This is a genomic window from Micromonospora sp. DT47 (genome assembly GCF_049844475.1).
In the GTDB taxonomy this organism is placed as follows: domain Bacteria; phylum Actinomycetota; class Actinomycetes; order Mycobacteriales; family Micromonosporaceae; genus Micromonospora.
This window is the reverse complement of record NZ_JBNCLC010000003.1, coordinates 1-56623: the sequence shown is the minus strand read 5'-3', so window position 1 is coordinate 56623 and position 56623 is coordinate 1. Positions and strand designations below refer to the sequence as shown.

Genomic DNA, 56623 nt, shown 5'->3' with positions numbered 1-56623 from the left:
GGTGCCGGCGTGGGCGGTGACTCCGGCCTCGGCCCGCTGCGCGGTGGCCGGGTCCTTCCAGACGTGCACCCGATGGGCGGGGTGCTGGTCCAGGTTCGCCAGCCCGGCGGCGGCGCCGAGCGCCTCGGCGTACACCTGGTCGGCGTCGAGCCGGCGCAGCTCCTCGGCCAGTTCGTCGCCGAGCGGGCGGCGGACCAGCGGCAGGGCCCGGTCCTCCTGCCCGGTACGCCGGAACGTCGCCATGCTGTCCTCCCGGGTCAGCGTCAGCTCGTCGCCGTTGGCGCAGCGCAGCTGCACCTCGCGCATCCGGGGGAACTCGTCGGTCGGCTCCCACTGGGGCTCGATGCCGAGCCGGGCGGCGAGCCACCCGCGCATCAGCGCCGCGGTCGGATCGGTGCGCGGCGCCACCACGGTGGCCTCGGTGACCCGGGCCTCGGTGGTGTCGAACGCCCCGGCGACCAGGGAGCGCCACGGGGTGATCCGGGTCCACGCCAGGTCGGTGTCGCCCGGGGCGTAGTCCCGGGCCCGCTGCCGCAGCGCCTCGATCGGGTCGGTCGCCTGGGCGGCGTCGGTGATCCGGCGGTCGGCGACCACGCCGAGGAAGTCGGTCGCGATCTCCGCCGGCGGTTCGCCGTGCCACCAGGTGACCACCGGGACGTCCGGCACCAGCAGCGGCATCACCACGGACTCGGCGTGCAGGGCGAGCCGGCCGTACATCCGGGTCACCACCGCCTCGCACGGGCCCAGCCGGCCGCCGACCACGATCTCCGCGTCCAGCCGGTTGCGCTCCCGCTCCAGGTCGGCGCGGACGACGACCAGCAGCCGGCACGGGTGGGCGGCGGCGGCGATGGTCGCCGCCGCCTCCGCCTCGCGGACCCGCTTCTCGTCCACCACCACGATCAGCGTGAGCGCCATGCCGCTGGCCACCCCGCCCGCGCTGCGCCGCTCGGCGGCGAGTGCCTTGACCACCTCGTTACCGGTGGTGTCCCACAGCCCGATCAACGGAGCCTCCTGGTTCGCTCGCTGCGCTCTCTCACGCTCTCCGCCATGCCCGGCCCTCGCGGGCCAGCATCTCGTCGGCCGACCGCGGGCCCCACTCACCGGCCCGGTACGGCTCCGGCTTGGTGCCCTCCCAGGCGTGCTCGAGCGGGTCCACCGCCTGCCAGCTCTGCTCCACCTCGGCGGCGTCCGGGAAGAGCGTCCGGTCGCCGATCAGCACGTCCAGCACCAGGCGCTCGTACGCCTCGGGGCTGGACTCGGTGAACGCCTCGCCGTACTGGAAGTCCATCGCGATGTCGCGGACCTCCATCGCCGTGCCGGGCACCTTCGAGCCGAACTTCAGCACCACGCCCTCGTCCGGCTGGACCCGGATGACGAGCTGGTTGTTGCCGAGCATCTCCATGTCGGCGGGGTCGAACGGCAGGTGCGGCGCCTTCTTGAACATGATGGCGACCTCGGTCACCCGGCGGGGCAGCCGCTTGCCGGCGCGGATGTAGAACGGCACCCCCGCCCAGCGGCGGTTCTGGATGCCGAGCCGGACGGCGACGTAGGTCTCGGTGGTCGAGTCCTCCGGGACGCCCTCCTCCTCCAGGTAGCCGACCGCCCGCTCGCCGCCGACCCAGCCGGGGAGGTACTGCCCCCGGACGGTGTCCCGGTTGACGTCCTTCGGCAGGGTGATCGCCTTGAGCACCTTGAGCTTCTCGGTCCGGATCTCGTCGGCGTCGAAGCTGGTCGGCTCCTCCATCGCCACCAGGGCGAGCAGCTGGAGCAGGTGGTTCTGCAGCACGTCCCGGGCGGTGCCGACCGAGTCGTAGAAGGCGGCCCGGGTGCCGATGCCGCCGTCCTCGGCCATGGTGATCTGCACCGAGTCGACGTACTTGGAGTTCCAGAGCGGCTCGAACAGGTTGTTGGCGAACCGCAGGGCGAGGATGTTCTGGACCGTCTCCTTGCCCAGGTAGTGGTCGATCCGGAAGACGTCCTCACGGGTGAAGACGTCGTCGACCAGGTCGTTGAGCGCCTTGGCCGACGGCAGGTCGTTCCCGAACGGCTTCTCCACCACCACCCGGCGCCAGCCGCCGGACTTCGCGTTGTCGGCCATGCCGGTGCGGGCCAGCTGCTTGAGCACCACGGGGAACGCCGCCGGGGGGATGGAGAAGTAGAACGCGGCGTTGCCGTGGATGCCGTGGGTGTCGCGCAGCTCGTCGAGGACGACGGCGAGGTGGTCGAACGCGGCGTCGTCGTCGAACGAGCCGCCGACGAACTTGATGTTGCCGGCCAGCCGCGACCACACCTCCTCCCGCCAGGGGGTACGGGCGTGCTTCTTGGCCGCCTCGTGGGCCAGCGACTCGAAGTCGCCGTCGCCCCAGTCCCGCCGGGCGAAGCCCAGCACCATGAATCCGGGCGGCAGCAGCCCCCGGTTGGCCAGGTCGTAGACCGCCGGCATCAACTTCTTGCGCGCCAGGTCACCGGTCCCTCCGAAGATCACCAGAGCGCACGGCTCCGGGATCCGGGGCAGCCGCCGGTCCTGCACGTCGCGCAGCGGGTTCACGCCGCCTCCTCGCTCCGTCTGGTGCATGTCATCCATCGTCACGCCCGCCACCGTCCGATCGCATCCAGCAGCTGGGCCAGGCCGGTCGGCCTGTCGGTCAGGTGCAGCCGCAGCACCGGCCGGCCCCGGTCGACCAGCGCCTGCCGGTCACCGGCGGCCTGCGCCGCCTGCAGCTGCCCGAAGGAGTACGGGCGACCCGGCACCGAGAGATCAACCTCCACCGCACCGGTCAGCTGAAGATAACTGCCCACCGGGGGCCCGCCCTTGTGGTACTGCCCGGTGGAGTGCAGGAAACGCGGCCCCCAGCCGAAGGTCACCGGCCGTCCGGCCACCTCGGCGAGCAGTGGCCGCAGCCGCGCCGCGTCGGCGTCCGCGACCCGGTCCAGGTACGCCATGACGGCCAGGTAGCCCTCGCCGCCCACCCCGTCGACCAGCTGGCGCAGCGCGCCGGCCAGGTCGGTGGGGGCGCCGGGCAGGGCGTACACCTCGATCGCGCCGTCGGTGAACGACGGCGCCCGCGTCGGCGGGCCCTGCTCCAGGATCCGCCGGGTGTTCTCCTTGCTCTCGGCGACGTTCGGCTGGTCGAACGGGTCGACGCCGAGCACCGCCCCGGCCACCGCGGTGGCGTACTCCCAGGCCAGGAACTGCGCGCCGAGCGGGCCGTTCACCGCCAGGTCGGGGTCGACGCCGCCGCCGGGGACGTCCCCGGCGGTCAGCGCCCCGCCGTAGCTCACGGTCAGCACGTCCGGCCCGGTCGCGCCGGGGGCCCGGGGCGACTCGACGACCACCGGCAGGATGCCGCTGCCGGCCTTGCCGGTCGACTCGGCGAGCAGCTGCTCGACCCAGTCGCCCAGGCCGTCCAGGCCGGTGCCGTCGGGAACCAGGGCGACCGTGTCGCGCCCGGTGGTGGCCGCCGCGCCGAGGGCCGCGCCGAGCGCCAGGCCCGGATTGTCCCGGTCCCGGTCCAGCGAGGCCGCGAAGGACCCGGCGTCCTCGAGCAGCTCGACCACGCCGACCCCGGCCAGCGCCGCGGGGACCAGGCCGAACGCGGTCAGCGCCGCGTACCGCCCGCCCACCTCCGGGTCGGCCGGCAGCACCACCAGACCCATCTCGTTGGCGGTGGCCTCCAGCGGGGAGCCCGGGTCGGTCACCACCACGAAGTGCCGGGCGACCTCGGCCTCGGTCATCCCGGCGTCCAGGAACGCCTGCCAGTACGCCCGCCGGTGGCTGTCGGTCTCCACCGTCACGCCGGACTTGCTGGCCACCACCACCACGGTGCGTTCCAGCCGGTCGGCCAGGGTCGCTCGGACCCGGCCCGGGTCGGTGGTGTCGAGCACGGTCAGCGGCCGGCCCAGGGTCCGCGTGATGACCTCGGCGGCGAGCGACGAGCCGCCCATCCCGGCGAGCACCACGTGGTCCAGGTCGACCAGTTCCTCCGTCAGCTCGGCGAGCTGGGGAAGCAGCTCCAGGCTGCGGCGGTGGGTGTCCAGCCAGCCGAGGCGGATCCTCGCCTCCTCCTCGGCGTCCGGGCCCCAGAGCGTGGGGTCCCGCCGCGCCAGCCGGCCCGGGACGTCCCGGGCGACCAGCGCGTCCCGCACGGACGCGGGCGCGGACCGGTCGACCGCGCCCGCGCCGTACACGGCCAGCCCGGCGGCCCCCTCCGGGCTGGCCACCAGCTCGCTCACGTCGCCATCCCCGCCTGGTGGGCGACGGCGTGGAGCGCCACGGAGCGGAGCCCCGCGGCGCGTCCGACGCCCTTCGTCACGCGTTGCCCCCGGCCTGCGCGGCGGCCCGCGCGTTGCCCTTGGCGGCCTTGTTCGGGGCGCCGGCGCCCTTGGCCGCCTCGGCCAGCGACTTCTTCACCCCGTCGAGCAGCTCCAGCCAGCTGGCCGCGAACTTCTCCACGCCCTCCCGCTCCAGGACGGCGACCACGTCGGCCATGTCGACGCCGACCGCCTGCAGGTCGGCGAAGGCCTTCCGGGCCGCGTCGTACGACCCGGTGATGGTGTCGCCGCGGGTCTCGCCGTGGTCGGCGACCGCGTGGATCACCGACTCGGGCATGGTGTTGACCGTGCCCGGGGCGATCAGCTCCTCGACGTAGATCACGTCCCGGTAGTCCGGGTTCTTGGTCGAGGTGGACGCCCACAGCGGCCGCTGCGGGTGGGCGCCGGCGTCGGCCAGGGCCTGCCACCGGTCGGAGGAGAAGACCTCGCCGTAGCGCTCGTACGCCAGCTGGGCGTTGGCCACGGCGGCCTTGCCGCGCAGCGCCTTCGCCTCGTCGGAACCGATCTTCTCCAGCCGCTTGTCGACCTCGGTGTCGACCCGGGAGACGAAGAACGACGCGACCGACCCGATCTTGGAAAGGTCGTGCCCGTTCGCCTTCGCCTGCTCCAGGCCGGCCAGGAACGCCTCCATCACCTGCGAGTACCGGTCCAGTCCGAAGATCAGCGTCACGTTGACGCTGATCCCCTCGGCCAGGGTGGCGGTGATCGCCGGCAGGCCGGCCTCGGTGGCCGGGATCTTGATGAAGAGGTTGGGCCGGTCGATCAGCCACCACAGCGCCCCGGCCTCGGCGACGGTCTTCTGCGTCTCGTGGGCCAGCCGCGGGTCCACCTCGATGGAGACCCGGCCGTCCACCCCGGCGGTCGCGTCGTACGCCGGCCGCATCACGTCACAGGCCCACCGCACGTCGTACGTGGTGAGCATGCGGACGGCCTCCTCGACGTCCACCCCACGGGTGGCGAGGTCCTTCAGTTGCCAGTTGTACTCGTCCGCGTCGCTCAGCGCCTTCGCGAAGATGGTCGGGTTGGACGTCACCCCGACCAGGTGCTTCTCTCGGCGCAGCTGGTCCAGCCCGCCGGAGCTCAGTCGCGTCCGGGAAAGATCGTCGAGCCAGATCGCCACACCCGCGGCGCTGAGCTCACCCAGCCTGTCCGTCATGCCGTTCACGCTCCCCTCAGTTGCCGGTCGTGAAACCGGTGATGTCGCCCACCCGGGTCAGCGCCGCGTGCGCGGCGGCCACGATCCGGTCGGGGGTGAACCCGAGCTGCTCGAAGAGCACGGTGTGTGGGGCGCTGGCGCCGTAGTGCTCCAGGCTCACGCTCTCGCCGCACTCGCCGACGATCGCGTGCCACGACATGGCGATGCCCGCCTCCACGCTCACCCGTGCCTTTACCCCGCGCGGCAGGACCGACTCCCGGTACGCCTCGTCCTGCGCGTAGAACCATTCCTGGCAGGGCATCGAGACGACCCGGGTGGGGGTGCCGTCGGCCTCCAGCCGCTCCCGGGCGGTGAGGCAGAGCTGCACCTCGGAGCCGGTGCCGACGATGATCACCTGCGGCTTGCCGGTGGACGCCTCGGCCAGCACGTAGCCGCCCCTGACGACGCCCTCCGCGCCGGCCAGCTGCTTCCGGTCCAGGGTCGGCAGCGCCTGGCGGCTGAGCGCCAGCGCGGTCGGCCGGTCGGTGTGCTCCAGCGCCTGCCGCCAGACCCAGGCGGTCTCGTTGGCGTCGGCCGGGCGGACCACGTCCAGGCCGGGGATGGCGCGCAGCGCGGTCAGGTGCTCCACCGGCTGGTGGGTCGGGCCGTCCTCGCCGAGGCCGATCGAGTCGTGCGTCCAGACGTAGACCACCGGCAGCTTCATCAGCGCGGCGAGCCGCACCGAGGGGCGCATGTAGTCGCTGAACACCAGGAAGGTGCCGCCGTACGGGCGGGTGCCGCCGTGCAGGGCGATGCCGTTGAGGATGGCGCCCATGGCGTGCTCACGGATGCCGAAGTGCAGCGTGCGGCCGTACTCGTGGCCCGGGAAGTCCTTGGTGGCGTGGACGGCCGGGATGAACGACGGCTCGCCCTTCATGGTGGTGTTGTTGCTCTCCGCCAGGTCGGCCGAGCCGCCCCAGAGCTCGGGCAGCACCGGGGCGAGCGCCTCCAGCACCTTGCCGGAGGCGGCCCGGGTGGCCACGCCCTTGGCGTCGGCGGGGAAGGTCGGCAGCGCGTCGGTCCAGCCCTCCGGGAGCACCCGGCCGGCCATCCGGTCGTAGAGCGCCTTGCGCTCCGGGTTCGCCCCGGCCCAACCGTCGAACGCCTGCTGCCACTCCTGCTGGGCGGCCCCGCCGCGGTTGAGCACCTGGCGGGCGTGGCCGAGCACCTCCTCGTCGACCTCGAAGCTCTTGGCCGGGTCGAAGCCGAGAATCTGCTTGGTGGCGGCCACCTCGTCGCCGCCGAGCGCCGAGCCGTGGATCTTGCCGGTGTTCTGCTTGTTCGGCGCGGGCCAGCCGATGATGGTGCGCAGCGCGATGAAGGAGGGGCGGCCGGTCTCCGTCTTGGCGGCCAGCAGCGCCTGGTAGAGCGCCTCGGCATCCTCGTGGTAGTCGCCCTGGTCGGCGTCGCCGGTACGCCAGTCCACCGTCTGCACGTGCCAGCCGTACGCCTGGTAGCGGGCCGCGACGTCCTCGCTCTTGGCGATCCGGGTGTCGTCCTCGATCGAGATCTCGTTGTCGTCGTAGATCACCGTGAGGTTGCCCAGCTGCTGGTGCCCGGCGAGCGAGCTGACCTCGTGGGAGATGCCCTCCTCGATGTCGCCGTCCGAGACGATGCACCAGATGTCGTGGTCGAAGACCGACCCGCCCGGCTCGCTCTCCGGGTCGAAGAGGCCGCGCTCGCGGCGGGCTGCCATCGCCATGCCGACCGCGTTGCCCAGGCCTTGGCCGAGCGGGCCGGTGGTGGTCTCCACGCCCGGAGTGTGGCCGTGCTCGGGGTGGCCCGGGGTGAGGGAGCCCCACTGCCGCAGTGACTTCAGGTCCCCGAGGCTCAGCGGGTAGCCGGAGAGGAAGAGCTGGATGTAGAGGGTCAGGCTGGAATGCCCGGCGGAGAGCACGAACCGGTCCCGGCCGGGCCAGTTCGGGTCGGCCGGGTTGTGCCGCATGACCCGGTTGAAGAGCAGGTACGCCGCGGGCGCGAGGCTCATCGCGGTGCCCGGGTGACCGTTGCCGGATTTCTCCACGGCGTCCATGGCCAGCACGCGGACGGTGTCGACGGCCCGGCGGTCGAGGTCGGACCAGTTGAGTGCGGGGTGCTCGGGTGGGTTGGCAGCCACGATGGTTGTGCTCCTCGGCAGATGGGCGGAACCCTCACTGATGACCCTATCGAGCGGCCCTAAACGTCCGCCCGGGGATCTGTGCACGGTGTTACGTACGTGTCGGGCCGATCGACCGTTCAGCCGGGCAGCTCACCGGGCCGGGACGGGCGGGGTGTGACGGCCCGCACCGTTGTCGGGTCGGCCGGGCAGCCAAAACGACGACGCGTAGTCTGTGGGGCGGTATCTGGACCCTGCCCCGGGCCCGGCCGACCCGATCTCCCCTGCCGACGCCGGAAGGTGGCAATCCGTGAGCATGATCACCGAGCGCCCCGTCAGCGACCCTTCCGGGCAACCGCCGGTGCGCACGGTGGCCGAGGGGTCGGCGCGAGGCCGCCGGGACGCCCGCGCGGTGGTCGCGGCGTACGTCGCCCTGACCAAGCCGCGCATCGTCGAGCTGCTGCTGGTCACCACCGTGCCGGCGATGATGCTCGCCGACGGCGGCATGCCGTCGCTGTGGCTGGTGGCCGTGGTGCTGGTCGGCGGCTCGCTCGCCGCCGGCGCGGCGAGCGTCCTCAACTGCTACATCGACCGGGACATCGACCAGCTGATGCGGCGGACCAAGCGTCGCCCGCTGCCGGCGCACACCGTGTCGCCGCGCAGCGCGCTGGTCTTCGGGCTGGTCCTGGCGGTGGTCTCGATCGCCCTGATGGCGACGTTCACCAACCTGCTGGCCACCGGGCTGACCCTGGCGGCGATCGCCTACTACGACGTCGTCTACACGCTCTGGCTCAAGCGCACCACCACGGCGAACACCTTCTGGGGTGGAGCCTGCGGCGCGGCGCCGGTGCTGATCGGCTGGGCGGCGGTCACCGGCTCGCTGGCGCCGCAGGCCTGGGCGCTCTTCGCGGTGGTCTTCTTCTGGCAGATGCCGCACTTCTACCCGCTCGCCATGAAGTACAAGGACGACTACGCCCGGGCCGGCATCCCGATGCTCCCGGTGGTCGCCTCCGCGCGCCGGGTCAACGCCGAGATCCTGATCTTCGCCTGGCTCACCGTGCTGACCTCGCTGGCGCTCTGGCCGATGGGGATGAGCGCGATCTACGGCGTACCGACCCTGGTGGTCGGCGGCATCTTCCTCGTGGAGGCGCACAAGCTCTGCCGCCGGGTGGTCCGGGGCGATGCGGTCAAGCCGATGCGGCTGTTCCACTGGTCGACCACCTACCTGACCATTCTCTTCGCCGCCGTCGCCCTCGACGCGCTGATTTGAGCGGCCCGTCCGGCCTGTTCACGGGCCGTCGGGTGTGAATTTTCCGATTCTTTTTCCGGTCCCGTACGACTGTCTCAAGTCGGACACACGGGGGCGTAGCGGCCCGCCCGTTTTGGGCTCGCTTAACCGACATGTCTGGGCAATTCACCTGTGGTCTTCCTTAAACCCATAGGTAATTGGCATCACAAAAGGTTCACCGTTCTCGCGCGTACGGGTGGATGTCTGCTTAGGCTTCGCGTCATGGCAGAAGGTTCCGATACGACGCTGACGGCTGAGCAGACCACCGAGCACGCCCCCAACGGGCTGGTTTCGGGTATCAAGTCGTTCGCCGCCGGCCACGGTGGCGCGAAGGCGGTCATCGAGTACGTCGGCAAGCGCGGCGCGCGGATCGTCCTCGTCGGCGAGGACGGGGTGTGGGCCGACCAGTTCGCGGACGACACCGTCGTCGCGCGGCAGGCTTGCGCCAAGGCGGGAGTCACCGTCGAGAACGCGTGGGAGCGTGAACTGATGGACCAGATGCGTCCGAGCAACGACCTGTGGCGGTCCATGGGCCGGCGCACGATGGCCCGTTGACATAAATTGACCAACCACCACCAGTCGACCCGGGGGAAACCCCGGGTCGCTCTCGTCACCTGTGACCGGCTCGCCGAGCTCGACCCGGACGACCGGCTCGTCCTCGCCCCGCTCGCTGACCGCGGCGTCCACACCGAGACCGTCGTCTGGGACGACCCGGCCGTCGACTGGGCGGGCTACCACCTCGTCGTGCTCCGGTCCCCCTGGGACTACGCGCTGCGCCGCGACGAGTTCGTCGCCTGGGCCCGGACCGTGCCGGCCCTGGTCAACCCGGCCGACGTGGTCGCCTGGAACACCGACAAGCGGTACCTGGGCGAGCTCTCCGTCGCCGGCGTGCCGACCGTGCCGACCTCCTGGGTCGCCCCGGGCGGGTCCTGGACGCCCCCGGCCACCGACGGCGAGTACGTCATCAAGCCGGCGGTCAGCGCGGGCAGCCAGGACACCGGGCGGTACGACCTGGCCGACCTGGAGCACCGCGAGCTGGCGGCCGCCCACGTGCGGCGGCTGTCGGAGGCGGGCCGGCACACCATGGTGCAGCCGTACCTGACCGCCGTCGACACGGCGGGGGAGACCGCCCTGCTCTTCCTGGCCGGTCCCGGGGGGCTCGCGTTCAGCCACGCGATCCGTAAGGGCCCGATGCTGACCGGCCCGGACCGCGGCGTCGAGGAGCTCTACAAGGCCGAGGAGATCACCGCCCGCACCGCCACCGACGACCAGCTGGCGGTCGCGGAGAAGGTGCTGGCCGCGGTGCCGGGCGGGGCGGAGCGGCTGCTCTACGCCCGGGTGGACCTCATCCCCGGCCCGGACGGCGCGCCGGTCCTGGTGGAGCTGGAGCTCACCGAGCCGTCGCTGTTCATCGGGTACGCCGACGGCGCCCCCGACCGCCTGGCCGACGCCATCCTGACCCACCTCCGCCGCCCAGCCTGACCCGCGGGCGGGTGCGCCGACACCCTTGGCGGTGACGGCGCGGCGCGGCGGGTCAGGCGATGGCGGCGACGGGTTCCTCGGCGGGGGTCGCGGTCGGGGCGGGGTCGACCGGGCGGCGTTCGCGGGTCGACCAGAGCACCGACAGGGTGGCCAGCAGCACCAGGCAGGAACCGAGCATGTGCGCGCCGACCAGCATCGCCGGCAGGTGGGTGAAGTACTGCACGAAGCCGACCAGCCCCTGGGACAGCTCCACCGCGACCAGCACCACGGCGGCCCGGGCCGGGCCGGCGGCGCCGACCGCGCGGAACGCGAAGACCAGCGCCACTGAGAGGCCGATCAGCAGGAACACCGCGTCCGCGTGCACCTGGGAGATCTGCTCCGGGTCCAGGCCGTTGCGGGCCGCGCCGTGGTCGCCGGCGTGTGGACCGCTGCCGGTGACCCAGGTCCCCACCACCAGCACCGCCACGCTGACCACGGTGGTGATCGCCGCGAGGGCGCGCAGCGGGGCGGGCACCACGGGCACCGCCGGGCCGTCCGGGTCCTTGATCCGCCGCCAGAGCGCGTACGTGGCCGCGATCACCGCCATCGAGGCGAGGAAGTGCAGCCCGACCACCCACGGGTTCAGGTTGGTCAGCACGGTGATGCCCCCGAGCGCCGCCTGGGCCGGGATGCCGAGGAACACCGCCACCGCCAGCCCCAGCAGCCCCTTGCGTCGCGGCCGGTACTCCAGCACCGCCAGCACCGTGGCCAGCGCGATGAACCCGACGACGAAGGTGAGCAGCCGGTTGCCGTACTCGATCACCCCGTGCACGCCCATCTCGGCGGTGGCGTGGTAGGACTCGTCGGTGCACCGGGGCCAGGTCGGGCAGCCCAGACCGGACGCGGTGAGCCGGACCGCCCCACCGGTCACGACGATGGCCACGTTCGCCACGATCGAGGCGTACGCGAGGCGGCGCAGCAGGGTGGCGGAGACCGGGAACCGGACGGATCGCTTCACGGAGCGAATCCTACGCACTGTAGTGGACCACGATCGGATGACTCCGCCGCACCGGTGTTCCGGATCACCGGGACCCGGGTTTGCGGCCCCCGGACGAATTACGTAACGTTGGCGTTGTGAAAAACGCGGTGGAGCTCTCCGGGCACCTGCCGGCGACCGGGACGGTCGCCGGTACTGCCGCGTCCACCGATCTTTCCACCCGGGACCGGGTGACCCAGCTGCTGCTGGAGCAGGGGGCGGCCACCGCCGCCCAGGTCGGTTCGGCGCTCGGGCTCAGCCCGGCGGCGATCCGCCGGCACCTGGACGCCATGCTCGCCGACGGCGACGTCGTCGCCCGGGAGCAGACGGTCCGGGGCAGCCGCGGTCGGGGGCGCCCGGCCAAGGTGTTCCTGCTGACCGACGCGGCCCGGGTCCGCTGTGGCACCCATCACTACGACAACATGGCCACCGCCGCCCTGCGCTGGATCGCCGGCAACGGCGGGCCGAAGGCGGTCGCGGCGTTCGCCGCCGACCAGGTGGCCGCCCTGGAGGCCCGGTGCCGGGCCGCCATGGAAGGCGCCGGCGACGATCCGATGGCCCGGGCGGAGGCGCTCGCCGGAGCGCTCACCGCGGAGGGTTACGCTGCCAACGCGTCCACGATCGCCTCCGGCGGCCAGCTCTGTCAGCACCACTGCCCGGTGGCGCACGTGGCCGCCGAGTTTCCCCAGCTGTGCGAGGCCGAGACCGCGGTGATCTCCCGCCTGGTCGGCACCCACGTGCAGCGCCTGGCCACCATCGCGCACGGCGACGGGGTGTGCACCACGCACATCCCCGCCCAGCCGGGGCGCGCCCAGTCCGGTAGAACCGTCACCACTGTGAGGACAGATAGATGACCGAGCAGATCGTCCAGCCCCTGACCCAGGATGAGCAGCTCGCCGCCCTGGGTAGCTACGAGTACGGCTGGGCCGACCCCGACCTTGCCGGGTCGGTCGCCCAGCGCGGCCTCAGCGAGGCGGTGGTTCGGGACATCTCGGCCAAGAAGAACGAGCCGGCCTGGATGCTTGACCTGCGGCTGAAGGGCCTGCGGCTGTTCGGCCGTAAGCCGATGCCGGCGTGGGGCGCCGACCTCTCCGGGATCGACTTCGACAACATCAAGTACTTCGTCCGGTCCACGGAGAAGCAGGCCACCTCCTGGGAGGAGCTGCCCGAGGACATCAAGAACACCTACGACCGGCTGGGCATCCCCGAGGCCGAGAAGCAGCGGCTGGTCGCCGGTGTCGCGGCGCAGTACGAGTCCGAGGTGGTCTACCACAAGATCCGTGAGGACCTTGAGGAGCAGGGCGTCCTCTTCCTGGACACCGACACCGCGCTGCGCGAGCACGAGGACGTCTTCAAGGAGTACTTCGGCACGGTGATCCCGGTCGGCGACAACAAGTTCGCCGCGCTGAACACCTCCGTCTGGTCCGGCGGCTCGTTCATCTACGTGCCCAAGGGCGTGCAGGTGGAGATCCCGCTGCAGGCCTACTTCCGGATCAACACGGAGAACATGGGCCAGTTCGAGCGGACGCTGATCATCGTCGACGAGGGTGCGTACGTGCACTACGTCGAGGGCTGCACCGCGCCGATCTACTCCTCCGACTCGCTGCACAGCGCCGTGGTGGAGATCATCGTCAAGAAGAACGCGCGCTGCCGGTACACGACCATCCAGAACTGGTCGAACAACGTCTACAACCTGGTCACCAAGCGCGCCGTCTGCCACGAGGGCGCGACCATGGAGTGGGTCGACGGCAACATCGGCTCCAAGGTCACCATGAAGTACCCGGCGGTCTACATGACCGGCGAGCACGCCAAGGGCGAGGTGCTCTCGGTGGCCATGGCCGGCCAGGGTCAGCACCAGGACGCCGGCGCCAAGATGGTGCACGCCGCGCCGCACACCTCCTCCACCATCGTGTCGAAGTCGATCGCCCGGGGCGGCGGCCGCACCTCGTACCGCGGCCTGGTCCAGGTGCTGGAGGGCTCGCACCACAGCCGGAGCACGGTCAAGTGCGACGCGCTGCTGGTCGACACCATCTCCCGCTCGGACACCTACCCGTACGTCGACATCCGTGAGGACGACGTGTCCATGGGGCACGAGGCGACCGTCTCCAAGATCAGCGATGACCAGCTCTTCTACCTGATGAGCCGCGGTCTGAGCGAGGACGAGGCGATGGCGATGATCGTGCGCGGCTTCATCGAGCCGATCGCCAAGGAGCTCCCGATGGAGTACGCCCTGGAGCTCAACCGCCTGATCGAGCTCCAGATGGAGGGCGCGGTCGGCTGACGCCGCCGCCCCGTCGGGCGGGTCGGTCCGCCGGCCCGCTCACCAGGCCCCAGACACCGTCGTCGCAGAACAGACCAAGGAAGAAATGACTACCCAGGCTTCCGCGCCGCCCAGCACCAAGTCGCAGGCGCTGCGCTCGTACGACGTCGCTGACTTCCCGGCCCTCACCGGCCTGGAGGAGGAGTGGCGCTTCACCCCGCTCAAGCGCCTCCGCGGCCTGGCCACGGCGGACACCGCGGCCGCCACCGGTCGGGGCGTCACCGTGGAGCACCCGCGCCTGCCGGCCGGGGTGTCGGTGCGGCTCGTCGAGCCGACCGACGCCAGCGTCGCGTCGGTGCTGGTGCCGGTCGACCGGATCAGCGCGCTGGCCCACGGCGGGGCGGCGCGGGTCGCACTGGTCGAGGTGGCGGCCGAGGCCGTGGTGTCCGAGCCGGTGGTCGTGCGGCTGCTGGGCGCGTTCCCCGAGGAGCTCTCCTTCGCCCGGACCCAGGTCCAGGTGGGTCGGTTCGCGGAGGCCACGGTCGTGTTCTCCCAGGAGGGCTCGGCCACGCTGGCCGACAACGTCGAGGTGACGGTCGCCGAAGGGGCCAAGCTGACCCTGGTCACCGTGGCCGACTGGGCGCCCGACGCGGTGCAGGCGCAGCACATCAAGATCAAGCTTGGTCGGGACGCCCGGGTGGTGCACGTCCAGGTGAGCCTCGGCGGCGACCTGGTCCGGCAGTTCACCTCGGTGGAGTACACCGGCCGGGGCGGCGAGGCCGAGCTGTACGGCGTCTACTTCGCCGACGGCGGCCAGCACCTGGAGCACCGGCAGCTGGTCGACCACAGCGTGCCGGACTGCCGCAGCTACGTCGGCTACCGGGGCGCCCTGCAGGGCGAGGACGCGCACACCGTCTGGGTGGGCGACGTGCTGATCCGCGCCGAGGCGACCGGCACCGACTCGTACGAGATCAACCGGAACCTGCTGCTCTCCGACGGTGCCCGGGCGGACTCCGTACCCAATCTGGAGATCGAGACCGGCGAGATCGCCGGCGCCGGTCACGCCAGCGCGACCGGCCGCTTCGACGACGAGCAGCTGTTCTACCTGATGGCCCGGGGTATCCCGGAGAGCGAGGCCCGCCGCCTGGTGGTCCGCGGCTTCTTCGCCGAGCTGATCAACAAGATCCCGGTGGAGTCGCTGCGCGAGCGCCTCGGCGACGCGATCGAGGCCCGGCTGACCAAGGCCGGCGCCTGATGATCCGAATCTGCTCCACCGAGGACGTGCCGAAGGGGACCGCGATCAGCGCGGACGTCGACGGCACCCCGATCGCGCTGGTGCACGGCGAGGACGGCGAGTTCTACGCCGCCTACGACGAGTGCTCGCACGCCTCGGTCGCCCTCTCCGAGGGTGAGGTCGACGGCTGCACGCTGGAGTGCTGGCTGCACGGCTCGCGCTTCGACCTGCGCACCGGGCAGCCCTCCGGGCTGCCGGCCACCGAACCCGTACCCGTCTACCCCGTCGAAGTCCGCGACGGCGACATCTACCTCAGCCTGACGCCGAGTAATGGAGTGACCCGATAATGAGCACCCTGGAGATCCGCGACCTGAAGGTGTCGGTCAAGCTGCCCGAGGGTGAGCTCAAGCCGATCCTGGCCGGTGTCGACCTGACCGTGAAGTCGGGCGAGACCCACGCGATCATGGGCCCGAACGGCTCCGGCAAGTCCACCCTGGCGTACTCGATCGCCGGCCACCCGAAGTACGAGATCACCGGCGGCTCGGTGACCCTCGACGGCGAGGACGTGCTGGCCATGTCCGTCGACGAGCGGGCCCGCGCCGGCCTCTTCCTGGCCATGCAGTACCCGGTCGAGGTCCCCGGCGTCTCGGTGGCCAACTTCCTGCGGACCGCCAAGACCGCCATCGACGGCGAGGCGCCGAAGCTGCGCACCTGGGGCGGCGAGCTGCGGGCCGCCATGGAGCGGCTGCAGATGGACCCGGCGTTCGCCCAGCGCAACGTCAACGAGGGCTTCTCCGGCGGTGAGAAGAAGCGGCACGAGATCGTGCAGCTGGAGCTGCTCAAGCCGAAGATCGCCATCCTCGACGAGACCGACTCCGGCCTCGACGTCGACGCGCTGCGCGTGGTCAGCGAGGGCGTCAACCGGGTCCGCGACACCGGCGACACCGGCGTGCTGCTGATCACTCACTACACCCGGATCCTGCGCTACATCAAGCCCGACTTCGTGCACGTCTTCATCGCCGGCCGGATCGTCGAGCAGGGCGGCCGGGAGCTGGCCGACAAGCTCGAGGAAGAGGGCTACGAGCGGTACGCCGCCGGGGCCGGTTCGGCGCAGGCCTGACACGACAGGGGCCGCTGAGATGACCACCATCGCGATCCCCGAGGGGATGCCGCAGTACGACGACGTGCCGCGTTTCGACGTGGCTACGGTGCGCGCCGACTTCCCGATCCTCGACCGGGAGGTCAACGGGCACCGGCTGGTCTATCTCGACAGCGCCAACACCTCGCACAAGCCGCGGCAGGTGCTCGACGTGCTCGCCGAGCATTACGCCATGCACAACGCCAACGTGTCGCGCTCGGTGCACACCCTGGGCACCGAGGCGACCGAGGCGTACGAGGGGGCCCGGGCGAAGATCGCCGCGTTCATCAACGCGCCGAGCGTGGACGAGGTGGTGTTCACCAAGAACGCCACCGAGGCGATCAACATCGTGGCGTACGCGTTCTCCAACGCCTCGCTGCGACCCGACGCCGACCCGCGGTTCCGGCTCGGCCCGGGCGACGAGATCGTGATCTCCGAGATGGAGCACCACTCGAACATCGTCCCGTGGCAGCTGCTGGCCGAGCGGACCGGCGCGACCCTGCGCTGGTTCCCGGTCACCGAGCACGGCCGGCTGGACGAGTCGGGGCTGGAGGAGCTGGTCACCGAGCGGACGAAGATCGTCTCGCTGGTGCACACCTCCAACATCCTCGGCACGGTCAACGCCACCGGCCGGATCACCCAGCGGGTCCGCGAGGTGGGCGCGCTGCTCCTGCTCGACTGCTCGCAGTCGGTGCCGCACATGCCGATGGACGTGGTCGACTACGACGCCGACTTCATCGCCTTCACCGGGCACAAGATGTGCGGTCCGACCGGCGTCGGCGTGCTCTGGGGCCGCGGCGAGCTGCTCGCCGCGATGCCTCCGGTGTTCGGCGGCGGCTCGATGATCGAGACGGTGTCGATGGCCCGGTCGACGTTCGCCGCGCCGCCGGCCCGGTTCGAGGCGGGCACCCCGCCGATCGCCGAGGCGGTCGCGCTCGGCGCGGCGGTGGACTACCTCAGCGGCATCGGGATGCGGGCCATCCAGTGGCACGAGAAGGAGCTGACCGCGTACGCGCTGGACGCCCTCGCCACCGTGCCGGGCCTGCGGGTCTTCGGTCCGTCGGTGCCGGTCGGACGGGGCGGGACCATCTCGTTCGCGCTCGGCGACGTGCACCCGCACGACGTGGGGCAGGTGCTTGACTCGCTCGGCGTGCAGGTCCGGGTGGGGCACCACTGCGCGAAGCCGGTGTGCACCCGGTTCGGCGTACCGGCCATGACGCGAGCCTCGTTCTACCTGTACACCACCACGGAGGAGATCGACGCCCTGGTGGCGGGTCTCGAGCAGGTGCGGAAGGTGTTCGACTGATGCAGCTCGACCAGCTCTACCAGGAGATCATCCTGGACCACTACAAGCACCCGCACGGCCGTGGCCTGCGCGACGCCGACGACCCGGACGCCCGGGTCGCCGAGGCGCACCACGTCAACCCGACCTGCGGTGACGAGATCACCGTACGGGTGGCCACCGACGGCGACACGCTCGAGGACATCTCGTACGACGGCATGGGCTGCTCGATCAGCCAGGCGTCGGCGAGTGTGCTGCACGAGCTGCTGCGCGGTCGGGGCGCGGGGGAGGCGTTCGCCGTGCACGAGGCGTTCGTCGAGTTGATGTCCGGCCGTGGCCAGGTCACGCCGGACGAGGACGTGCTCGGTGACGGGGTGGCGTTCGCGGGTGTCGCCCGCTACCCCGCCCGGGTCAAGTGCGCGCTGTTGCCGTGGATGGCGTTCAAGGACGCCGCGGCACGCGCCGGCGTGGGCGTGAGCCCGACGGAGGTGAAGGCATGAGTTCTGAGGAGATCGCCGCCACGGCGGGCGGCGCGGTGGCGGAAGCCGGCGCGGCCACCCCGGCCACCGGGGGCAAGGCCGCCGTCGCCGACATCGAGGAGGCGATGAAGGACGTCGTCGACCCCGAGCTGGGCATCAACGTGGTCGACCTCGGCCTGGTGTACGGCGTGCACGTCGACGACGAGAACGTCGCCACCCTGGACATGACGCTGACCTCGGCGGCCTGCCCGCTGACCGACGTGATCGAGGACCAGACCCGGCAGGCGCTGACCACCGGCCCCGGCGGCGGACTGGTCAACGACATCCGGATCAACTGGGTCTGGCTCCCGCCATGGGGGCCGGACAAGATCACCGACGAGGGGCGCGACCAGCTCCGTTCGCTCGGCTTCAACGTCTGACCGGCGCTCCGGTCACCATCGGGCGCGGCACCCACCCGGGTGCCGCGCCCGACGCGTCCACGCCGCTCGCGCCGGCGAGGGTGATCTTGCGGGGTGCGGGTGCGGTGGACAAATCGCTGGCGCCCGGGCGTCGGCCCGGCCAGGATGACGGCGTGATCGAGGCGTACCCGAAGCAGCTCCCTGTCCGCGCGGCCACCGCCGCGCGCCGACAGCGGACCGCGCCGGTGCCGGCCTCGACCCGTCACCGACCCTCGTGAGCGGGGCGTTCCTCGCCGGCCTGGTGGCCGGCTACGGCGTCGCCGTCCCGGTCGGCGCGATCGCGGTGCTCATCCTCGGGCTCAGCGCCCGTACCTCGTTCCGGGTCGGCGCGGCCGGGGCGCTCGGCGTCGCCACCGCCGACGGCCTCTACGCGGCCGTGGCGGTGCTCGGCGGGGCCGCGGTGGCCGGCCTGGTCGCCCCGTTGGCCGGGCCGCTGCGGGTGGCGGCGGCCGTGGTGCTGCTCGCCCTCGCCGCGTACGGCGCGTGGCGGGCGCTGCGGCCGCGGGCCGCGACATCCGTGCCGGGCGCCGGGCGGGGGATGGACACGCCCACCCGGGCGTACGCCGGCGTGCTGGCGTTGACCCTGCTCAACCCGGCCACCGTGGTCTACTTCGCGGCGCTGGTCCTCGGCCGGGGTGACGCCGCCGGCGCCGACCCGGTGGCCGCCGCGCTCTTCGTGCTCGGCGCCTTCCTCGCCTCGGCGAGCTGGCAGCTGCTGATCGCCGGCGGCGGCACCCTGGTCGGGCGGGTGCTGGCCGGCCCGCGCGGCCGGCTGGTGACGGCGCTGCTCTCCAGCGCGATCATCGCCGCGCTCGCCGTCGCCGTCCTGATGCAGGGCTGATCCGGGCCGCCCGGCCGGCCCGATGCCGTCCGCCGTGCCGTACGGTCGGATCATGAGCAGCCGACCCGCAGCCGGCGGCGGCCGGTGGGTCGAGGTCGACCCCGGCCGGGTCGCCCGCTGGGTCGAGGGCTTCGCCGACCGGCACGGCCCGCCCACCAGCACCGTCCAGGAGTACGGCCTGCTGCTGGCCGCCCCCGACGGCGCGACCGCCGAGCTGCACACCCCGCCCGGCGCCTCGCGGGCCTCCGACGTACCTGGCCTCGTGGCCGCGGCGGCCGCGCCGCGCCGGATCGGCCTGCTGCTGGCCCGCAAGGGCGCGGTGGCGGTCGGCGTGGCGGCGGGGGAGGAGCTGGTGGTCTCCAAGGTGGACACCCGGTACGTGCAGGGCCGGACCGCGGCGGGCGGCTGGTCCCAGCAGCGCTTCGCCCGGCGGCGGGACAACCAGGCGAAGGCGGCGCTCGGCGACGCGACCGAGCTGGCCGTCCGGCTGCTGCTGCCCGAGGCGTCGACGCTGGCCACGCTGGTCTGCGGCGGTGACCGGCGGGCGGTGGACATCGTGCTCGAAGACCGGCGCCTCGCCCCGCTCGCGGCGCTGCGCGCCGAGCGGCTGCTCGACGTGCCCGAGCCCCGGCACGCCGTGCTGGTCGGCGCGATCGCCGCCGCCCGCGCGGTACGCATCCTCGTCCGCGACCCGGAGGTGCCCGCCTCGGCGGGGTGAGTGCCGGTCCCGGCCACCGCGCCGGGGCCGGACCGTCCCGCCACCTCCGGGGAACGACGAGTCGACCGCGACGGGCCCGGCCGCCGTCGACCCGGAATACGGAACGGCGGCCGGCGGGCTCTCGCCCACCGGCCGCCGTGGGACGGTCGCGGAACGACGGTCAGAGGCTGCCGCCGAAGGTGTCGCAGGACTTCGGGTCACCGGTGGAGTAGCCCTTGGTGAACCACTGCTTGCGCTGCTCCGAGGTGCCGTGGGTGAACTCGTCCGGGTTCACCGGCCGGCCCGAGCGCTTGGAGATCGCGTCGTCGCCGATCTTCTCGGCGGTGTCGATCGCCTGCGCGATGTCCTGCTCGGTGATGCTGGTGAAGATCTTCTGGCCGCCCTCGTCGGCGGTGCCGGTGGCGTTCTTCGCCCAGGCGCCGGCGTAGCAGTCGGCCTGCAGCTCCAGCTTGACCGACAGCGCGTTGGCGTTGTCCGGGTCGCGCTGCTGCTGGCGGCGCATCTGCGCCTCGGTGCCGAGCAGGTCCTGCACGTGGTGGCCGTACTCGTGGGCCAGCACGTACGGCTGGGCGAACTCGCCCTCGGCGCCGAGCTGGTCGGCGAGCAGCTTGTAGAAGCTGAGGTCGATGTAGACCTGGTCGTCGGCCGGGCAGTAGAACGGCCCGACGCCCGAGTCGGCCTGGCCGCAGCCGGTGTTCACCCCCTGGTTGAAGAAGACCGTCTTGGAGGGCTGGTACTGGTCGCCGAACTTCTCCGGCATCGCGCTACGCCAGTACGCCTGGATCGAGTTGACGTAGAGGGTGTTGCGGCAGTCGAGCTGCTGGAGCGCGTCGTCGGCCGAGCACTTCTGCTCCAGCGAGGTGTTGTCCCCCTGCTCGGACCCGCCGCCGCCGTTCATCGCGTTCAGCCCGAAGCCGCCGCCGACCAGGGCGACCAGCACCGCGATGATGATGCCGACGATCCCCCCGCGACCGCCGCCGATCGGGATGGGTATGCCCATCCCGCCGCCTCCGCCGGACCCTCGCCGATCGTCGACCTGACTGGTGTCGACCCGCGCGTTCTCGTTCAGCTCCATGTTGACCCCGATCACCGATTCATCACGTTTTGGTGGTTGCAGTACCGGACCGGGTCCGGACGGCGGAATCGGTACCCGATGATCTTGCTTGGTAATCCGGGCGGGGCGCGGAATGCGGCCCGGTACACTTGCCGAGTGCTGCTCTGCGAAGGCTGAACCGCCCCGCGCCGACGGTCCATCGGACCCGCCGGCCGTTTCGCGTGCCCTGAGTCAGCCCTTCCAGACCCCGAGAGCGAGTTTCCCCGACATGATCACTGCCACCGGCATGGAGTTGCGCGCCGGCGCCCGGATCCTGCTGTCCGACACCACCCTGCGGGTGCAGCCGGGCGACCGGATCGGCCTGGTCGGCCGCAACGGCGCTGGCAAGACCACGACCCTGAAGGTGCTGGCTGGCGAGGGGCAGCCGTACGGGGGGCAGATCGACCGGCGTAGCGCGATCGGCTACCTGCCGCAGGACCCGCGTACCGGCGACCTGGAGGTCACCGGGCGGGACCGGGTGCTCTCCGCCCGCGGCCTGGACGTGCTGATGGCTCAGATGAAGGAGATCGAGGAGCAGCTCGCCGACGGCGTTGACGACAAGCTGGTCCGCCGCTACGGCGCGCTGGAGGACCAGTTCGCCTCCCTCGGCGGGTACGCGGCCGAGGCCGAGGCGGCCCGGATCTGCGCCAACCTGGGCCTGCCCGACCGGGCTCTCGCCCAGACCATCGGCACCCTCTCCGGCGGTCAGCGCCGCCGCGTCGAGCTGGCCCGGATCCTGTTCCGGGACGCCGGTGAGAACGGCGGCGGCATCCTGCTGCTCGACGAGCCCACCAACCACCTCGACGCCGACTCGATCACCTGGCTGCGCGGCTTCCTCGCCAACCACAAGGGCGGCCTGATCGTGATCTCCCACGACGGCGCGCTGCTGCAGTCGGTGGTCAACAAGGTCTGGTTCCTCGACGCCACCCGCTCCGTGGTCGACGTCTACAACCTGGGCTGGAAGGCGTACCTCGAGGCGCGGGAGACCGACGAGCGGCGCCGCCGCCGGGAGCGGGCCAACGCCGAGAAGAAGGCCGGCGCCCTGATGGCCCAGGCCGACAAGATGCGGGCCAAGGCCACCAAGACCGTCGCCGCGCAGAACATGGCCCGCCGCGCCGAGAAGCTGATCTCCGGGCTGGACGAGGTCCGGGTCGCCGACAAGGTGGCCAAGGTCCGCTTCCCGAGCCCGGCGCCGTGCGGCAAGACCCCGCTCACCGCGACCGGACTGTCCAAGTCGTACGGATCGCTGGAGATCTTCACCGACGTCAACGTGGCGGTGGACCGCGGTTCCCGGGTCGCCATCCTCGGGCTCAACGGCGCCGGCAAGACCACCTTGCTGCGGATGCTCGGCGGTTTGCTCCAGCCGGACACCGGCGAGGTGCACGCCGGGCACGGCCTGCGGCTGGGCTACTACGCCCAGGAGCACGAGACGCTGGACGTCGACCGCACGGTGCTGGAGAACATGCGGGCCGCCGCCATCGAGCAGACCGACACCGACCTGCGCAAGATCCTCGGCGCGTTCCTCTTCTCCGGCGACGACGTGGCCAAGCCGGCCGGGGTGCTCTCCGGTGGCGAGAAGACCCGGCTGGCGCTGGCCACCCTGGTCTGCTCCGGGGCAAACGTGCTGCTGCTGGACGAGCCGACGAACAACCTCGACCCGGTCAGCCGGGAGCAGGTGCTCGACGCGATCGCCCGCTACCCGGGCGCGATCGTGCTGGTCACCCACGACCCGGGGGCCGTGCTCGCGCTCAAGCCGGACCGGGCGATCCTGCTCCCCGACGGCGACGAGGACGCCTGGAGCGACGACCTGCTCGAACTCGTCGAGCTGGCCTGACCGAGGCGGCTTGGCCTTCCCCGGCACCGAGACGCCGCGGCCTTCCCCGGCCGACGGTGCGTGGTGATCGACTCCACGTCGCCGAAACGCGGTCGCGCGAGCGGGGGTCTCCGGGCGGGGGAGCAGGGTCGGCGGGTCAGCCGGCCAGGTCGGCGAGGCGGCCGAGGACGCCGGAGCTGACCAGGATCACCACGCCGATGGCGATGAAGATGGTCGGGACCAGCCAGTGGCCCGCGCGGCCGACCAGCCGGACCACCCGGGGGTGGCCGCCGAGCAGCGCGGCGGCCGCACACCAGACCGCGACCAGCGCGGCGAACACCAGCAGGAACACCAGCCCGGTGGCCGGTTCCAGGGTGCGGAACACCGGGACGTATACGGCGATGTTGTCGGCGCCGTTGGCGACGGTCACCCCGGTCACCCCGAGCAGGCTGCCGACCACGACCGGCGGTTCGTCGTCGTCGGAGCGGGCGAGCAGCGCCCGGACGCCGAGCGCGATCGGCAGCAGGCCGAGCAGGCCGGTCCACGGGTCGGGGACGACCAGCAGCCCGGCGGCGACCACGACGCTTGCCGCCACCAGCGCGCCGATGCCCAGGTACTGCCCGGCCACGACGTGCCACGGGCGGGGCCGGCCGGTGCTGCGGGCCGCGACGAAGAGCACGGTGAGCACCACGATGTCGTCCAGGTTGGTCGCGGCGAAGACCAGCGCCGCGCCGCCCGCGCTCCCCGGCAGGTCCGTCACGGCAGGCAGGGTACGGGGTCCGGTCCGACCCGCCGGCGGTGACGGTCGCAGGCGTCGGCGTCGGCATCTCAGCCGGTTGGAAGGATCACTCTATCGGGAAGCTGACACTGCATAGCGTGTCGGTTGGCGAAGAGTTGATATCTGGCGCATGATCGTTCGAGGCGGTCTAATAGGTGGGACCGTATCCGAACCGCACAGTCTGGGACGTGAGGAATCAGCATGGCAGCCACTGGCACAGCCACCAGCACTGAGAAGGGTCGCCGGATCGTCGGAGCCGAGCGTCAGACGCTCGCCAAGGACCTGGTAAAGCGGTACACCTCGGGTGAGAGCATCCGGGCGCTCGCGGCCTCGACCGGCCGTTCCTACGGATTCATCCACCGGGTGCTCACCGAATCCGGGGTGCAGCTGCGGCAGCGCGGTGGCGCCCGGCGCCGCAAGAAGGCGTGATCCGCCCGCCAGCGTCGTCCATCAGCGTCGTGCCCCGGGCGGACCGGTGACCGCCGAGACGACCGGGGTACGCCTCGACTGCGACGGGCCGGTCGCGACGGTGACGTTGTGCCGGCCCGACGTGCTCAACGCACAGACCCCGGCGATGTGGCGCGCGATGAGCGACTTCTCCCGGGACCTGCCCGGCGACGTACGCGTCGTCGTGGTGCGCGGCGAGGGGCGGGCCTTCTCCGCCGGCCTCGACCTGTCGGTGGCCGGCGCGTCCGGGCCGGGTTCCTTCGCCGAGCTGGCGACCCTGCCCGAGCAGGAGTGCGCGGACCGGATCGCGGAGTTCCAGGCCGGCTTCACCTGGCTGCACCGCCCGGACGTGATCTCGGTGGCCGCCGTCCAGGGCCACGCGATCGGCGCCGGCTTCCAACTGGCCCTCGCCTGCGATCTGCGGGTGCTCGCCGAGGACGCCAAGTTCTCCATGGCCGAGGTGACCCTCGGTCTGGTCCCCGACCTGGCCGGTACCCGGCGCCTGGTCGAGCTGGTCGGCTACTCGCGGGCGCTGGAGATCTGCGCGACCGGCCGGCGGATGGACGCCGCCGAGGCGGACCGGATCGGGCTGGCCACGCTGGTGGTGCCGAACGCCGAGCTGGACGGCGCGGTCCGTGACCTGACCGCCGGGTTGCTGGCCGCCAACCGGGACGCGGTGGTGGAGATCAAGGCGCTGATCGCCGGTGCCGTCACCCGGTCGCACGCCGAGCAGCAGCGCGCCGAGCGGGAGGCGCAGACCCGCCGCCTGCGCGATCTCGCCGGGCGGGGAGAATAGTAAGGACCGTTCGGGAAGATCCAGGTTACTGCCGAGGTTGTCGTAGTCGTCGGGAGAATTGACCCGACGATGCGCGCTGCCCACGACCCGGAGGTGACCGATGTCCAACCCGATGCACGGTGGCGGCATGGTCGGGTGGAGCATGCTCCGGTCGATGCGCAGCCGCGACGAGGTCTCCGCGCACCAGCTCAACCGGGGCACCGCACGCCGGATCGTCGCCTTCGCGCGGCCGTACCGGCGGGACATCGTGGTCTTCCTGGTCACCGTGGTGATCGCGGCGATCATCGGCGTCGCCACCCCGGTGCTCGCCGGCGACGTGATCAACACCATCACCCGGGGCGGCCCGGACGCCGGCGGGATGGTGGTCCGGCTGGCGCTGGTGATCGCCGCCCTGGCGGTCGCCGACGCGCTCTTCTCGCTGGCCCAGCGGTGGTACTCGGCCCGCATCGGTGAGGGGATCATCCTCGACCTGCGCACCCGGGTCTACGACCACGTCCAGCGGATGCCGCTGCAGTTCTTCACCCGCACCCAGACCGGCGCCCTGGTCAGCCGGCTCAACAACGACGTGATGGGCGCCCAGCGGGCGTTCACCTCCACCCTGTCCGGGGTGGTCAGCAACGTCATCCAGTTGGTGCTCACCGCCGGGGTGATGTTCACCCTCTCCTGGCAGATCACCACGCTGTCGCTGATCATGCTGCCGATCTTCATCATCCCGGCCCGTCGGGTCGGCAAGCGGCTGGCCGAGATCACCCGCGAGTCCTACAACCTCGACGCCAAGATGAACGCGACGATGACCGAGCGGTTCGGCGTGGCCGGGGCACTGCTGGTCAAGCTCTTCGGCGCGCCGGAGGTGGAGGCCCGCCGGTTCGCCGGGCGGGCCGAGCGGGTGCGCGACATCGGCATCCAGTCCGCCATGTACTCCCGCACCTTCTTCGTGGCGATGCTGCTGGTCGCCTCGCTGGCCCAGGCGCTCACCTACGGGCTCGGCGGCTGGCTGGCGGTCACCGGCGGGGCCAGCGCCGGCACGGTGGTGACCCTCGCGCTGCTGCTCACCCGCCTCTACGGTCCACTGACCGCGCTCTCCAACGTCCGGGTGGACGTGATGAGCGCGCTGGTCTCCTTCGACCGGGTCTTCGAGGTGCTCGACCTGCGCCCGGGCATCGAGGAGAAGCCGGACGCGGTCCCGGTGCCGCGCGGTGCCGCCCGGGTCGAGTTCCGCGACGTCCGGTTCCGCTACCCGGCCGCCGCCGAGGTGTCGCTGGCCTCGCTGGAGGACGTCGCCACCCTGGACCGTACGGCCAACGAGCCGGTGCTCAAGGGCGTCTCGTTCACCGTCGAGCCGGGCCAGATGGTGGCCCTGGTCGGCCCCTCCGGCGCCGGCAAGTCGACGCTGTCCATGCTGATCTCCCGGATCTACGACGTCACCGACGGCGAGGTGCGCGTCGGCGGGGTCGACGTCCGGGACGCCACGCTCGCCTCGCTGCGTGACGAGATCGGCGTGGTCACCCAGGATTCGCACCTGTTCCACGAGACGATCGCCGAGAACCTCCGCTACGCCAGACCGGACGCCACCGACGACGAGATCTGGGCCGCGCTGGCCGGCGCGCAGATCGCCGACCTGGTCCGCTCCCTGCCGGACGGGCTGGAGACCATGGTCGGCGAGCGCGGCTACCGCTTCTCCGGCGGCGAGAAGCAGCGCATCGCGATCGCCCGGGTGCTGCTCAAGGCGCCGTCGATCGTGATCCTCGACGAGGCGACCGCCCACCTCGACTCGGAGAGCGAGGCCGCGGTGCAGCGGGCGCTGGCGGTGGCGCTGACCGGGCGTACCGCGCTGGTGATCGCGCACCGGCTCTCCACGGTCCGCGACGCCGACCAGATCCTGGTCCTCGACGACGGCCGGATCGTGGAGCGCGGCCGGCACGACGAGCTGGTCGCCGTGGGCGGCCTCTACGCCGAGCTGTACCGGACCCAGTTCGCCGTCGCCGACTCGCCCACCCCGTACGCGGACGCGGACGAGTCCGAGCTGGTGATCACCACGGTGCCGCTGGGCACGTACGTCGCCCAGGAGGCGCTGCCGCCGGCCGCGAACTAACCGGCGGCGGCCGCCCGCAGCTCGGCGAAGGCGGCGCCGAGCGTCTCCGGGGTGAAGTGCGCGTTCAGCCCGCTCGGGTTGGGCAGCACCCAGAGCCGGGCGCCGGCCAGCGCCTCCGGCTGCGGGCCGAAGCCGGCCTTCGGCCGGGCGAACCCGATCCGGTACGCGGTCACCCCGACCACCGCCACCCAGGCCGGCCGGTACCGGGCCACCTTGCCGGCGAGCATCTCCGCGCCGGCCACCAGCTCGGCGGCGGTCAGCTCGTCGGCCCGGGCGCTGGCCCGCGCCACCATGTTGGTGATGCCCAGGCCGTACCCGGGCAGCAGGTCCTGCTCGTCGGGGCGCAGCTGGCGCGGGGTGAAGCCGCCCCGGTGCAGCGCCGGCCAGAACCGGTTGCCCGGCCGGGCGAAGTGCCGGCCGGTCGCCGCCGACCAGAGCCCCGGGTTGATGCCGACGAAGAGCACGTCCAGCCCGGGCGCGATGACGTCCGGGATGGTCCGGTCGGCCGCCGCGGCCAGCTCCTCCCGGGTCGGCCGCCCGGCCCGGCCACCGGTTCGCCGCCCTCGGCTGGGCGTTCGGTCGCCCGCCGGGTCCGGGTTTGCCGGGGACCGGCGGTCCGGCGTCACAGGCCGCGCAGCGCGCCGCCGTCGACCGGCACGGTCACCCCGGTGACGTAGCCGGCGGCGGGGGAGAGCAGGAACGCGGCCACCCGGCCGAACTCGGCCGGGTCGCCGACGCGGCGCAGCGGGATGCCGGCCTCCGCCTCGGTCCGGGCCGCCTCGGCGTCCCCGGTGGCGGCGAAGAGCTCGCGGTTGCGGTCGGTCATGATCCGACCGGGCAGCAGGCCGAGCACCCGCACGCCTCGAGGGCCGTACTCGTCGGCCATGTCCTTGGCCACCCCGGCGAGGCCGGGCCGCAGGCCGTTGGAGATGCCGAGGCCGGGCACCGGGCTGCGGGCCGAGGTGGAGAGCACCAGCCCGATCGCCCCGCCGTCGGTGAGCGCGGCGGCCACCGCACGGGCCATCCGTACGCTGCCGAGGAAGACCGTCTCGAAGGACTGCCGCCACTGCTCGTCGGTCACCCCGGCCGCGGTGCCCCGGGGCGGGCCACCGACCGAGATCAGCGCGCCGTCGAGCCGGCCGAAGTGCTCCCGGGCCGCCGCCACCAGCCGCTCCGGGGTGGCCGGGTCGGCCAGGTCGGCGGTGAGGCCGATGGCGTGCGCCGGGCCGCCCAGCCGTTCGACCGCCCCGGCCACCCGCTCCGGGGCCCGGGCCGAGACGACCACCCGGGCGCCGTCGGCGACCAGGCACTCGGCGGTGGCGAAACCCAACCCGCGGGAGGCGCCGGTCAACACATACACCCGGTCGGTGAGTCCGAGATCCATGGCACCGATCCTGCCGTACGGGCGTACCGGCCGCACGGGCCGGGCCTGTACGGGCGTACCGGCCGCACGGACCGGGGGGTTCAGCGGCGGGCGGGGCGCAGCAGGCGTACCCGACCGGCGAGCTGGACCGCGACGGCGCCGCCGGCGCGGGCCACGGCCGGCAGCCGGCGCGGTCGCGGCGGATCCTGTCCGTCGTAGCGGCTGCCCGCCTCGCGGACGGCCAGCTCCTCGGCACCCAGCGGGGGCAGCGCGTGCCGCTCGCGCAGGGCGCGGGCCAGGTCCCAGCCGTCGCGCAGTGATCCGGCGGTGGGACGGCCCGCCGCCCAGCCGCGGAAGGTGTCCCACCAGGCGTCGCCGAGGCCGGCGGCGAGCAGCGGCCAGTGCCGGGCCACGTCGCCGGCCCGCTTGCGCAGCAGCGCGGCCCGGGCGGCGTCCACCGGCTCCGCCGCGAAGCCGGGCGGCGGCGGGGCGCCGGCGACCAGCGCCGCCACCAGCTCGGCCTGCCGGGTCGCCAGGTCGGCGCGCGCCGCCGCGGCGCCGGGCGCGGCGTCGCGGCCGGCCGGCCCGCTCACGTGACCACCGGGAACCCGGAGGCGGCGGCGAGGGCGTCCAGCTCGGCGCGGAGCGCCGGGGCGGGCGGGTAGTGGCCGTCGCGTTCCAGCAGCAGCGCGGGCGGCCGGTGCCGGGCGCAGAGCGCCTCCACCAGGTCGAGCACCTCCGGTGGCACCGGGTCGGTGTGCGTGTCGTGGTAGAAGCCGCCGTGCTCGGCGCCGCCGGCCACGTGCACGTACGCGACGCGGTCCAGCGGCAGCCGGTCCAGCAGGGCGAGCGGGTCGCCGCCCCGGTTACGGGCGTTGGCGTGCACGTTGGCGATGTCGAGCAGCAGTTCCGCCCCGGTGGCGTCCAGGATCTCGGTGAGGAAGTCCGCCTCGTCCAGCTCGTCGTCCGGCCAGTCGAAGAGCGCCGCGATCGGCTCCAGTGCCAGCGGCACGGGCAGCTCGGCCTGAGCCCGCCGGACGTTCGCCACCACCGCCGCGACCGCCTCCCGGCTGCGGGGCAGCGGCAGCAGGTGACCGGCCTCCAGGCCGCCGGCCCGGACGAACGCGATGTGCTCGCTGACCAGCGGTGCCCCGACCAGCTCGGCCACGGCGGCCAGGTGGGCCACCCGGGCCGGGTCGACCGGTTCCGCGCCGCCGAGGGAGAGCTTCACCCCGTGCGGTACGACGGTGACGTCGCGCCCGCGCAGCGCGGCCAGCCCCGGCGGGATCGGGCCGGCCGGGGAGAGCATCTCGGCCACCACCTCGACGAAGCGCAGCCCGGGCAGCTCGGCGACGAAGCCGGAGATCTCCGGCCGCCAGCCGATGCCCACCCCGGTCGGCGCGGTCATCCGCCGCACCCGCCTCCGCCGCACCCGCCTCCGCCGCCGCAGGAGCTGCCGCTGCTGCAGGACGAGCCGCCTCCGCCGCTGGAGCTGCCGCCGGAGCTCCAGCCTGCGCCGCCGCTGCTGTTCAACGCCTGCCGCTGGATCTCCGCCTGCTCGGCGAAGCCGGGGTCGAGCGCCCAGAGCGAGGCGGTGCCGTAGAGCGCCACGCCCATCGCCGCACCGGCCGCGCCGTAGGTGGCGTACGCGGGGGCGGAGGCGGGGGAGAGGTGCACGTTGCGCTGTCGCAGGCCGCCTAGCGCGGTGTCGGCGGCCCGGGTCCGCCGGGGCACCCGGACGAGCAGCGCGGACCCGACGCCGAGCGGGATCAGGGTGAGCACCAGCCAGCCGACCGGGCGGTCGTTGGTCAGGCCGGCGAAGAGCCGCAGCATGCCCAGCACCAGCAGGGCGAACAGCACCATGGTGCCGCGCCGCAGGCTTCGGCGGGTGTCCGCGTCGAGCAGCAGTCCGCGCCGCTCCAGGCCCTGCCGCAGCTCGTCCAGGGCGCGCACCACCCACTCGTCCCGGCGCAGCTCGCGAGCCGGGAGCTGGCGGCCGGCCGCGTGGTGGATCGCCTGGTCCAGTGGGGTGACCCCGGCCGGCAGCGGGCCGCCGGTGGTGAGCCGCCGGTCGGGGCGGACCCCGACCGCGCCGGCGCCGCGCAGGCCACCCAGCGCGGACCAGACGGCCAGCTGGTCGCCGCCGTTGAGGTAGGCGACCTGCTGGGGGCCGAGCTGGTCGACGCCGGGGCTGTCCGGGCCGGCCAGCACGCTGCGGCGGTGCAGCACCGTACCGACCAGGGCCACGACGGCCGCCGCCAGGTAGAGCTTGAGGAAGGTCGGGCCGGGGACACCCCAGGTGTCGCCGGTTGCGGCCAGCGGGATCATCGAGGGCTCCTCTCGGGAGGGGGCAAGCCCATTGTGGAGCCGCCCCGCCACGGGCCGGTCGCCGTGCGGGTCGAGTTACCAAGCCGAGACGTGCCGGGCGGTCAACGCCGGCGGACGGCCTCCTCGACCAGGTCCAGCACCGGCCCCAGGTCACCGGCGGGACGCCCCATCGCCAGGTGCAGCACCAGGCCGTCGTACGCCAGCTCCAGGAACTGGGCCAGCACGTCGATCGGGACGTCCTCGCGGAGCACCCCGGCCTCCCGCTGCCGGATGAGCCGCTCCCGCGTGGCCTCGGCGATCGCGGCGGAGCGTTCGGCCCAGCGCCGGGCGAAGGCCGGGTCGGTGCGCAGCCGGCGGGAGACCTCCAGCTGGCTGCCCAGCCAGCCGGTGGTGTCCGGGGAGATGGCCCGGGCCAGCAGGTCCCGCATGACCTGGACCAGACCGTTTCGGGCCACGGTCTCCACCATGGCCGCGGCATCGTCCTCGGCCACCGCGAGGAAGAGCGAGTCCTTGTCCCGGAAGTGGTGGAAGATGGCGCCCCGGGACAACCCGGTGGCATCCTCCAGCCGGCGGACGGTGGCTCCCTCGTAGCCGTGCCGGGCGAAACACGCCCGCGCGGCGGCGAGGATCTCCTGGCGGCGCGCGTCGAGCTGGTCCTGACTTACTCTGGGCACGGGTCGATCGTTCCAGCTGACGCTCCGTTACGCAAACCGTACGTACGGCTTGGGATCGTGGCGTCGCCGGAGGGGTCGGGTCGGTGGTCCGGTTAGGATCGCCGGGTGACGACGCCCCCGGTCGCTTCCACACCCCTTCCCTCCGTCCCGTTGACCGTCGCCGCCGTGCAGGCCGAGCCGGCCCCCGGTGACCTGTCGGGCAACGCGGTGACCGCCGCCCGGCTGGTCCGCCGGGCCACCGGGCACGGTGCCCGGATCGCCGTCCTGCCGGAGCTCTTCCTGCCGGCGTACCACCCGCCGACGCTGGCCGGCGACCCGGCCGGCACCGACGTCGCCGCCACCGACGACGGCGCGGTCGCCGACCCGCGGCTCGACCCGCTGCGGGCCGCCGCCCGCGACGGCGGCGCGACCGTGGTGGTCGGCGCGGCGGTCCGCCACCCGGACGGCCGACGGACCATCTCCTCGCTGGTCGTCGACCCGACCGGCGCGGTCCGGGTCGGGTACGACAAGCAGCAGCTCTGGAACGGCGAGCGGGAGCTGTTCAGCCCGGGCCGGCGCGGCGCCACGCTGCTGGTTGACGACTGGCGGTTCGGCCTCGGCATCTGCTACGACGGCTGCTTCCCGGAACACGCCCGGGCCGCCGCGGCCGACGGCGCGCACGGCTACCTCTGCCCGAGCGGCTACCTCGCCGGATCGACGCACCGCCGGGACCTCTACTATGCCGCCCGGGCCCTGGACAACACCGTGTACGTGGTCTTCGCCAACGCGGTCGACGGCGCGGAACCCTGGCGGTTCAACGGCGGCGCGGCCGTCTACGACCCCGAGGGACGCCCGCTGGCGCGCGGCGCCGACACCGGCGAGGACGTACTGGTCGCCACCCTCGACCCGGCCGTGCTGGCGGACACCCGCGCGGCGCACACCATGCTCGCCGACCGCCCCGACGACCAGGGACTCCCCCGAACGGCGTTGCATGCCTGACGGACGTCGGCCGGCCGCTCAGCCCTGTCGACGGCGAATCCCACTCCCGTAAGGTGCCCGAGTGCCGCTGCTGCTGCTCGACCTGGACAACACCCTGCTCGACCGGGCGGGGCCGTTCCGTGTCTGGGGCGAGCGGTTCCTGGACAACATCGGCGCTCCGCACACCGACATCGACTGGCTGCTCTCCATCGACGCGGACGGGCTCACCGACCGGTGGGACGTCGCGGACGCCATCCGGGACCGGTACCGGTTGCGTATCCCCTCGATCGACCTGGTCGAGGAGCTGCACGACGGGGTGGTCGAGAACACCCGGCTGGATCCCCTGGTCGCCTGCGCGCTGCGGATCGCCGACAACGCCGGCTGGGTGCCGGTGGTGGTCAGCAACGGCAGCGTCCGCCAGCAGGACGCCAAGATCAGGCGTACCGGCCTGGACCGGTACGTCGCCGACTGGGTGATCTCGGAGGAGGCGGAGGTCAGCAAGCCCAACCCGCGCATCTTCGCGCTCGCCGCCCAGCGGACCCGGATGCCGCTGCGCGGTGCCTGGGTGGTGGGGGACAGCCCGGAGGCGGACATCGGCGGGGCCGCCGCGGTCGGCCTGCCCAGCGTCTGGCTGCACCGCGGCCGGACCTGGTCGGACAGCCGGTTCGCGCCGACCCGGACGGTCGACTCGCTGATCGCGGCGGTCGCCACCGTGCTCGGCGGCTGAGCCGCCGCGCGGCGCGGAGCGCGCGGTGCCGGGCGTCCCGGACCGGGCGCGGCCCCGACCCCCGCGGAGCAGCCGCGTAATTCGGTTGACCCCGGATCGGGGTGCCCACCAGCATGGGGGCCGCGCGGACGCGCAGCCGGGCGGCGCCCGGTCGAGGAGAGGAGGTCGGTCATGGCCGTCTTTGCAGGGTCGTTCCACCTGCCTCCATCAGCCTCGATCAAGGGATCACCACTTCCGTGCGCGAACACGACCTCCCGGCGCCGCAGCGCCGTGGCCGCGGCAAGGGCCGCTTCGACGACGACGAACCACAGTTCCTGAGGCGCGGCCGGGTCACCGAGCCCGCCCTCGCCGAACCCGACGAACCCGCCACCGACGCGGAGGACCGCTGGTCCTCCTGGGACGAGGCGGTGCACGGGCCCGAACCCCACCCCGACTGGCTGGTGACCGAGCTGGCCGCCCGGGACACCGAGCTCGGCGTGCTCAAGACCGGCAAGGAGGCGGACGTCCACCTCGTCCGCCGGGCGGTGCCCGACACCGACCGCTCCTGCCTGCTGGCCGTCAAGCGCTACCGGGACGCCCAGCACCGGCTCTTCCACCGCGACGCCGGCTACCTGGAGGGGCGTCGGGTCCGCCGCTCCCGGGAGAACCGGGCGATGGCCGGCCGGACCGCCTTCGGCCGGCAGATGATCGCCGGCCAGTGGGCCGCGGCGGAGTTCGCCGCGCTGGCCCGGCTCTGGGAGATCGGCGCGGCCTCCGGCCGGATCGCCGTGCCGTACCCGGTGCAGCTGATCGGCACCGAGCTGATGCTGGAGTTCGTCGGCGACCCCGACGAGGGCGCCGCCGCGCCCCGGTTGGCGCAGCTGCGCCCCGAGGCGGCCGAGCTGCGCTCGCTCTGGGACCAGCTGGTCGACGCCCTGGTGGTGCTGGCCCGCGCCGGTTACGCCCATGGCGACCTGTCCCCGTACAACCTGCTGGTGCACGCCGGCCGGCTCGTCATGATCGACCTGCCGCAGGTGGTGGACATGGTGGCCAACCCGCAGGGGCCGGAGTTCCTGGCCCGGGACGTCCGGGTGGTGGCCACCTGGTTCGTCGCGCGCGGACTGCCGCCCGACCAGGCCGACCCGGCCGAGCTGACCGGGCTGCTGCTGCGCGAGGCCGGCATCGGCTGAGCCGACGACGCCCCGGGCGGTCGCCGTGACCGCCCGGGGCGCGCGCCGATCGCCCGGTGGGCGTTACTGCAGGTAGCGCTCGACCTCGGGGAGGGGCCGCTCGCCCTGCGCGTCCGGGTCGCCGTGGGCCTGTCGGGCCGCCCGGCGGCGACGGAGCAGGTCCCAGCACTGGTCGAGGGACTCCTCCAGGGCGCGCAGCCGCTCCTTGGCCTCATCGTCGGTGCCGGACTCGTTGGCCTGGGCCGCCGCCCGGAGTCGGTGCTCCTCGTCGACCAGCTCGTTGATCCGGTTCAGGATGGTCTCGTCGTCCATGCCCCTGAGCCTGGCACAGGGGGCCCGGGCGCGCCCGGATTCACCGCCCCCGGAGCGCCGCGCCCTGCGGTAGGTTGCCCACCCGTGACCCCCACCGTGCGTCCGCTGCGCCCCGCCGACACCGCCGCCGTGGCCGGCGTACTGGCCGCGGCGGCCCCATACCAGGTGATCAGCGCCGGGTGGCTCGACTGGCACACCGTCGCCGCGCCGGCCGCCGAGCACTTCGGCGTGCTGGTCGCCGAGTCCGACGGCCGGGTGGTCGGGGCCGCGCTGACCGGCCTGCTGCATGAGAGCGCGGATCCCGGGCTGGCCTTCGCCAACGTGACCGTGCACCCCGACCGGCGGGGCAGGGGCGCGGGCGCCGCGCTGGCCGCCGCCGCCGAGCGGCGGCTCGCCGCGCTCGGCGCCCGGGTCGCGTACGCCAAGGTGGCCGAGGACCCGGCGAGCACGGCCTTCGCCGAGCGGCACGGCTACCGGCGCGGGCGCCGCGCCGAGCACCTCGGCCTGGACCTGGCCGGCGCCGACCTGCCCGAGCCGCCGCCCCCACCGCCCGGGGTACGGCTGCTCGCCGCGACCGCCCTCGCCGACCCGTACCCGCTCTACCGGGCGGACCTGGACGCCTCCCGGGACGAGCCGGGCGAGGCGACGATGGACGAGATCAGCTACGCCGACTGGCGGACCGCCTACTGGGACCGCCCCGACCTGGACCGGCAGCTCACCACGCTGGCCATGGTGGACGCGACGGTGGTGTCGTTCACCGTCGCCCTGACCGACGGGCGGGAGCGGTACCGCTCCGGGATGACCGGCACCCGCCGCTCCCACCGCGGCCGGGGGCTGGCCGGCCTGGTCAAGCTGGCGGCCCTGCGCCAGGCCCGGGAGGCCGGCTTCCGGTACGCCATGACCAGCAACGACGCCGGCAACGAGGCGATGCGGGCGATCAACCACCGGCTCGGCTATCGGCTGGTGGGCGCCGAGTGGCGGTACCACCGCGACCTCGACGGCTGACCTCCCCGCCCTCCCGCTGCCATGATCAGGAAAGGTTGAGTGATCGTGGCGGAGCCTGCTAGCGTGCGCCGGGTTCGATCTGTCGCGACGCCGCCAGCGTCCGGCGGCCACCATCCGGCCCGGGGACGGTGTGATGGGTTCCGGCAGCACGCGCCTGCGTACCAAGGTCATCGCCCTGCTGGCCTCGCTCGTCGCGCTCTGGTCCTTCGCCGCGTGGGTGACGGTCCGTGACGGGTTCAACCTGCTCTGGGTGCAGACCCTGGACAGCCGGGTCGCCGAGCCCGGGGAGCCGTTGGTCACCGAGCTGCAGACCGAGCGGCGGCTCGCCACCACCTACCTGGGGCAGCGCGGCCAGCGCCAGCGCGACGAGCTGACCGCGCAGTGGCGGCGTACCGGCCAGGTGACGGACACCTTCCGCACCTCGGTGCACGGCTGGCAGGCGGAGCTGGCCACCAGCGACGACGCCCGCGGCCGGATCGACGCGGTGCTGACCGGCCTCGACGGGCTCGACGGCGTCCGCGAGTCGGTGGCCGGCGGACGGCTCGACCGGGCGGAGGCCTCCGACGCGTACACCGCGGTCATCGGCGCGCTGCTGCGGATGTACGGCTCGCTGGGCCGGCTCGACGACGCCCGGATCGCCGCGGACAGCGCCACCCTGGTCGACCTCTACCAGGTACGCGAGTTGATGTCCCAACAGGACGCGCTGATCAGTGGCGTGCTGGCCGCGGGCCGGATGACCGGCGACGAGCACGCCCGCTTCGCCCGGCTGGTCGGCGCGCAGCGCTACCTGAGCGCGGCGGCGGTGGGGGAGCTGCCCGCCGGCGACCGGGCCCGCTACGGCCAACTCGTCACCACGGACGCGTTCACCCGGTTCCGCGACCTGGAGGACCGGGTGGTCCAGCAGTCCCGGACCGACGCCGGGACACCGCTGACCGGGCAGGAGTGGCAGGCGGCGGTCGGCCCGGCGCTGAAGGCCCAGGAGGACTTCGGGGTGGCCGTCGGCGACGCGCTCATCGACCGGGCCACCCCGGTCGCCGTGGGCGTCATCGTCCGGCTGGTGCTCGCCGCCGGCCTCGGCCTGATCGCCGTGGTCGCGTCGATCGTCGTCTCGGTCACCACCGCACGCGCCCTGGTCCGTCAGCTGGAACGGCTGCGGGACGCGGCGCTGCGGCTGGCCGACGAGCGGCTGCCCGGCGTGGTCGAGCGGCTCGGCCGCGGCGAGCGGGTCGACGTCGCGCGGGAGGTCCCGCCGCTGGACTTCGGCGACGACGAGATCGGCCAGGTGGGTCGGGCGTTCAACGCCGTGCAGGAGACCGCCGTCCGTACCGCGGTCGAGCAGGCCGAGCTGCGTCGCAACGTCCGTGGGGTGTTCCTCAGCCTGGCCCGGCGTACCCAGGCCCTGGTCCACCGCCAGCTCACCCTGCTGGACGCGATGGAGCGGCGCGAGCAGGACGCCGAGGAGCTGGAGGACCTGTTCCGGGTCGACCACCTGGCCACCCGGATGCGGCGCAACGCCGAGAACCTCATCGTCCTCTCCGGCGCGACCCCGGGTCGGGCCTGGCGGCGCAGCGTGCCGATGGTGGACGTGGTGCGCGGCGCGGTCGCCGAGGTCGAGGACTACACCCGGGTCGACGTGCTGCCGCTGGGCCCGATCTCGCTCGCCGGCCGGGCGGTCGGTGACGTCATCCACCTGGTGGCCGAGCTGATCGAGAACGGCCTCGCCTTCTCACCCCCGCACACCACGGTGGAGGTCCGGGGGCAGCTGGTGGCCAACGGGTTCGTCCTCGAGATCGAGGATCGCGGCCTCGGCATGACTGCGGAGGACCTCGCCGTCGCCAACGACCGCATCGTGGACCGCTCCGAGCTGAACCTGGCCAACGCCTCCCGGCTGGGCCTGTACGTGGTGAGCCGGCTGACCGAGCGGCACGGCGTCCAGGTGCGACTGAAGGAGTCCCCGTACGGTGGCACGACCGCCGTCGTGCTGATCCCGCTCGGTCTGGTGGAGTCCGGCGACCCGAGCCCGTCCGGCGGTTTCCCGGCCAGCGCCGACGCGCCGTCGACGGCGACCACCGGCGGGGGTCGTCCGGTGGACGGAGTCGGAACCGTGCCCACGGCCCCCGCCGCCGGGCCGGCCCGGCCGGCCGAGGGCGCTTCCGGCGTCGGGCCGGCCCGGCCGGCCGAGGATGGTTTCGGCAACGGGGGTGGCTCGGACACCGGCGCGGCCAGCCCGGGCGGGGCCGCGGACGGTGACCCGGCCGAGGTGCCGGCGCTGCCGGTCCGGACCGGGACCTCGACGTCACCCGGGCCGGGGGAGGAGGCGCCGTCACTGACGCCGGCCGGACTGCCGACCCGGTCGCGGACCCGGCCGGGCCGGGGTGCGCTGAACCGCCCCACCGTGCCCACCGTCCCTCAGCTCGCCGGTGCCGCGCCGTCGCCCTCGTCCACTGTCGAGAGCGCGGCCCCGGATGCGGCACCGCCGCAGGCGCGGCCCGCCGTGACCGTGTCGTCGCCGGACGTCACCGTCGCGCGGGCGGACGGCGAGGTGGTCGCCGCCTCGCCTACTGTGGAGGCTCCGGTGACCGACGCCGGCCTGCCGGTCCGGGTGCGGCAGGCGAGCATCGCGCCGCAGTTGCGCGACGAACCGGCCACGCCGGACGCCGACGCCGACGAGCCGGTGCGGCGCGCTCCGGAGGAGGTGCGCCGGATGATGAGCGCCTACCAGTCGGGCACCCGGCGGGGCCGGACCGACGCGGCCCGCCTGCTGGGCGGGGTGCGGACCGGCCCGGACACCGGGGACGGGCAGGCGACCTGACGGCAGCGCGGCGTACGCGACCGGGACGACGGCAACCGAGCACGGCGACACCAGCCGGGGAGAAGGGGACGACGAGTGGGGCAGCAGACGGCTTCGAGTGCCGACCTGACGTGGTTGTTGGACGATCTGGTCGGCCGGGTGCAGCAGGCCGAACACGCGGTCGCGCTCTCCTCCGACGGCCTGCTGATGGCCTCGTCGCGCGGGCTCGGCCGGGACGACGGTGAGCACCTCGCCGCGATGGCGGCCGGGATCCAGAGCCTGGCCCGCGGTGCGGGCAAGCGGTTCGGTGGCGGCGAGGTCCAGCAGAGCATCATCGAGATGCAGTCGTCGTTCCTGTTCGTCACGGCAGCCGGCCGCAACGCCTGCCTCGCCGTGCTGGCCACCGAGGACGCCGACGTCGGCCTGATCGCCTACGAGATGGCGATGCTGGTCACCCGGGTGGGCCGGTACGTCGCCTCGCCGAGCCGGGGCGTCGACGAGCAGGCCGGCGGGAAGTAGCGACGATGGCCGGCGAGGGCGATGCCGCGGAGGAACGGTGGGTCGACGACCACGCGGGCCCGGTGGTGCGCCCCTACGCGGTCACCCGCGGCCGGGCCCGCCCGGTCACCGGCACGTTCGACCTGATCTCCCTGGTGACGGCGAACCGGGCGGAGGTCGGCCAGGAGGCGGGGCTGGGGCCGGAGCACGTGGCGATCGTGGTGCTCTGCCAGCGGGTCCAGTCGGTGGCGGAGGTCTCCTCCCGCCTCGACCTGCCGGTCGGCGCCGTCCGGGTGCTGCTCGGCGACCTGGTGGAGCGTGACCTGGTGCGGGTGCAGGAGCCGCGGGGGTCCGGCGCGGTCAGCGACGAGAGCGTCTTGGAGGCGGTGATCAATGGACTACGGGCACTCTGAGCGGCCGGCCGGCGCGCCACCGCTGCCCACCGCGATCAAGATCCTGGTCGCCGGGGGGTTCGGCGCGGGGAAGACCACCCTGGTCGGCTCGGTCAGCGAGACCCGGCCGCTGCGTACCGAGGAGATGCTGACCGAGACGGGCATCGGCGTCGACGACCTCTCCGGGGTGGAGGACAAGACCACCACCACGGTGGCGATGGACTTCGGCCGTATCACGATCAGCGACGACCTGGTGCTCTACCTGTTCGGCACGCCGGGGCAGGACCGCTTCTGGTTCGTCTGGGACGAGTTGGCGCTCGGGGCACTCGGCGCGGTGGTGCTGGCCGACACCCGCCGGCTCGCCGACTGCTTCCCGTCGATCGACTACTTCGAGGGGCGCGGCATGCCGTTCGTGGTGGCGGTGAACTGCTTCGAGGGCACCCGGCGCTACCGGCTCGACGAGGTGCAGGCGGCGCTGGACCTCGACCCGGACGTGCCGGTGGTGCTCTGCGACGCCCGGCGGCGGGAGTCCAGCCGGGACGTGCTGGTCACGCTCCTGGAGCACGCCATGAAGACCCGGGAGGCCCGGTACCGCGCGGGCTGACCCATGGGTTGGACCGCCGGCCGCCGCGTGCCGGGCGGCCGGTACCGACCGGGACGGGACAGGGCCCCTCCCCGCGGTCGCGGGAAGGGGCCCTGTCCGGTGGTACGTCAGCTGGCGATCATGCGACGCAGCACGTACTGCAGGATGCCGCCGTGCCGGTAGTAGTCCGCCTCGCCCGGGGTGTCGATCCGGACCACGGCGTCGAACTCGACCCCGGTGTCGGTGGTGACCTTCATCGTGCGCGGGGTGTCGCCGTCGTTGAGCGCGGTCACACCGGTGATGGAGAAGGTCTCCGTGCCGGTGAGGCCGAGCGACTCCGCGGTGGTGTCGACCGGGAACTGCAGCGGCAGCACGCCCATGCCGATCAGGTTGGAGCGGTGGATCCGCTCGTACGACTCGGCGATGACCGCCCGGACGCCGAGGAGCATGGTGCCCTTGGCCGCCCAGTCGCGGGACGAGCCGGAGCCGTACTCCTTGCCGGCCAGGATGACCAGCGGGACGCCCGCCTCCTGGTAGGCCGTGGAGGCGTCGTAGATGGAGCTCTGCTCGCCGGTCAGGTGGTTGACCGTGAAGCCGCCCTCGACGCCCGGCACCAGCTGGTTGCGCAGCCGGATGTTGGCGAAGGTGCCCCGGATCATCACCTCGTGGTTGCCCCGGCGCGAGCCGTACGAGTTGAACTCGTGGCGCGGCACGCCGTGCTCGGCGAGGTACTTGCCGGCGGGGGAGTCGGCCTTGATCGAGCCGGCCGGGGAGATGTGGTCGGTGGTCACCGAGTCGCCCAGCTTGGCCAGCACCCGGGCGTCGCTGATGTCGACGACCGCCTTCGGCTCCCGCTCCATGCCCTCGAAGTACGGGGGCTTGCGGACGTAGGTGGACTCGCCGTCCCAGGCGAAGGTGTCACCGGTCGGGGTGGGCAGTGACTGCCAGCGCTCGTCACCGGCGAAGACGTCGGCGTACGCGGCGCTGAATCCGGTGGCGCCGATCGCCGAGGCGATGACGTCCTGGATCTCGGCGCTGTTCGGCCAGATGTCGCGCAGGAAGACCGGCTGGCCCTGGCTGTCCTCGCCGATCGGCTCGTTGGCCAGGTCGATGTCCATCGTGCCGGCGAGCGCGTACGCGACCACCAGCGGCGGGGACGCCAGGTAGTTCATCTTGACGTCCGGGTTGATCCGGCCCTCGAAGTTCCGGTTGCCGGAGAGCACCGAGACGACGGCGAGGTCCTTCTCGTTGACCGCGGCAGAGACCTCCTCCGGCAGCGGGCCGGAGTTGCCGATGCAGGTGGTGCAGCCGTAGCCGACCAGGTTGAAGCCGAGCTTGTTCAGGTACGGCGTGAGGCCGGCGCGGTCGTAGTAGTCCATGACGACCTTGGAGCCCGGCGCCAGGGTGGTCTTGACCCACGGCTTGCGGCTCAGGCCCTTGTCGACCGCGTTGCGGGCGAGCAGCGCGGCGCCGATCATGACCTGCGGGTTGGAGGTGTTGGTGCAGGAGGTGATCGCGGCGATCACCACGGCGCCGTGGTCCAGCTCGTACTCGACGCCGTCGGCGCCGGTCACCCGGATCGGGTTGCTGGCCCGCCCGCCGGAGCCCACAGCGGCGGTCTCCAGGTCGCGCGGCTCGTCGGCCGGGTCGCTGAAGTCGTTGGCCGGCGGGTCGCTGGCCGGGAAGGACTCGGCGCTGGCCTCGTCGGCCGGGCCGTTGGCGCCGCGCGGCAGCTGCTCGCGGGCGACGCCCGGCTTGAGGTCGCGCTCGCCGGCGGAGTCGTCGGCCACGTAGTCGTTCAGGGCCGAGCGGAACAGCGTCTTGGCGGCGCCCAGCGGCACCCGGTCCTGCGGGCGCTTCGGGCCGGCCAGGGACGGCTCGATGGTGCCGAGGTCCAGCTCCAGGCGCTCCGAGTACTCCGGCTCGTGGTTCGGGTCGTGCCAGAGGCCCTGCTCCTTGGCGTACGCCTCGACGAGCGCGACCTGCTGCGCGTCCCGGCCGGTCAGCTCCAGGTAGCGGATCGTCTCGGCGTCGATCGGGAAGATCGCCACGGTGGAGCCGTACTCCGGGGACATGTTGCCGATGGTGGCCCGGTTGGCCAGCGGCACGGCGCTCACGCCGGGGCCGTAGAACTCGACGAACTTGCCGACCACGCCGTGCTTGCGCAGCATCTCGGTGATGGTGAGGACCAGGTCGGTGGCGGTGGTGCCGGCCGGCATCTCGCCGGAGAGCTTGAAGCCGACGACCCGCGGGATCAGCATGCTGACCGGCTGCCCGAGCATCGCGGCCTCGGCCTCGATGCCGCCGACGCCCCAGCCGAGCACGCCCAGGCCGTTGACCATCGTGGTGTGCGAGTCGGTGCCGACCACGGTGTCCGGGTACGCCTGGCCGTTGCGCTCCATGATCGTGCGGGCCAGGTACTCGATGTTGACCTGGTGCACGATGCCGGTGCCCGGCGGGACGACCTTGAACTCGTTGAACGCGCTCTGGCCCCAGCGCAGGAACTGGTAGCGCTCCTTGTTGCGCTCGTACTCCAGCTCGACGTTGCGCTGGAAGGCGTCCTCGCGGCCGAAGAGATCGGCGATGACGGAGTGGTCGATGACCAGCTCGGCCGGGGCGAGCGGGTTCACCTTGGTGGCGTCGCCGCCGAGGTCGCGGACGGCCTCCCGCATGGTGGCCAGGTCGACGACGCAGGGCACGCCGGTGAAGTCCTGCATGAGCACCCGCGCCGGGGTGAACTGGATCTCCACGCTCGGGGCGGCGGTGGGGTCCCAGCCGCCGAGCTCGCGGATGTGGTCGGCGGTGATGTTCGCGCCGTCCTCCGTCCGCAGCAGGTTCTCCAGCAGGATCTTCAAGCTGTAGGGCAGCCGGTCGTGGCCGTCCACCTTGTCGATCTTGAAAATCTCGTAGCTCGCGTCTCCGACGCGTAGCTGGGTCTTCGCACCGAAGGTGTCGAGGCTCGCCACGTCGTACTCCTTCACACCAGCGACCGTGAGTAGTCCTGAGCAGTCTGTCGCACCGGTCGGAGCGCCGCCGAGGTTAGGTGACACTTACCGCCGATTGCCGTTGTCTACAAAACCGTACGTCCGTCTTGCTATTCGCGCAACCTCGTGCCACGGTTTCGGGACAAGGAGGTGCCACCATGATCCATCACGTCCTGCTCGCCTGCCCACGCGGCTCCGAGGACGCGTCCCGGGCGTTCTACGCCGGCCTGCTCGGCATGGTCGAGAAGCCCAAGCCGCCGGCCCTCGCCGCCCGCGGTGGTTGCTGGTTCACCGGGTACGACGCGGAACTCCACCTCGGCGTCGAGGACGACTTCCGCCCCGCCCGCAAGGCCCACCCCGCCCTGCTCCGCCCCGACCTCGACGACCTGGCCGCCCGGCTGACCGCAGCCGGACACGAGGTCACCTGGGGTGACGACGAACTGCCCGGCATGCGGCGCTTCCACACCCACGATCCGCACGGCAACCGCCTGGAGTTCGTCACCCCGATCGCCTCCTGACCCCGGCCCGGTGGCCGGCGGACGAGCGGAGCGCCCGGCGCCGGAGCGGGGGTAGGGTTCGGGGCCGGGCTGGAAGGGGTGGGACGTGGTCGACGTACAACACTGGCTCTCCGCGCTGCCCCCGGTCGCGGTCTATCTGATCGTCGCCGGGGTGATCGGCGTGGAGAGCATGGGCATCCCGCTGCCCGGCGAGATCGTCCTGGTCAGCTCCGCCCTGCTCGCTGCCGCCGGAGTGGTGGAACCGGAGTGGGTGGCCACCGCGGCGGCGGTCGGCGCCATCGTCGGCGACTCCATCGGGTACGCGGTGGGCCGGCGCGGCGGCCGTCCACTGCTCGCCCGGCTGGGCCGGCGCTTCCCGAAACACCTGGGGCCGGCGCAGCTCGCCCGCGCCGAGCAGAGCTTCGCCCGGCACGGCGTCTGGGCGGTCTTCTTCGGCCGGTTCGTGGCGCTGCTGCGGATCCTGGCTGGCCCGCTCGCCGGCGCCCTGCACGTGCCGTACCGCCGGTTCCTGCTGGCCAACGCGGCCGGCGGCCTGGTCTGGGCCTTCGGCACCACGTACCTGCTCTACACGGTCGGCCGGGCCGCCGAGCACTGGCTGAAGGACATCTCCTGGGCGGGGCTGGTCCTGGCGGTGCTGGCCGGCCTCGGCAGCACCTGGTGGCTGCGCCGCCGGGCCCGCCGGCTGGAGCCGGTGGAGGTGCCCGACGAGGCCGAGCCGGTCGGCGCCGGCAAGGACCGCTGACCCGCTGACACCCTGGATACGACGAAAGGGCCGGCCCCCGGTTGGGGGTCGGCCCTTGTCGGTGTGGGTGGGGTCAGGAGGCGGTGGAGTAGCCGCGGGTGGCGATCCAGTCGGCGAGGTTGTCGATGCTCATCCGGTAGGTGGCCTGGTTGGGGTCGGCGGAGTCGGCGATGGTGACGGTGTTGCCGTTGTCGCGGTAGCCGATGACGCTGATGTAGTGGCCGCCTTCGAAGGAGTGGGTGAGGCCGTCGGTGTCGGTGGTGGTGCCGGCGATGTTGGCGACCACGGCGCGGCCGTTGTCGATGGTGCGGACGACGTCGGTGCGCAGTTTCTTGGTCTGCTTGGTGTCGGCCTTGGTGTCGCGGATCTCGACGCTGTGGTAGGCGTCCTTGGTGCCGGTTTCCTTGTTGAGGACGGGGGTGATGTCGTTGATGCTGTTGGTGCCGGCTTCGGTGGTGCCCATTTCCTTGGCCATGGCGTCGACGCTGATGGCCTTGCCCTGCACGCTGAGGGCGTTGCGGGCGGCGGCGGGGCCGCAGTAGTAGAAGTTGGGTTGGGCTTCGTAGCGGACGTCGAGTTCACGCTCGCTGTGGGGCTTGCGGTCGGTGTGTGCCGACGCGGTCGGCTTGCCGGTTTCGGCGGGGGTGGCGTGGGCGGCGGTGAGGGGGCCGGCGATGGCGCCGCCGGTGAAGGCGAGGCCGGCGGCGGTGAGGGCGGTCTTGCGGATCAGATCGGTACGCATGGTGGCGTGCTCCTCTGTTCGGGGGTGCACGGCACACGCAGCCGGGGGCGGTGTGCCGCGGGAAAGTCAAAGGGGGGGATCTGCCCGGCGGCCGGGGGGCCTGCTCGGGTGTCCGGGGGATGTAACCGGCCCGGCCGGGTGCGCATTCCATCGGCGCTGGCTTGCCGGGCCACCGCCTGGCCGGGGGTGCCGGAGCGGTGTGCCATGTACAACGACCCGCACCCCCCGGCGATTCCGCCACCGGGGTGGCGCCGGCCACGGGACGGCGCAGGTCAAACCGGATCCCGGGGCCGGATCCGACCGCCCGAGACCGGACATCTGGCACCAGACCTCACGGGCCCGGGGAACCCTCGGTCGGGGTGTGGGGCCGGCATCGGGGACCCGACACCACATCCGACCCACGCGCTGCCCAGGGAGGCGGGTCGGCGGGTTGGGGCCCTGTGGAGCTGATGTCACAGACGAATCAACCCGCTGCGCGCCTGACGTTCGGTCGAACCGGACATCCGGGCGCGGATCTTGAGGCCGGCAGCCCGCCCCGCGCCGGTGGCTCGTCGGCTATCCGGCGCGGAGCAGTTCGACCACCGCGTCCCGGGCCGTGCGGACGGCCTCCCGGGACTGCTCGGTCTGGTCCAGGATGTCGAAAGCGTGCCGGCCGTCCGGTACCTCGATCAACCGGACCGACCGGCCGAGGTGCGCGGCCCGGTCGAGGAACGCCTCGATGCCGGCCAGGATCGGCGGCGCGTCCTGCCCCGCCCGGGTCAGCACCAGCGGCAGCGCCCCGGTGGCGTCGAGTGCCTCGACCGGCAGGAAGCGCTTGTCAAGCTCCCAGCCGGGCATCGGGGCGAGCAGGGGGTAGGTCGCCGCGATCCCGCGCAGCCACGGCGGCGACGTGCGGAGCCAGTCGGCCATCAGCAACGCGCCACCGGAGAAGAACCAGAGCACCACCCGGTCCGCGTCGACCCGTGGATCGGCGCGGACCAGCTCGACCATCCCGGCGATGTCGTCGGCAGTGGCCGGGAGGGCGGCCAGGTCTTCGACGTGGTAGCTGACGACGGCGGCGACCAGGCCCTGCTCGGCGAGGAGGGCGGCGTACCCGCGGAAGAGCAGCCAGTCGCGCGGGTCGGCCGCGTCGGGCGGGAGCGGGGCGCCGTGCACCACCACGACGGCGGGATGGGGGCCGTCACCGGCCGGCAGGTGCAGGTCGACCCGGCCGTGCCGCTCGACCGGCGCGGCGGCTGGGGACAGGACGAAGGGCATCTGCGCGATGGGCGTGGCCATGCCCGGATGTTAACGACGAAGCCGCTGCTCCACTGCCCCGCCGACCATCCATCGAGGACGAACGTCGGCGTGTGCCACGATGTCCGGCATGGAGATCTGGCACAACCCGTCCTGCTCGAAGTGCGCGGGCGCACGCGCCACCCTGGACGAGGCGCGGGTGCCGTACCGGCTGCGGGCGTATCTGGAGCAGGCGCCGAGCCCGGCGGAGCTGACCGAGGTGCTGCGCCGGCTCGACGACCGGGCCTGGGACGTCTGCCGGACCGGAGAGCCGGCCGCGACGGCCCTGGGCATGGCGGACTGGCCGCGTGACGACGCGACCGAACCGCGCTGGATCGAGGCGATGGCGGCCCACCCGGAGCTGATCCAACGCCCGATCCTGCTCCTCGACGACGGGAGCGCGATGGTCGGCAGGACCCCGGAGGCGCTCGACGAGGCGGTCCGCCGGGCCGGCGCGGACCCCGGCCCCTGACCGGCGCCGGTCAGCCGGCGACCGCCGCCCAGGTCAGTACGGCGACCAGGGTGACCCCCTGGCCGATGTTGACGACCAGCAGCGGTCGGCCCCGTCCTCGGACCAGCGTCCCGAACGCCGCCGGACCGGACCGCTCGCCGGTGAACGCGCCGTGTCAGCGGCCGCTGCTCGAGCCGGGCCGGCCAGGGCGCTGGGCGGCGGCGGATCCGGCGGTCCAGCAGCAGGCACCCCGAGGGCGTACCCGAGGGCCAGTGCCACCGTCCACCCGGACGGGCCCTCGTCCGGCCAGCTCAGGATGTACCAGGCGAGCCCCGCGGCGATGACGACGCCGAGCGCGGCCGCGAGACGCAGCCCCAGCCAGCCGGCGAAGACCGTGCTCACGACCAACCCGATCACCAGGTTCCCGGCCCGGTCCGGCCCGCACGGGTCGGCGTCGGTGCACGGCGGGTAGGGTGCCGACGCCATCACGGCCACCAGGAGCACCGACCCGCCGGCGAGGACCAGCCCACCGGCCGCGCCGCGGCTCCACCCGCCGCGCGGCTCACGCCGCAGGTCGCGGACCGTGGCAGAGGTCAGGAGTTCGGGTACCGGGGCCTCCTCGTCGTCGCCGCGGGCCCCGACGGTAGAGCCGTCCGGCAAGTGACGAGGGGCGGTCAGGCCGGGTCGTCGGCGGACCTCGTGGCGCCCGTGGCCTGGGCGTGCCGCTCGCGCAGCCGCGTTCGGACCTCCTCCGGGGTGTACGCCCGGCGGCGTCGCTCGGCGCGGGCGATGACCACGCCGGACGCCGCCACCCCGGCCAGACCGGCCAACCCGAGGACCTTCCACCACCGCATCCGCTGCCGCATCGGCTTAGGGTAGTGGTCCATGAGCGAGCGCAGCGAGCGAAACACCGGGGCGACGGCATGAGCATCAGCCTGGACGAGGCCGTCGACCTGACCCGCACCGGAGACCTGTGGGTGTTCCGCGGCCGCAGCGTGCCCGACCGGGCCATCCAGTTCACCACCAACAGCCCGATCAACCACGTCGGCATGGCCGTGGTGCTCGACGACATGCCGCCGCTGATGTGGCACGCCGAGCTGGGCCGGTCGTTGCCGGACATGTGGACCGGCAGCCACCAGCGCGGCGTGCAGCTGCACGACCTGCGCGACGCGGTCTGCGTCTGGGCCAACCGGTACGGCCAGCTGGCCTGGCTGCGCCAGCTCGACCCGCCGGCCGACGCCGACATGGAGCAGTCCGTGCTGCGGACCGTGGCCCGGCTCGACGGCACGCCCTTCCCGTCCACCGCGCAGCTCGCCTGGCGCTGGGCCCGGGGTCGGGTGCCGCAGGTACGCCTGCCGTTGCCGGGCCGCCTGGTCCGGTCCGGTCCGTCGGTGCCGGACCGGGCGTTGGAGACCGCGTACTGCGCCGAGGTGGTGGCGGTGACCTACGAGGCGATGGGGCTGCTGCCGGCGGGCCGCCGTCCGAACTGGTACGACCCGGGCCGGTTCTGGAGCGGTGACGACCTCGGCCTGAGCGGCGACGCCCGGCTCGGCGCCGAGATCGAGGTATGCATCCCGCCGCGCTGAGGTTTGCCGAGGCCCGGCAGCGGCAATTGGTGACGCCGTGAGAGCCTCCACCGATCTCGACACACTGACCGACTTCTTCGACCGGTACGGCGTGGCACTCACCGCCGGCGACGTGCCCGCCATCGCCGGCTGTTACGCGTTGCCCGGGCTGGTGGTCGCCGACACGTACAGCTTCTCGTTCAGCACCATGGCCGCCGTCGCGCTCTCCTTCCTCGGCGCGGCGCCGGACTACCAGGAGCGCGAGCTGGTCGCGGCGAACGCGCTGATCGAGGACGTGGAGCCGGTCTCCGCGCTGCTCACCATGGTCGCCGTGCAGTGGGAGTTCCTGGACAGCCAGGGCCGCGCGGTGTCCGGCGAGCGCTACCGCTACCTGCTGCGCGGCACCGACGACGGCCCGGTCATCTGCACCGTCATCCGTACGGCATGACCCGCGCCGTCGGCACCCGGAGACGGAGCTTGCCCCGCCTCTCGTCCTCCAGGACGCCGCCATTGCGCTCGATCACCCGGCGCGGGGCCACGTTCTCCACGTCGCAGGTGACCAGCGCGGACCCGATGCCGGGCCGGTGCGCCACGGGGCAGCGCCGCGCGCAGCATCGCGGTGGCGTGGCCGCGCCGCCGGGCGCTGGCCCGGACGTCGTAGCCGATGTGCCCACCGGCCTCCAGCAGGGACGGGGTGAGCCGGTGCCGGATGGCGACCCGGCCCAGGCACTCGCCGCCCTCGACCCACCACAGTGTGGTGCTGGGGACGAAGCCTTCCGGTCGGGGAGTGTCCTCGTGGACCTGCGCCAGCAGGTCGGCGACGAAGCGGGCGAAGACCGCGGGACGTGCCAGCTCTCCGCGTACCCGCGGATCTCCGCGCCCACCATGCTGTGGTCCTGGCGGTCGCCGCGCCCCTCGGCGCGGAACTCGGCCATCGCGGCGAGGAAGCTGGCGTGCACCCGTTCGGTCGGTGGCGTCAGTGCGGGCCATGTGCCGACCAGATCCGAACCGGCCCCGGCCGGCCGCCCGTTTTCCTGCGCCCCACGGCCGTACGGTCAGCACCGGGTGGGCGTGCTGCGATCCGCTACCGTCGCTGGCTAGGCTGGCGCGTCCGCTCCGGCAAGGGAGACCTCATGTCTGACCGTTCGGCCCCAGGGTCGGGGGCGCGATCCGCACCCGCGATGCTGTCGTCGGTGCCGTGGATCGTGGTGCTGCTCGGGGTCGGTCTGCTGACCACCCTCCTGCTGTTCTCTCTGCTCTCCTTCCGCGACCGGGAGCACCCGGCGGCGCCGGCCCCGGCTCCGCCGATGTACCTGCCGAAGATGCCGTCGGTGACGCTGTCGGCCACCCCTGCCCCGGGCACCCCGCTGGTCGCGGTCGACGCCACCCCGTCGCCGACCGCCTCCGCCACCCCGTCGGAGAGGGCGACGACCCGCCGGCCCAGCGCGTCGCCGAGCACCCGGGCCCCGGCTCCCGCCGGTTCCGGCCGGCTGACCGCCAACTACCAGGCCACCTCCACTGACCGGGACTCCTTCCAGGCCCAGCTTTCCGTGCGCAACGGCACCGGCGGGGCCGAGGGGTGGGAGGTGGAACTGCTCTTCGCCGGCAACGTCAAGTCGATCCAGGCGTCATCCGGCTCCGGGGTGTCGGTACGCACCCAGGGCAGTGGCTGGTTCGTGCTGCGCAGCACGGATCCGCTCGGGGCGGGGGAGACCGCCGTCATCTCGATGACGTTCGGTCGTAACGGCGGCGGCGACGAGCCCGGGCAGTGCACGGTCAACGGGACCGCCTGCTCCATCGGCTGAGGCCCCGCCGGCGCCCTCGCCTCGTACGCCGATGGTCTGTTTCGCAAGATAGCTGCTTTGTTGCGACCTGGTTTGCAAGGTATTGCAGAATGTTTCGGCGAGAGTTAGCGTGCGGGCGAATCAGCGACCAGAGGAAGGCCGTCGATGAAACCCCCGCCGATATCTCCCAAGGCGCTGCTCGCCTTGGTCTCCACCCTCGCCCTCGTCGGCGTCCCGGTCGCCGTCCACCAGCTCGGCGTGGACGTTCGTGACCGGACGTCCACCATCGACACCCTCGCCGCGGCCGGTGCCGCCCAGTGGGGTGCCGAGCCCTCGACCGAGGCGCTGCTCAAGGCCGGCGCGAGCAAGGGGCGGGCCGAGCAGTTCTACTTCGTCCTGCCGGACCGGTTCGCCAACGGCGACAGGCGCAACGACTCCGGCGGGCTCACCGGTGACCGGCTCCGCACCGGTCTCGACCCGAAGGACAAGGGCTTCTACCACGGCGGCGACCTCAAGGGCGTCATCGACAAGTTCGACTACATCCAGGGCATGGGGACGACCGCCATCTGGCTCGCCCCGATCTTCAAGAACCGGCCCGTGCAGAGCACCGACGCGGACGTTTCCGCCGGCTACCACGGCTACTGGATCACCGACTTCACCCAGGTCGACCCGCACTTCGGCACCAACGAGGAGCTGAAGAGGCTGGTCAAGCTCGCCCACCAGCGGGGGATCAAGGTCTACCTCGACGTCATCGTCAACCACACCGCCGACGTCATCAAGTACGACGAGAACAAGTACGCGTACATCGACAAGAAGACCTCGCCGTACACCGACGCGCAGGGGCGGGCCTTCGAGGACCGCAACTACGCCGACGGCACCCGGGACTTCCCGACGGTGAACGCGGACTCGGGCCCGTACACCCCCACCTTCGCCAACGCCGCGGACGCCAAGGTCAAGGTGCCGGCGTGGCTGAACGACCCGACGATGTACCACAACCGGGGTGACTCGACCTTCGCCGGCGAGAACAGCGAGTACGGCGACTTCTTCGGGCTGGACGACCTGTGGACCGAGCGTCCCGAGGTTGTCGAGGGCCTGACCAAGGCGTACGGCGACTGGATCGCCAGCACCGACGTCGACGGGTTCCGGCTGGATACCGTCAAGCACGTCAACCTCGACTTCTGGCCGCAGTTCAGCCAGGGCATCAAGCGGGCCGCCGACTCCGCCGGCAAGAAGGACTTCTTCATGTTCGGCGAGGTCTACAGCGCCGACCAGGAGATCACCTCGACGTACGTGCGGCGCGGCGGCCTGCCGGCCACCCTCGATTTCTCCTTCCAGGAGGCCGCCCGCGGCTACACCGCCGCCGACGGCTCCGCCAAGACGCTCGCCGACATGTACGCCAGGGACGACCTGTACGCGGCCCGGGACACCGACGCCAACCGGCTGACCACGTTCCTCGGCAACCACGACATGGGCCGGATCGGCTCCTTCATCGCCGCCACCGGCGGGGACGACGCCGCCCAGCTGCGCCGCGACCAGCTCGCCCACCAGCTGATGTTCCTCACCCGTGGCCAGCCCGTCGTCTACTCCGGCGACGAGCAGGGCTTCACCGGCCCCGGCGGGGACAAGGACGCCCGGCAGGACATGTTCGCCACCAAGGTGGCGGACTACCTCGACGACGACCTGATCGGCACCACCCGCACCCACGCCAGCGACCAGTACGACAAGACCCACCCGCTGTACCGCACCATCGCCGAGCTGGGCAAGCTCCGCCAGGCCCACCCGGCGCTGCGCGACGGCATCCAGGTCACCCGGTACGCGGCCGACAGCGCCGGCGTCTTCGCCTTCTCCCGGATCGCCCCGGCCGACCGCACCGAGTACGTCGTGGCGGTCAACAACGCCGCCACCGCGCAGACTGTCTCCGTGGACACCTGGTCGGCCGGCACTTCCTTCACCGGCGTCTACGGCGCCGCGGCCACCTCGACGGCCGGCACCGACGGCAAGCTGAGCGTGACCGTGCCGGCGATGTCGGCCGTGGTGCTCAAGGCCGACCGCGCCATCCCGCAGGCCGGCGCCGCGCCGGGCATCACCCTCACCGAGCCGGGTGACGCACCGGTCGCCACCAAGGCCGCCGTCGCCGCACAGGTGACCGGCGACCCGCTGGCCACCGTCACCTTCGCCGCCCGGGTCCCCGGCGGGAAGTGGACGTTGCTGGGCAGCGCGTACAAGGCGCCGTACACCGTCCACCACGACCTGACCGGGCTGGCCGGTGGGACCAGGGTCGAGTACAAGGCCGTGGTCCGCGACGGCAAGGGCCGGCTCGCCAGCACCCGCTCCACGGGCATCGTCGGCACCCCGGCGCAGAGCGCCTCCCGGGACTGGGCGGTGGTGCACTACCAGCGCCCGGCCGGCGGGTACGACGACTGGGGGCTCTACACCTGGGGCGACATCGACCCGGCGTACGCCACCGAGTGGCCCAAGGGGCAGCCGTTCGCCGGTGAGGACTCGTTCGGGCGCTTCGCCTGGGTCAAACTGAAGCCGGGCGCCAAGTCGGTCGGCTTCCTGGTGGTCGACTCCAACGGGAACAAGGACGTCGGCAACGACCGCAGCATCGACGTGACGCAGACCGGGGAGGTCTGGGTCAAGCAGGGCGACAGCGCGCTCTACCCGACCCGGCAGGCCGCCACCGGCGAGCCGGACCCGGCGGTCGACCAGAGCACCGCGGTCCTCCACTGGCGGAAGGCCGACAACAACTACGACGGCTGGGGCCTGCACCTCTGGGACGGCGCCGCCAACCCGACCGACTGGTCCAACCCGCTCAAGCCGGAGAAGGTCGACGCCTTCGGCGCGGTCTTCCGGGTGCCCCTGGCCGCCGGGGCAAGCGGGTTGAGCTACATCATCCACAACGGCGACACCAAGGATCAGCCCGACGACCAGCGGCTGGACTTCGCCGCCGGGCACGAGGTCTGGCTGCTCGCCGGCGTCAAGGGCCGGCTGCTGCCGTCCACCTCCTCCGGCGTCGCCAAGGACGTCGACATCACCAAGCAGAAGGCGCAGTGGATCGACCGGTCCACCGTCGCCTGGCAGACCGGGCCGACCGACGGCAAGCGGTACGCCCTGGTGGCCGCCCCGACCGGCGGGCTGAGCATCGTCGACGGCGAGCTCTCCGGGACGTACACCTCGCTGCCGCTGCGGGCGCAGCGCAACGGGCTCGCCGAGGCCCAGCGCGCGGCCTACCCGCAGCTCTGGTCCTACCGGACCTTCAGCCTGGACCGGGCCGACCTGGCCAAGGTGCCGGCGGCGCTGCGCGGGCAGCTCGTGGTGACCGAGCGGGACGCCGAGGGCGCCCTGCTCGGCGCGACCGGGGTGCAGATCCCCGGCGTGCTCGACGACGTCTACCGGCCGGCCACCGGAGCGAAGCTCGGCCCGACCTTCGCCGGCAAGGTGCCCACCCTGGCGGTCTGGGCGCCCACCGCGCGCAACGTCGCGTTGCAGCTCTTCGACTCGCCGACGGCCGAGCCGAAGACCGTGTCGATGAGCCGCAACGACCGCACCGGCGTCTGGTCGGTGCGCGGCACGAAGGGCTGGAGTGGGAAGTACTACCGCTACCAGGTCGAGGCCTGGCAGCCGGCGGCGCAGAAGGTGGTCACCGCCTCGGTGACCGACCCGTACTCGGTGGCCCTCGCGCCGGACTCGACGCACAGCCAGATCGTCGACCTGTCCGACCCCGCGCTGACCCCGTCGGGCTGGGCCACGCTGCGCAAGCCGCCGGCGGTGCCGCCGTCGAAGGCGCAGATCTCGGAGCTGTCGGTCCGGGACTTCTCGATGGCCGACGCCAGCGTGCCGGCCGAGCGGCGGGGCACCTACCTCGCCTTCACCGACCAGAACACCGCCGGTATGAAGCACCTCAGGGCGCTCGGTGACGCCGGGGTGAACTACCTGCACCTGCTGCCGGCGTTCGATTTCGCCACAATCCCCGAGAAGCGGGCCGACCAGCAGCAACCCGCCTGTGACCTGGCCGCGCTGCCGCCGGACTCCGACCAGCAGCAGAAGTGCGTCGCGGCCGTGGCCGAGAAGGACGGCTACAACTGGGGGTACGACCCGCTGCACTACACCGTGCCGGAGGGCGGCTACGCCGTCGACCCGGCCGGGGCGAAGCGGACCACCGAGTTCCGGCAGATGGTCGCCGGGGTCAACGGCGCCGGCCTGCGGGTCGTGATGGACGTGGTCTACAACCACACCTCGGCCGCCGGCACCGACCCGAAGTCGGTGCTGGACCAGGTGGTGCCGGGCTACTACCAGCGGCTGCTGGAGGACGGCAGCGTCGCCAACTCGACCTGCTGCGCCAACACCGCCCCCGAGCACGCCATGATGGGCAAGCTGGTGGTGGAATCCCTGGTCACCTGGGCCAAGGCGTACAAGGTGGACGGTTTCCGGTTCGACCTGATGGGCCACCACCCGAAGGCGAACATCCTGGCCGTGCGGGCCGCGCTGAACGAGCTGACCCTGGCCCGCGACGGCGTGGACGGGAAGAAGATCCTGCTCTACGGCGAGGGCTGGAACTTCGGCGAGGTCGCCAATGACGCCCGGTTCGTGCAGGCCACCCAGGCCAACATGGCCGGGACCGGGATCGGCACCTTCAACGACCGGCTCCGCGACGCGGTGCGTGGCGGCGGCCCGTTCGACGCCAACCCGCGGATCCAGGGCTTCGCCTCCGGCCTCTTCACCGACCCGAACGGTGACCCGGTCAACGGGTCGGCGGCCGAGCAGAAGGCGCGGCTGCTGCACTCCCAGGACCAGATCAAGGTGGGGCTGACCGGCAACCTGCGCGGTTACCGGTTCACCGACTCGTCGGGCCGGCAGGTGACCGGCGCCCAGGTGGACTACAACGGCTCGCCGGCCGGCTACACCGCCGCGCCGGGCGAGGCGGTCACCTACGTCGACGCGCACGACAACGAGATCCTGTACGACGCGCTGGCGTACAAGCTGCCGCAGGGCACCTCGGCGACCGACCGGTCTCGGATGCAGGTGCTGGCGTTGGCGACCACCGCCCTCGGCCAGGGGACCGGGTTCGTGACCGCCGGCTCCGAGCGGCTGCGCTCGAAGTCGCTGGACCGCAACTCGTACAACTCCGGCGACTGGTTCAACCAGATCCGCTGGGACTGCGCCCAGGGCAACGGCTTCGGCGCCGGCCTGCCGCCGGAGCAGGACAACAAGGACAAGTGGCCGTACGCGAAGCCGCTGCTGGCCGACCCGAAGCTGGTGCCGGACTGCGCGGCGGTCAACCTGGCCGACGCCCGGTACGCGGAGCTGCTGAAGATCCGCGAGTCCTCGCCGGTGTTCGGGCTGACCACGGCCGACCAGGTGCAGCAGCGGGTGGCCTTCCCGCTGTCTGGCAAGGACGAGACGCCCGGCGTGCTGACCATGACGCTGGATGCCCGCGGGCTGGACGGCAAGTGGAAGTCGGTGACCGTCATCTTCAACGCCACCCCTGAGGCCGCGGAGCAGACGGTGGCCGGCCTGCGCGGGGCGGACGTGGCGTTGCACCCGGTGTTGGCGAACTCGGCCGACCCGGAGCTCCGGACCGCCTCGTTCGACACGGCGAGCGGCACCTTCACGGTGCCGGCCCGCAGCGTGGCGGTCTTCGTCCAGGAGTAGTTCACACGAATCGGCCCCCTGCCACCGTGGTGGCAGGGGGCCGACCTATTCTCCCGTCCGGCTGTCGCTGTCGAATCGCTCAGTTGAAGCAGTCTTCGACGGTGTTGGCGCAGTTGGTGGGGTCGTTGTCGGTGATGGTGGAGTCGTCGTCGAGTTTGACCTTGCCGTCGTCGTTGAAGACGCCGCCGGCGATCTTGTGGCGCCTGTCGCCGTTGTCGGCCTTGTTCTCCTTGACCTTGGTGTCGGTCAGGGTGACCTTGCCTTCGTTGTTGAAGATGCCGCCACCGTTCTTGCCGGCGAAGTTCTCCTTGATCTTGGTGTCGCGCAGGGCCAGGCGGGCCTCGAAGTCGTCGTCGTCGTCGTCCTTGTCCTTGTGGTTGGACGAGGAGTTCGGGGCGGTCATGTTGCCGTCCTTGTGGTCCTCTTCGACGGGTTCGCCGTTGAAGATGCCGCCGCCGAAGCGGCCCGCGCTGTTCTCGAGGATCTCGCTGTCGGTGACGGTGGCGCTGGCCCGCTTTTCCTCGTCCTTGTCCTTGTCCTTGCCGTTGCCGTTGCCGTTGTAGAGGACGGCGTCGTGTTCCTTCTCTTCGCTGTTGACGTTGTAGATGCCGCCGCCGTCCTTGTGGGCCTTGTTCTTCTCGACGGTGCTGTTCTTGACCGTCAGGACGGTGTCGATGGCGGCGATGCCGCCGCCGTTCTTGCCAGCGTTGTTGTTCTTGATGAAGGTCCAGCTGACCTCGACGAAGCCGTCGTTGCTGAACAGGCCGCCGCCGTTCTTCTTGGCGGTGTTGCCCTCGATGAGGGTCTTTTCGATCTCCACGGTGCCGGCCTTGCGGTCGTCGTCGTCGTCGTGGCGGTCGTGGCCGTTGCCGTTGACGAGGTCTCCCTTGCCGTGTTCCTTCTTCTTCTTCTCGCCGTGGCCGTTGGCGACGCCGCCGCCGTTCTCGCCGGCGGTGTTGTTGGTGATGCGGGACTCGCCGCCCTTACCGTCGCGGGACCCCTCGACCTCGAGGACACCGGCGTTGAAGATGGCGCCGCCGTCGTCGCCGGCGTGGTTGTTGTCGAGGGTGCTGCTCTCGACCTCGACCCGGCCGAAGTTGGCGATCGCGCCGCCGTTGTCCTCGGCGCTGTTGAGGACGAACTTGGTGTTCACCAGGTGGGCCTTGCCACCTCGCTCGACCAGCAGACCACCGCCGTCGCCCTCGTGCTCCTCGCGGTCCTTGCCGTCCTTGTCGTGCTTGCCATCCTTGTCGTGCTTGCCGTCCTTGCCGT

The 56623-nt window shown here is 72.7% G+C and carries 52 protein-coding genes and 2 pseudogenes (1 of these 54 cut by a window edge); 32 read left to right on the top strand and 22 right to left on the bottom strand.

Features of this window, described 5'->3' with window-relative positions:
• The 5 genes from ACLQ2U_RS05285 to tkt form a co-directional block, all read right to left on the bottom strand.
• A protein-coding gene (locus tag ACLQ2U_RS05285; RefSeq protein ID WP_425749396.1) for a glucose-6-phosphate dehydrogenase assembly protein OpcA crosses the window boundary here: on the bottom strand, positions 1-1002 show its 5' portion. 15 nt of this gene lie to the left of the window's left edge; the window shows 1002 of its 1017 coding nt (coding positions 1-1002); the start codon lies at positions 1000-1002; its stop codon lies off the left edge, out of view.
• Positions 1003-1033: 31 nt separating this feature from the next.
• Positions 1034-2584, bottom strand: coding sequence for a glucose-6-phosphate dehydrogenase (zwf, locus tag ACLQ2U_RS05280; RefSeq protein ID WP_425749731.1), 1551 nt, complete (start codon positions 2582-2584; stop codon positions 1034-1036).
• A gap of 2 nt (positions 2585-2586) precedes the next feature.
• On the bottom strand, positions 2587-4233 hold the full coding sequence (locus tag ACLQ2U_RS05275; RefSeq protein WP_425749395.1) for a glucose-6-phosphate isomerase: 1647 nt from the start codon (positions 4231-4233) through the stop codon (positions 2587-2589).
• A 76-nt stretch (positions 4234-4309) separates the two neighbouring features.
• A complete protein-coding gene (gene tal / locus ACLQ2U_RS05270) occupies positions 4310-5488 on the bottom strand; it encodes a transaldolase (RefSeq protein ID WP_425749394.1) in 1179 nt (392 codons plus the stop codon).
• Between the two features lie 16 nt (positions 5489-5504).
• Positions 5505-7643 carry a transketolase gene (tkt, locus tag ACLQ2U_RS05265; RefSeq protein ID WP_425749393.1) on the bottom strand — a complete coding sequence of 713 codons (2139 nt, stop codon included), beginning with the start codon at positions 7641-7643 and terminating at the stop codon, positions 5505-5507.
• A 289-nt stretch (positions 7644-7932) separates the two neighbouring features.
• Here tkt and ACLQ2U_RS05260 point away from each other — a divergent pair, with 289 nt between their 5' ends.
• The 3 genes from ACLQ2U_RS05260 to ACLQ2U_RS05250 all read left to right on the top strand — a co-directional run bounded on the left by ACLQ2U_RS05260 (position 7933) and on the right by ACLQ2U_RS05250 (position 10392).
• The gene (locus ACLQ2U_RS05260; protein ID WP_425749392.1) at positions 7933-8892 is read left to right on the top strand and encodes a heme o synthase; all 960 of its coding nucleotides are present in this window, start codon (positions 7933-7935) and stop codon (positions 8890-8892) included.
• A gap of 240 nt (positions 8893-9132) precedes the next feature.
• Positions 9133-9465 (top strand): hypothetical protein, encoded by a 333-nt coding sequence (locus ACLQ2U_RS05255; protein ID WP_425749391.1) that lies wholly within the window; start codon positions 9133-9135, stop codon positions 9463-9465.
• Between the two features lie 6 nt (positions 9466-9471).
• Positions 9472-10392 (top strand): ATP-grasp domain-containing protein, encoded by a 921-nt coding sequence (locus tag ACLQ2U_RS05250; RefSeq protein ID WP_425749390.1) that lies wholly within the window; start codon positions 9472-9474, stop codon positions 10390-10392.
• Positions 10393-10444: 52 nt separating this feature from the next.
• Here the strand turns inward: ACLQ2U_RS05250 and ACLQ2U_RS05245 are convergent, their stop codons facing one another.
• Positions 10445-11407 (bottom strand): COX15/CtaA family protein, encoded by a 963-nt coding sequence (locus ACLQ2U_RS05245; protein ID WP_425749389.1) that lies wholly within the window; start codon positions 11405-11407, stop codon positions 10445-10447.
• A 98-nt stretch (positions 11408-11505) separates the two neighbouring features.
• Here ACLQ2U_RS05245 and ACLQ2U_RS05240 point away from each other — a divergent pair, with 98 nt between their 5' ends.
• The 10 genes from ACLQ2U_RS05240 to ACLQ2U_RS05195 all read left to right on the top strand — a co-directional run bounded on the left by ACLQ2U_RS05240 (position 11506) and on the right by ACLQ2U_RS05195 (position 19817).
• A complete protein-coding gene (locus ACLQ2U_RS05240; protein WP_425749388.1) occupies positions 11506-12261 on the top strand; it encodes a helix-turn-helix transcriptional regulator in 756 nt (251 codons plus the stop codon).
• The gene (sufB, locus tag ACLQ2U_RS05235) at positions 12258-13688 is read left to right on the top strand and encodes a Fe-S cluster assembly protein SufB (protein ID WP_425749387.1); all 1431 of its coding nucleotides are present in this window, start codon (positions 12258-12260) and stop codon (positions 13686-13688) included. The genes ACLQ2U_RS05240 and sufB overlap by 4 nt, the downstream gene beginning before the upstream one ends.
• A gap of 85 nt (positions 13689-13773) precedes the next feature.
• Entirely contained in the window at positions 13774-14922 is a 1149-nt protein-coding gene (gene sufD, locus ACLQ2U_RS05230; RefSeq protein WP_425749386.1) for a Fe-S cluster assembly protein SufD, read from the top strand.
• Positions 14922-15248, top strand: a complete 327-nt coding sequence (locus ACLQ2U_RS05225) for a non-heme iron oxygenase ferredoxin subunit (protein WP_109820754.1) — start codon at positions 14922-14924, stop codon at positions 15246-15248. Before sufD ends, ACLQ2U_RS05225 begins: the two co-directional genes overlap by 1 nt.
• Entirely contained in the window at positions 15248-16021 is a 774-nt protein-coding gene (sufC, locus tag ACLQ2U_RS05220) for a Fe-S cluster assembly ATPase SufC (protein WP_425749385.1), read from the top strand. Before ACLQ2U_RS05225 ends, sufC begins: the two co-directional genes overlap by 1 nt.
• Before the next feature lie 19 nt (positions 16022-16040).
• Complete coding sequence (locus tag ACLQ2U_RS05215; RefSeq protein ID WP_425749384.1) at positions 16041-17345, top strand: cysteine desulfurase; 1305 nt, start codon at positions 16041-16043, stop codon at positions 17343-17345.
• Entirely contained in the window at positions 17345-17821 is a 477-nt protein-coding gene (gene sufU, locus ACLQ2U_RS05210; protein WP_425749383.1) for a Fe-S cluster assembly sulfur transfer protein SufU, read from the top strand. Before ACLQ2U_RS05215 ends, sufU begins: the two co-directional genes overlap by 1 nt.
• The gene (locus ACLQ2U_RS05205; protein ID WP_425749382.1) at positions 17818-18219 is read left to right on the top strand and encodes a metal-sulfur cluster assembly factor; all 402 of its coding nucleotides are present in this window, start codon (positions 17818-17820) and stop codon (positions 18217-18219) included. Before sufU ends, ACLQ2U_RS05205 begins: the two co-directional genes overlap by 4 nt.
• A gap of 253 nt (positions 18220-18472) precedes the next feature.
• Positions 18473-19099 carry a LysE family transporter gene (locus tag ACLQ2U_RS05200; RefSeq protein ID WP_425749381.1) on the top strand — a complete coding sequence of 209 codons (627 nt, stop codon included), beginning with the start codon at positions 18473-18475 and terminating at the stop codon, positions 19097-19099.
• A gap of 52 nt (positions 19100-19151) precedes the next feature.
• Positions 19152-19817 carry an acVLRF1 family peptidyl-tRNA hydrolase gene (locus ACLQ2U_RS05195; RefSeq protein WP_425749380.1) on the top strand — a complete coding sequence of 222 codons (666 nt, stop codon included), beginning with the start codon at positions 19152-19154 and terminating at the stop codon, positions 19815-19817.
• Positions 19818-19977: 160 nt separating this feature from the next.
• Here the strand turns inward: ACLQ2U_RS05195 and ypfJ are convergent, their stop codons facing one another.
• Positions 19978-20892: a KPN_02809 family neutral zinc metallopeptidase gene (ypfJ, locus tag ACLQ2U_RS05190; protein ID WP_425749730.1), complete on the bottom strand. Its 915-nt coding sequence runs from the start codon at positions 20890-20892 to the stop codon at positions 19978-19980.
• A 247-nt stretch (positions 20893-21139) separates the two neighbouring features.
• Between ypfJ and ACLQ2U_RS05185 the strand changes: the two genes are divergently transcribed.
• The gene (locus ACLQ2U_RS05185) at positions 21140-22744 is read left to right on the top strand and encodes an ABC-F family ATP-binding cassette domain-containing protein (protein ID WP_425749379.1); all 1605 of its coding nucleotides are present in this window, start codon (positions 21140-21142) and stop codon (positions 22742-22744) included.
• Positions 22745-22880: 136 nt separating this feature from the next.
• Here ACLQ2U_RS05185 and ACLQ2U_RS05180 read toward each other — a convergent pair whose 3' ends face one another.
• Complete coding sequence (locus tag ACLQ2U_RS05180) at positions 22881-23483, bottom strand: cadmium resistance transporter (RefSeq protein ID WP_425749378.1); 603 nt, start codon at positions 23481-23483, stop codon at positions 22881-22883.
• Between the two features lie 219 nt (positions 23484-23702).
• Here ACLQ2U_RS05180 and ACLQ2U_RS05175 point away from each other — a divergent pair, with 219 nt between their 5' ends.
• From ACLQ2U_RS05175 to ACLQ2U_RS05165, 3 genes are all read left to right on the top strand, one after another.
• Positions 23703-23930, top strand: coding sequence for a helix-turn-helix domain-containing protein (locus ACLQ2U_RS05175; protein ID WP_007462679.1), 228 nt, complete (start codon positions 23703-23705; stop codon positions 23928-23930).
• Between the two features lie 46 nt (positions 23931-23976).
• Positions 23977-24744 carry an enoyl-CoA hydratase/isomerase family protein gene (locus ACLQ2U_RS05170; RefSeq protein ID WP_425749377.1) on the top strand — a complete coding sequence of 256 codons (768 nt, stop codon included), beginning with the start codon at positions 23977-23979 and terminating at the stop codon, positions 24742-24744.
• A 112-nt stretch (positions 24745-24856) separates the two neighbouring features.
• Positions 24857-26836 carry an ABC transporter ATP-binding protein gene (locus tag ACLQ2U_RS05165; RefSeq protein WP_425749729.1) on the top strand — a complete coding sequence of 660 codons (1980 nt, stop codon included), beginning with the start codon at positions 24857-24859 and terminating at the stop codon, positions 26834-26836.
• Here ACLQ2U_RS05165 and mug read toward each other — a convergent pair.
• The 6 genes from mug to ACLQ2U_RS05135 form a co-directional block, all read right to left on the bottom strand.
• A complete protein-coding gene (gene mug / locus ACLQ2U_RS05160; RefSeq protein WP_425749376.1) occupies positions 26833-27462 on the bottom strand; it encodes a G/U mismatch-specific DNA glycosylase in 630 nt (209 codons plus the stop codon). The genes ACLQ2U_RS05165 and mug overlap by 4 nt on opposite strands.
• The gene (locus ACLQ2U_RS05155; RefSeq protein ID WP_425749375.1) at positions 27459-28220 is read right to left on the bottom strand and encodes an SDR family oxidoreductase; all 762 of its coding nucleotides are present in this window, start codon (positions 28218-28220) and stop codon (positions 27459-27461) included. The genes mug and ACLQ2U_RS05155 overlap by 4 nt, the downstream gene beginning before the upstream one ends.
• Before the next feature lie 80 nt (positions 28221-28300).
• A complete protein-coding gene (locus ACLQ2U_RS05150) occupies positions 28301-28792 on the bottom strand; it encodes a hypothetical protein (RefSeq protein ID WP_425749374.1) in 492 nt (163 codons plus the stop codon).
• Positions 28789-29607 carry a DUF692 domain-containing protein gene (locus ACLQ2U_RS05145; protein ID WP_425749373.1) on the bottom strand — a complete coding sequence of 273 codons (819 nt, stop codon included), beginning with the start codon at positions 29605-29607 and terminating at the stop codon, positions 28789-28791. The genes ACLQ2U_RS05150 and ACLQ2U_RS05145 overlap by 4 nt, the downstream gene beginning before the upstream one ends.
• Positions 29604-30527 (bottom strand): TIGR04222 domain-containing membrane protein, encoded by a 924-nt coding sequence (locus ACLQ2U_RS05140; RefSeq protein WP_425749372.1) that lies wholly within the window; start codon positions 30525-30527, stop codon positions 29604-29606. Before ACLQ2U_RS05140 ends, ACLQ2U_RS05145 begins: the two co-directional genes overlap by 4 nt.
• A 101-nt stretch (positions 30528-30628) precedes the next feature.
• On the bottom strand, positions 30629-31201 hold the full coding sequence (locus ACLQ2U_RS05135) for a TetR/AcrR family transcriptional regulator (RefSeq protein WP_425749371.1): 573 nt from the start codon (positions 31199-31201) through the stop codon (positions 30629-30631).
• A gap of 105 nt (positions 31202-31306) precedes the next feature.
• Between ACLQ2U_RS05135 and ACLQ2U_RS05130 the strand changes: the two genes are divergently transcribed.
• The 3 genes from ACLQ2U_RS05130 (at position 31307) to ACLQ2U_RS05120 (ending at position 34054) form a co-directional block, all read left to right on the top strand.
• Positions 31307-32179 carry a carbon-nitrogen hydrolase family protein gene (locus ACLQ2U_RS05130; RefSeq protein WP_425749370.1) on the top strand — a complete coding sequence of 291 codons (873 nt, stop codon included), beginning with the start codon at positions 31307-31309 and terminating at the stop codon, positions 32177-32179.
• Positions 32180-32240: 61 nt separating this feature from the next.
• Positions 32241-32885, top strand: coding sequence for an HAD family hydrolase (locus ACLQ2U_RS05125; RefSeq protein WP_425749369.1), 645 nt, complete (start codon positions 32241-32243; stop codon positions 32883-32885).
• Between the two features lie 236 nt (positions 32886-33121).
• Complete coding sequence (locus ACLQ2U_RS05120; protein ID WP_425749368.1) at positions 33122-34054, top strand: serine protein kinase RIO; 933 nt, start codon at positions 33122-33124, stop codon at positions 34052-34054.
• Positions 34055-34117: 63 nt separating this feature from the next.
• Here the strand turns inward: ACLQ2U_RS05120 and ACLQ2U_RS05115 are convergent, their stop codons facing one another.
• Positions 34118-34366, bottom strand: coding sequence for a DUF2630 family protein (locus tag ACLQ2U_RS05115; protein ID WP_425749367.1), 249 nt, complete (start codon positions 34364-34366; stop codon positions 34118-34120).
• 84 nt (positions 34367-34450) lie between these two features.
• Between ACLQ2U_RS05115 and ACLQ2U_RS05110 the strand changes: the two genes are divergently transcribed.
• The 5 genes from ACLQ2U_RS05110 (at position 34451) to ACLQ2U_RS05090 (ending at position 39656) form a co-directional block, all read left to right on the top strand.
• Entirely contained in the window at positions 34451-35371 is a 921-nt protein-coding gene (locus ACLQ2U_RS05110) for a GNAT family N-acetyltransferase (protein ID WP_425749366.1), read from the top strand.
• Positions 35372-35504: 133 nt separating this feature from the next.
• Entirely contained in the window at positions 35505-38183 is a 2679-nt protein-coding gene (locus tag ACLQ2U_RS05105; RefSeq protein WP_425749365.1) for a nitrate- and nitrite sensing domain-containing protein, read from the top strand.
• A gap of 75 nt (positions 38184-38258) precedes the next feature.
• On the top strand, positions 38259-38681 hold the full coding sequence (locus ACLQ2U_RS05100) for a roadblock/LC7 domain-containing protein (RefSeq protein ID WP_425749364.1): 423 nt from the start codon (positions 38259-38261) through the stop codon (positions 38679-38681).
• A 5-nt stretch (positions 38682-38686) separates the two neighbouring features.
• Positions 38687-39073 carry a DUF742 domain-containing protein gene (locus ACLQ2U_RS05095; RefSeq protein ID WP_425749363.1) on the top strand — a complete coding sequence of 129 codons (387 nt, stop codon included), beginning with the start codon at positions 38687-38689 and terminating at the stop codon, positions 39071-39073.
• Positions 39054-39656 carry a GTP-binding protein gene (locus tag ACLQ2U_RS05090; RefSeq protein ID WP_425749362.1) on the top strand — a complete coding sequence of 201 codons (603 nt, stop codon included), beginning with the start codon at positions 39054-39056 and terminating at the stop codon, positions 39654-39656. The genes ACLQ2U_RS05095 and ACLQ2U_RS05090 overlap by 20 nt, the downstream gene beginning before the upstream one ends.
• A 107-nt stretch (positions 39657-39763) precedes the next feature.
• Here the strand turns inward: ACLQ2U_RS05090 and ACLQ2U_RS05085 are convergent, their stop codons facing one another.
• On the bottom strand, positions 39764-42616 hold the full coding sequence (locus tag ACLQ2U_RS05085) for an aconitate hydratase (RefSeq protein WP_425749361.1): 2853 nt from the start codon (positions 42614-42616) through the stop codon (positions 39764-39766).
• 161 nt (positions 42617-42777) lie between these two features.
• Between ACLQ2U_RS05085 and ACLQ2U_RS05080 the strand changes: the two genes are divergently transcribed.
• Positions 42778-43137: a VOC family protein gene (locus ACLQ2U_RS05080; RefSeq protein WP_425749360.1), complete on the top strand. Its 360-nt coding sequence runs from the start codon at positions 42778-42780 to the stop codon at positions 43135-43137.
• Between the two features lie 85 nt (positions 43138-43222).
• Entirely contained in the window at positions 43223-43879 is a 657-nt protein-coding gene (locus tag ACLQ2U_RS05075) for a DedA family protein (protein ID WP_425749359.1), read from the top strand.
• A 73-nt stretch (positions 43880-43952) separates the two neighbouring features.
• On the opposite strand, the gene ACLQ2U_RS05070 is transcribed toward ACLQ2U_RS05075, so the two are convergent.
• Both ACLQ2U_RS05070 and ACLQ2U_RS05065 read right to left on the bottom strand, forming a co-directional pair.
• The gene (locus ACLQ2U_RS05070; protein WP_425749358.1) at positions 43953-44621 is read right to left on the bottom strand and encodes a C39 family peptidase; all 669 of its coding nucleotides are present in this window, start codon (positions 44619-44621) and stop codon (positions 43953-43955) included.
• A gap of 555 nt (positions 44622-45176) precedes the next feature.
• Positions 45177-45899 (bottom strand): alpha/beta hydrolase, encoded by a 723-nt coding sequence (locus tag ACLQ2U_RS05065; protein ID WP_425749357.1) that lies wholly within the window; start codon positions 45897-45899, stop codon positions 45177-45179.
• A gap of 88 nt (positions 45900-45987) precedes the next feature.
• Here ACLQ2U_RS05065 and ACLQ2U_RS05060 point away from each other — a divergent pair, with 88 nt between their 5' ends.
• Entirely contained in the window at positions 45988-46368 is a 381-nt protein-coding gene (locus ACLQ2U_RS05060) for an ArsC/Spx/MgsR family protein (protein ID WP_425749356.1), read from the top strand.
• 33 nt (positions 46369-46401) lie between these two features.
• On the opposite strand, the gene ACLQ2U_RS05055 is transcribed toward ACLQ2U_RS05060, so the two are convergent.
• Positions 46402-47007, bottom strand: coding sequence for a hypothetical protein (locus ACLQ2U_RS05055; protein ID WP_425749355.1), 606 nt, complete (start codon positions 47005-47007; stop codon positions 46402-46404).
• A gap of 14 nt (positions 47008-47021) precedes the next feature.
• Complete coding sequence (locus tag ACLQ2U_RS05050; RefSeq protein ID WP_425749354.1) at positions 47022-47213, bottom strand: hypothetical protein; 192 nt, start codon at positions 47211-47213, stop codon at positions 47022-47024.
• Between the two features lie 57 nt (positions 47214-47270).
• Between ACLQ2U_RS05050 and ACLQ2U_RS05045 the strand changes: the two genes are divergently transcribed.
• Both ACLQ2U_RS05045 and ACLQ2U_RS05040 read left to right on the top strand, forming a co-directional pair.
• Positions 47271-47933: a hypothetical protein gene (locus ACLQ2U_RS05045; protein ID WP_425749353.1), complete on the top strand. Its 663-nt coding sequence runs from the start codon at positions 47271-47273 to the stop codon at positions 47931-47933.
• Positions 47934-47970: 37 nt separating this feature from the next.
• The gene (locus ACLQ2U_RS05040; protein ID WP_425749352.1) at positions 47971-48360 is read left to right on the top strand and encodes a hypothetical protein; all 390 of its coding nucleotides are present in this window, start codon (positions 47971-47973) and stop codon (positions 48358-48360) included.
• On the opposite strand, the pseudogene ACLQ2U_RS05035 reads toward ACLQ2U_RS05040, so the two are convergent.
• Positions 48344-48847: pseudogene (locus ACLQ2U_RS05035) on the bottom strand (GNAT family N-acetyltransferase). The gene ACLQ2U_RS05040 and the pseudogene ACLQ2U_RS05035 overlap by 17 nt on opposite strands.
• Positions 48848-49045: 198 nt before the next feature.
• Here ACLQ2U_RS05035 and ACLQ2U_RS05030 point away from each other — a divergent pair.
• Positions 49046-49717: a hypothetical protein gene (locus ACLQ2U_RS05030; RefSeq protein WP_425749351.1), complete on the top strand. Its 672-nt coding sequence runs from the start codon at positions 49046-49048 to the stop codon at positions 49715-49717.
• A gap of 144 nt (positions 49718-49861) precedes the next feature.
• The gene (pulA, locus tag ACLQ2U_RS05025; RefSeq protein WP_425749350.1) at positions 49862-55351 is read left to right on the top strand and encodes a pullulanase-type alpha-1,6-glucosidase; all 5490 of its coding nucleotides are present in this window, start codon (positions 49862-49864) and stop codon (positions 55349-55351) included.
• A gap of 79 nt (positions 55352-55430) precedes the next feature.
• On the opposite strand, the pseudogene ACLQ2U_RS05020 reads toward pulA, so the two are convergent.
• Positions 55431-56623: pseudogene (locus tag ACLQ2U_RS05020) on the bottom strand (hypothetical protein); the annotation flags it as partial.

Bases quoted from the DNA above. Each gene is read 5' to 3' on its own strand.
- sufD (WP_425749386.1), top strand. From the start codon at position 13,774: ATGACTACCCAGGCTTCCGCGCCGCCCAGCACCAAGTCGCAGGCGCTG.
- pulA (WP_425749350.1), top strand. From the start codon at position 49,862: ATGAAACCCCCGCCGATATCTCCCAAGGCGCTGCTCGCCTTGGTCTCC.
- ACLQ2U_RS05045 (WP_425749353.1), top strand. From the start codon at position 47,271: ATGAGCATCAGCCTGGACGAGGCCGTCGACCTGACCCGCACCGGAGAC.
- ACLQ2U_RS05225 (WP_109820754.1), top strand. From the start codon at position 14,922: ATGATCCGAATCTGCTCCACCGAGGACGTGCCGAAGGGGACCGCGATC.
- zwf (WP_425749731.1), bottom strand. From the start codon at position 2,584: ATGGATGACATGCACCAGACGGAGCGAGGAGGCGGCGTGAACCCGCTG.
- ACLQ2U_RS05255 (WP_425749391.1), top strand. From the start codon at position 9,133: ATGGCAGAAGGTTCCGATACGACGCTGACGGCTGAGCAGACCACCGAG.
- ACLQ2U_RS05165 (WP_425749729.1), top strand. From the start codon at position 24,857: ATGCACGGTGGCGGCATGGTCGGGTGGAGCATGCTCCGGTCGATGCGC.
- ypfJ (WP_425749730.1), bottom strand. From the start codon at position 20,892: ATGGAGCTGAACGAGAACGCGCGGGTCGACACCAGTCAGGTCGACGAT.
- ACLQ2U_RS05105 (WP_425749365.1), top strand. From the start codon at position 35,505: ATGGGTTCCGGCAGCACGCGCCTGCGTACCAAGGTCATCGCCCTGCTG.
- ACLQ2U_RS05185 (WP_425749379.1), top strand. From the start codon at position 21,140: ATGATCACTGCCACCGGCATGGAGTTGCGCGCCGGCGCCCGGATCCTG.
- ACLQ2U_RS05215 (WP_425749384.1), top strand. From the start codon at position 16,041: ATGACCACCATCGCGATCCCCGAGGGGATGCCGCAGTACGACGACGTG.
- ACLQ2U_RS05115 (WP_425749367.1), bottom strand. From the start codon at position 34,366: ATGGACGACGAGACCATCCTGAACCGGATCAACGAGCTGGTCGACGAG.
- tal (WP_425749394.1), bottom strand. From the start codon at position 5,488: ATGACGGACAGGCTGGGTGAGCTCAGCGCCGCGGGTGTGGCGATCTGG.
- sufB (WP_425749387.1), top strand. From the start codon at position 12,258: ATGACCGAGCAGATCGTCCAGCCCCTGACCCAGGATGAGCAGCTCGCC.
- ACLQ2U_RS05070 (WP_425749358.1), bottom strand. From the start codon at position 44,621: ATGCGTACCGATCTGATCCGCAAGACCGCCCTCACCGCCGCCGGCCTC.
- sufU (WP_425749383.1), top strand. From the start codon at position 17,345: ATGCAGCTCGACCAGCTCTACCAGGAGATCATCCTGGACCACTACAAG.
- ACLQ2U_RS05155 (WP_425749375.1), bottom strand. From the start codon at position 28,220: ATGGATCTCGGACTCACCGACCGGGTGTATGTGTTGACCGGCGCCTCC.
- sufC (WP_425749385.1), top strand. From the start codon at position 15,248: ATGAGCACCCTGGAGATCCGCGACCTGAAGGTGTCGGTCAAGCTGCCC.
- ACLQ2U_RS05095 (WP_425749363.1), top strand. From the start codon at position 38,687: ATGGCCGGCGAGGGCGATGCCGCGGAGGAACGGTGGGTCGACGACCAC.
- ACLQ2U_RS05050 (WP_425749354.1), bottom strand. From the start codon at position 47,213: ATGCGGCAGCGGATGCGGTGGTGGAAGGTCCTCGGGTTGGCCGGTCTG.
- ACLQ2U_RS05065 (WP_425749357.1), bottom strand. From the start codon at position 45,899: ATGGCCACGCCCATCGCGCAGATGCCCTTCGTCCTGTCCCCAGCCGCC.
- ACLQ2U_RS05080 (WP_425749360.1), top strand. From the start codon at position 42,778: ATGATCCATCACGTCCTGCTCGCCTGCCCACGCGGCTCCGAGGACGCG.
- ACLQ2U_RS05145 (WP_425749373.1), bottom strand. From the start codon at position 29,607: ATGACCGCGCCGACCGGGGTGGGCATCGGCTGGCGGCCGGAGATCTCC.
- ACLQ2U_RS05195 (WP_425749380.1), top strand. From the start codon at position 19,152: ATGAGCAGCCGACCCGCAGCCGGCGGCGGCCGGTGGGTCGAGGTCGAC.
- ACLQ2U_RS05060 (WP_425749356.1), top strand. From the start codon at position 45,988: ATGGAGATCTGGCACAACCCGTCCTGCTCGAAGTGCGCGGGCGCACGC.
- ACLQ2U_RS05030 (WP_425749351.1), top strand. From the start codon at position 49,046: ATGTCTGACCGTTCGGCCCCAGGGTCGGGGGCGCGATCCGCACCCGCG.
- ACLQ2U_RS05090 (WP_425749362.1), top strand. From the start codon at position 39,054: ATGGACTACGGGCACTCTGAGCGGCCGGCCGGCGCGCCACCGCTGCCC.
- ACLQ2U_RS05140 (WP_425749372.1), bottom strand. From the start codon at position 30,527: ATGATCCCGCTGGCCGCAACCGGCGACACCTGGGGTGTCCCCGGCCCG.
- ACLQ2U_RS05205 (WP_425749382.1), top strand. From the start codon at position 17,818: ATGAGTTCTGAGGAGATCGCCGCCACGGCGGGCGGCGCGGTGGCGGAA.
- ACLQ2U_RS05175 (WP_007462679.1), top strand. From the start codon at position 23,703: ATGGCAGCCACTGGCACAGCCACCAGCACTGAGAAGGGTCGCCGGATC.